This window comes from Clostridium sp. DJ247, assembly GCF_014231265.1.
In genome coordinates this window covers 1-57671 of the sequence record NZ_JABAIW010000026.1, presented here as the reverse complement: position 1 = coordinate 57671, position 57671 = coordinate 1, and the positions used below count along the sequence as shown (strand labels likewise).

The 57671-nt window shown below is 29.9% G+C and carries 55 protein-coding genes, 1 rRNA gene, 3 pseudogenes and 1 other annotated feature (1 of these 60 running past the window's edge); of the genes and pseudogenes, 13 read left to right on the top strand and 46 right to left on the bottom strand.

The genetic code is table 11. The annotated features are described in order from the left end of the window. Positions 1-680: the 3' portion of a TerC family protein gene (locus HGI79_RS11955; protein ID WP_185650913.1), read on the top strand. 31 nt of this gene lie to the left of the window's left edge; only the last 680 of its 711 coding nucleotides appear in the window; its start codon lies off the left edge, out of view; the stop codon is at positions 678-680. Positions 681-783: 103 nt separating this feature from the next. On the opposite strand, the gene HGI79_RS11950 is transcribed toward HGI79_RS11955, so the two are convergent. The 3 genes from HGI79_RS11950 to HGI79_RS11940 all read right to left on the bottom strand — a co-directional run bounded on the left by HGI79_RS11950 (position 784) and on the right by HGI79_RS11940 (position 3613). Then, the gene (locus HGI79_RS11950) at positions 784-1635 is read right to left on the bottom strand and encodes a DegV family protein (RefSeq protein ID WP_185650912.1); all 852 of its coding nucleotides are present in this window, start codon (positions 1633-1635) and stop codon (positions 784-786) included. 267 nt (positions 1636-1902) lie between these two features. Further along, positions 1903-2949, bottom strand: coding sequence for an HD-GYP domain-containing protein (locus tag HGI79_RS11945; RefSeq protein ID WP_185650911.1), 1047 nt, complete (start codon positions 2947-2949; stop codon positions 1903-1905). Between the two features lie 400 nt (positions 2950-3349). After that, on the bottom strand, positions 3350-3613 hold the full coding sequence (locus HGI79_RS11940; RefSeq protein ID WP_185650910.1) for a hypothetical protein: 264 nt from the start codon (positions 3611-3613) through the stop codon (positions 3350-3352). Between the two features lie 219 nt (positions 3614-3832). Between HGI79_RS11940 and HGI79_RS11935 the strand changes: the two genes are divergently transcribed. Beyond that, positions 3833-4705 carry a fumarylacetoacetate hydrolase family protein gene (locus HGI79_RS11935; protein ID WP_185650909.1) on the top strand — a complete coding sequence of 291 codons (873 nt, stop codon included), beginning with the start codon at positions 3833-3835 and terminating at the stop codon, positions 4703-4705. Here HGI79_RS11935 and HGI79_RS11930 read toward each other — a convergent pair. Further along, positions 4698-5017 (bottom strand): annotated as a pseudogene (locus tag HGI79_RS11930) (amino acid permease); the annotation flags it as partial. The gene HGI79_RS11935 and the pseudogene HGI79_RS11930 overlap by 8 nt on opposite strands. Before the next feature lie 333 nt (positions 5018-5350). On the opposite strand from HGI79_RS11930, the gene HGI79_RS11925 reads away from it, so the two are divergent. After that, entirely contained in the window at positions 5351-6037 is a 687-nt protein-coding gene (locus HGI79_RS11925; protein ID WP_185650908.1) for a sigma factor, read from the top strand. Then, a complete protein-coding gene (locus tag HGI79_RS11920; RefSeq protein WP_185650907.1) occupies positions 6027-7001 on the top strand; it encodes an anti-sigma factor domain-containing protein in 975 nt (324 codons plus the stop codon). Before HGI79_RS11925 ends, HGI79_RS11920 begins: the two co-directional genes overlap by 11 nt. 142 nt (positions 7002-7143) lie before the next feature. Here HGI79_RS11920 and HGI79_RS11915 read toward each other — a convergent pair whose 3' ends face one another. After that, positions 7144-8334 (bottom strand): aminotransferase class I/II-fold pyridoxal phosphate-dependent enzyme, encoded by a 1191-nt coding sequence (locus HGI79_RS11915; RefSeq protein WP_241428198.1) that lies wholly within the window; start codon positions 8332-8334, stop codon positions 7144-7146. An 11-nt stretch (positions 8335-8345) separates the two neighbouring features. Further along, on the bottom strand, positions 8346-8984 hold the full coding sequence (locus HGI79_RS11910; RefSeq protein ID WP_185650906.1) for a hypothetical protein: 639 nt from the start codon (positions 8982-8984) through the stop codon (positions 8346-8348). A gap of 180 nt (positions 8985-9164) precedes the next feature. On the opposite strand from HGI79_RS11910, the gene HGI79_RS11905 reads away from it, so the two are divergent. Next, positions 9165-9446 (top strand): DUF503 domain-containing protein, encoded by a 282-nt coding sequence (locus HGI79_RS11905; protein ID WP_185650905.1) that lies wholly within the window; start codon positions 9165-9167, stop codon positions 9444-9446. A 61-nt stretch (positions 9447-9507) separates the two neighbouring features. Here HGI79_RS11905 and ppaX read toward each other — a convergent pair whose 3' ends face one another. From ppaX to HGI79_RS11875, 6 genes are all read right to left on the bottom strand, one after another. Then, the gene (gene ppaX / locus HGI79_RS11900) at positions 9508-10167 is read right to left on the bottom strand and encodes a pyrophosphatase PpaX (protein WP_185650904.1); all 660 of its coding nucleotides are present in this window, start codon (positions 10165-10167) and stop codon (positions 9508-9510) included. Positions 10168-10350: 183 nt separating this feature from the next. Continuing rightward, entirely contained in the window at positions 10351-12231 is a 1881-nt protein-coding gene (locus HGI79_RS11895; protein ID WP_185650903.1) for an LTA synthase family protein, read from the bottom strand. A gap of 133 nt (positions 12232-12364) precedes the next feature. Beyond that, positions 12365-13879: a HAMP domain-containing sensor histidine kinase gene (locus tag HGI79_RS11890; RefSeq protein ID WP_185650902.1), complete on the bottom strand. Its 1515-nt coding sequence runs from the start codon at positions 13877-13879 to the stop codon at positions 12365-12367. After that, positions 13876-14556, bottom strand: a complete 681-nt coding sequence (locus HGI79_RS11885; protein WP_185650901.1) for a response regulator transcription factor — start codon at positions 14554-14556, stop codon at positions 13876-13878. Before HGI79_RS11885 ends, HGI79_RS11890 begins: the two co-directional genes overlap by 4 nt. Positions 14557-14650: 94 nt before the next feature. Beyond that, a complete protein-coding gene (locus HGI79_RS11880; protein ID WP_185650900.1) occupies positions 14651-15826 on the bottom strand; it encodes an ABC transporter permease in 1176 nt (391 codons plus the stop codon). A gap of 13 nt (positions 15827-15839) precedes the next feature. Then, entirely contained in the window at positions 15840-16580 is a 741-nt protein-coding gene (locus HGI79_RS11875; protein ID WP_207725769.1) for an ABC transporter ATP-binding protein, read from the bottom strand. A gap of 505 nt (positions 16581-17085) precedes the next feature. Here HGI79_RS11875 and HGI79_RS11870 point away from each other — a divergent pair. After that, a complete protein-coding gene (locus HGI79_RS11870) occupies positions 17086-17961 on the top strand; it encodes an SDR family oxidoreductase (RefSeq protein WP_185650899.1) in 876 nt (291 codons plus the stop codon). A gap of 380 nt (positions 17962-18341) precedes the next feature. Here the strand turns inward: HGI79_RS11870 and HGI79_RS23250 are convergent, their stop codons facing one another. The 5 genes and pseudogenes from HGI79_RS23250 to adhE form a co-directional block, all read right to left on the bottom strand. Continuing rightward, on the bottom strand, positions 18342-19304 hold the full coding sequence (locus tag HGI79_RS23250; protein ID WP_185650898.1) for a methyl-accepting chemotaxis protein: 963 nt from the start codon (positions 19302-19304) through the stop codon (positions 18342-18344). 145 nt (positions 19305-19449) lie between these two features. Beyond that, positions 19450-19866, bottom strand: a pseudogene (locus tag HGI79_RS11860) (DNA mismatch repair protein); the annotation flags it as partial. Next, positions 19851-20270 carry a hypothetical protein gene (locus HGI79_RS11855; RefSeq protein ID WP_185650896.1) on the bottom strand — a complete coding sequence of 140 codons (420 nt, stop codon included), beginning with the start codon at positions 20268-20270 and terminating at the stop codon, positions 19851-19853. The gene HGI79_RS11855 and the pseudogene HGI79_RS11860, both read right to left, overlap by 16 nt. A 185-nt stretch (positions 20271-20455) precedes the next feature. Then, entirely contained in the window at positions 20456-22591 is a 2136-nt protein-coding gene (locus HGI79_RS11850; protein WP_185650895.1) for a sodium-translocating pyrophosphatase, read from the bottom strand. 433 nt (positions 22592-23024) lie between these two features. Beyond that, on the bottom strand, positions 23025-25619 hold the full coding sequence (gene adhE, locus HGI79_RS11845; RefSeq protein WP_185650894.1) for a bifunctional acetaldehyde-CoA/alcohol dehydrogenase: 2595 nt from the start codon (positions 25617-25619) through the stop codon (positions 23025-23027). A gap of 172 nt (positions 25620-25791) precedes the next feature. Between adhE and HGI79_RS11840 the strand changes: the two genes are divergently transcribed. Continuing rightward, the gene (locus tag HGI79_RS11840) at positions 25792-26124 is read left to right on the top strand and encodes a YmaF family protein (protein ID WP_395939538.1); all 333 of its coding nucleotides are present in this window, start codon (positions 25792-25794) and stop codon (positions 26122-26124) included. Positions 26125-26179: 55 nt separating this feature from the next. On the opposite strand, the gene uvsE is transcribed toward HGI79_RS11840, so the two are convergent. From uvsE to HGI79_RS11810, 6 genes are all read right to left on the bottom strand, one after another. Beyond that, complete coding sequence (gene uvsE / locus HGI79_RS11835; RefSeq protein WP_185650892.1) at positions 26180-27139, bottom strand: UV DNA damage repair endonuclease UvsE; 960 nt, start codon at positions 27137-27139, stop codon at positions 26180-26182. 99 nt (positions 27140-27238) lie between these two features. Next, positions 27239-28171, bottom strand: coding sequence for an alpha/beta fold hydrolase (locus HGI79_RS11830; RefSeq protein WP_185650891.1), 933 nt, complete (start codon positions 28169-28171; stop codon positions 27239-27241). A 262-nt stretch (positions 28172-28433) separates the two neighbouring features. After that, positions 28434-29291, bottom strand: a complete 858-nt coding sequence (locus HGI79_RS11825; RefSeq protein ID WP_395939537.1) for a YitT family protein — start codon at positions 29289-29291, stop codon at positions 28434-28436. A gap of 476 nt (positions 29292-29767) precedes the next feature. After that, complete coding sequence (locus tag HGI79_RS11820; protein WP_185650890.1) at positions 29768-30127, bottom strand: hypothetical protein; 360 nt, start codon at positions 30125-30127, stop codon at positions 29768-29770. Positions 30128-30350: 223 nt separating this feature from the next. Then, complete coding sequence (locus tag HGI79_RS11815) at positions 30351-31523, bottom strand: aminotransferase class I/II-fold pyridoxal phosphate-dependent enzyme (protein ID WP_185650889.1); 1173 nt, start codon at positions 31521-31523, stop codon at positions 30351-30353. Continuing rightward, positions 31520-31999: an Lrp/AsnC family transcriptional regulator gene (locus tag HGI79_RS11810; protein WP_185650888.1), complete on the bottom strand. Its 480-nt coding sequence runs from the start codon at positions 31997-31999 to the stop codon at positions 31520-31522. Before HGI79_RS11810 ends, HGI79_RS11815 begins: the two co-directional genes overlap by 4 nt. A gap of 72 nt (positions 32000-32071) precedes the next feature. Next, positions 32072-32329: a binding site (T-box leader), on the bottom strand. 270 nt (positions 32330-32599) lie between these two features. Here HGI79_RS11810 and HGI79_RS11805 point away from each other — a divergent pair. Further along, positions 32600-33199, top strand: a complete 600-nt coding sequence (locus tag HGI79_RS11805; protein ID WP_185650887.1) for a nitroreductase family protein — start codon at positions 32600-32602, stop codon at positions 33197-33199. 80 nt (positions 33200-33279) lie between these two features. Here the strand turns inward: HGI79_RS11805 and HGI79_RS11800 are convergent, their stop codons facing one another. From HGI79_RS11800 to bioD, 4 genes are all read right to left on the bottom strand, one after another. Then, positions 33280-35643 carry a Lon protease family protein gene (locus HGI79_RS11800; RefSeq protein WP_241428197.1) on the bottom strand — a complete coding sequence of 788 codons (2364 nt, stop codon included), beginning with the start codon at positions 35641-35643 and terminating at the stop codon, positions 33280-33282. Positions 35644-35950: 307 nt separating this feature from the next. Beyond that, on the bottom strand, positions 35951-36841 hold the full coding sequence (locus tag HGI79_RS11795) for an HDOD domain-containing protein (RefSeq protein WP_313885209.1): 891 nt from the start codon (positions 36839-36841) through the stop codon (positions 35951-35953). Between the two features lie 220 nt (positions 36842-37061). Then, on the bottom strand, positions 37062-38417 hold the full coding sequence (gene bioA / locus HGI79_RS11790; protein WP_185650925.1) for an adenosylmethionine--8-amino-7-oxononanoate transaminase: 1356 nt from the start codon (positions 38415-38417) through the stop codon (positions 37062-37064). 106 nt (positions 38418-38523) lie between these two features. After that, entirely contained in the window at positions 38524-39234 is a 711-nt protein-coding gene (bioD, locus tag HGI79_RS11785; protein ID WP_185650886.1) for a dethiobiotin synthase, read from the bottom strand. A gap of 466 nt (positions 39235-39700) precedes the next feature. Here bioD and bioF point away from each other — a divergent pair, with 466 nt between their 5' ends. The 3 genes from bioF (at position 39701) to bioC (ending at position 42645) form a co-directional block, all read left to right on the top strand. Beyond that, entirely contained in the window at positions 39701-40861 is a 1161-nt protein-coding gene (bioF, locus tag HGI79_RS11780; protein WP_185650885.1) for an 8-amino-7-oxononanoate synthase, read from the top strand. 54 nt (positions 40862-40915) lie between these two features. Beyond that, positions 40916-41650, top strand: coding sequence for an alpha/beta fold hydrolase (locus HGI79_RS11775; protein ID WP_185650884.1), 735 nt, complete (start codon positions 40916-40918; stop codon positions 41648-41650). A gap of 167 nt (positions 41651-41817) precedes the next feature. Beyond that, positions 41818-42645, top strand: coding sequence for a malonyl-ACP O-methyltransferase BioC (gene bioC / locus HGI79_RS11770; protein ID WP_185650883.1), 828 nt, complete (start codon positions 41818-41820; stop codon positions 42643-42645). Between the two features lie 139 nt (positions 42646-42784). Here bioC and HGI79_RS11765 read toward each other — a convergent pair whose 3' ends face one another. The 4 genes from HGI79_RS11765 to HGI79_RS23490 all read right to left on the bottom strand — a co-directional run bounded on the left by HGI79_RS11765 (position 42785) and on the right by HGI79_RS23490 (position 46479). Further along, positions 42785-43819 (bottom strand): DUF362 domain-containing protein, encoded by a 1035-nt coding sequence (locus HGI79_RS11765; RefSeq protein ID WP_185650882.1) that lies wholly within the window; start codon positions 43817-43819, stop codon positions 42785-42787. A gap of 117 nt (positions 43820-43936) precedes the next feature. Further along, positions 43937-44497: a TetR/AcrR family transcriptional regulator gene (locus HGI79_RS11760; RefSeq protein ID WP_185650881.1), complete on the bottom strand. Its 561-nt coding sequence runs from the start codon at positions 44495-44497 to the stop codon at positions 43937-43939. Positions 44498-44979: 482 nt separating this feature from the next. Beyond that, positions 44980-45921, bottom strand: a complete 942-nt coding sequence (locus tag HGI79_RS11755) for an alpha/beta hydrolase (protein WP_185650880.1) — start codon at positions 45919-45921, stop codon at positions 44980-44982. A gap of 114 nt (positions 45922-46035) precedes the next feature. Further along, entirely contained in the window at positions 46036-46479 is a 444-nt protein-coding gene (locus HGI79_RS23490) for a hypothetical protein (protein ID WP_313885208.1), read from the bottom strand. A 276-nt stretch (positions 46480-46755) separates the two neighbouring features. Between HGI79_RS23490 and amrS the strand changes: the two genes are divergently transcribed. Beyond that, positions 46756-47610 (top strand): AmmeMemoRadiSam system radical SAM enzyme, encoded by an 855-nt coding sequence (gene amrS / locus HGI79_RS11745; protein ID WP_185650879.1) that lies wholly within the window; start codon positions 46756-46758, stop codon positions 47608-47610. A 96-nt stretch (positions 47611-47706) separates the two neighbouring features. Here amrS and HGI79_RS11740 read toward each other — a convergent pair whose 3' ends face one another. After that, the gene (locus HGI79_RS11740) at positions 47707-48381 is read right to left on the bottom strand and encodes a LysE family translocator (RefSeq protein WP_185650878.1); all 675 of its coding nucleotides are present in this window, start codon (positions 48379-48381) and stop codon (positions 47707-47709) included. 291 nt (positions 48382-48672) lie between these two features. Beyond that, positions 48673-49467, bottom strand: a complete 795-nt coding sequence (locus HGI79_RS11735; protein WP_185650877.1) for a VIT1/CCC1 transporter family protein — start codon at positions 49465-49467, stop codon at positions 48673-48675. A gap of 431 nt (positions 49468-49898) precedes the next feature. Between HGI79_RS11735 and HGI79_RS11730 the strand changes: the two genes are divergently transcribed. Then, entirely contained in the window at positions 49899-50288 is a 390-nt protein-coding gene (locus tag HGI79_RS11730) for a L,D-transpeptidase (protein ID WP_185650876.1), read from the top strand. Between the two features lie 159 nt (positions 50289-50447). Here the strand turns inward: HGI79_RS11730 and HGI79_RS11725 are convergent, their stop codons facing one another. From HGI79_RS11725 to rrf, 13 genes and pseudogenes are all read right to left on the bottom strand, one after another. Then, a complete protein-coding gene (locus tag HGI79_RS11725; RefSeq protein ID WP_185650875.1) occupies positions 50448-50828 on the bottom strand; it encodes a spore coat protein in 381 nt (126 codons plus the stop codon). Then, the gene (locus HGI79_RS11720; RefSeq protein ID WP_185650874.1) at positions 50828-51046 is read right to left on the bottom strand and encodes a hypothetical protein; all 219 of its coding nucleotides are present in this window, start codon (positions 51044-51046) and stop codon (positions 50828-50830) included. The genes HGI79_RS11725 and HGI79_RS11720 overlap by 1 nt, the downstream gene beginning before the upstream one ends. A 108-nt stretch (positions 51047-51154) precedes the next feature. Next, a pseudogene (locus HGI79_RS11715) lies at positions 51155-51382 on the bottom strand (endonuclease V); the annotation flags it as partial. A gap of 200 nt (positions 51383-51582) precedes the next feature. Further along, positions 51583-51987 (bottom strand): YkvA family protein, encoded by a 405-nt coding sequence (locus HGI79_RS11710; RefSeq protein ID WP_185650873.1) that lies wholly within the window; start codon positions 51985-51987, stop codon positions 51583-51585. 415 nt (positions 51988-52402) lie between these two features. Next, entirely contained in the window at positions 52403-53191 is a 789-nt protein-coding gene (locus tag HGI79_RS11705; protein ID WP_185650872.1) for a PhzF family phenazine biosynthesis protein, read from the bottom strand. 101 nt (positions 53192-53292) lie between these two features. Continuing rightward, complete coding sequence (locus tag HGI79_RS11700; protein WP_185650871.1) at positions 53293-53559, bottom strand: aminotransferase class I/II-fold pyridoxal phosphate-dependent enzyme; 267 nt, start codon at positions 53557-53559, stop codon at positions 53293-53295. Between the two features lie 109 nt (positions 53560-53668). Next, the gene (locus tag HGI79_RS11695; RefSeq protein WP_185650870.1) at positions 53669-54391 is read right to left on the bottom strand and encodes a phosphatase; all 723 of its coding nucleotides are present in this window, start codon (positions 54389-54391) and stop codon (positions 53669-53671) included. Between the two features lie 144 nt (positions 54392-54535). After that, a complete protein-coding gene (locus HGI79_RS11690) occupies positions 54536-54760 on the bottom strand; it encodes a hypothetical protein (protein ID WP_185650869.1) in 225 nt (74 codons plus the stop codon). Beyond that, entirely contained in the window at positions 54760-55503 is a 744-nt protein-coding gene (locus HGI79_RS11685) for a polyprenyl synthetase family protein (RefSeq protein WP_185650868.1), read from the bottom strand. The genes HGI79_RS11690 and HGI79_RS11685 overlap by 1 nt, the downstream gene beginning before the upstream one ends. Before the next feature lie 57 nt (positions 55504-55560). Beyond that, positions 55561-56091, bottom strand: coding sequence for a Gx transporter family protein (locus HGI79_RS11680; protein ID WP_185650867.1), 531 nt, complete (start codon positions 56089-56091; stop codon positions 55561-55563). A gap of 10 nt (positions 56092-56101) precedes the next feature. Continuing rightward, complete coding sequence (locus HGI79_RS11675) at positions 56102-56491, bottom strand: NusG domain II-containing protein (RefSeq protein ID WP_185650866.1); 390 nt, start codon at positions 56489-56491, stop codon at positions 56102-56104. 266 nt (positions 56492-56757) lie between these two features. Next, positions 56758-57069: an FAD/NAD(P)-binding protein gene (locus HGI79_RS11670; protein ID WP_185650865.1), complete on the bottom strand. Its 312-nt coding sequence runs from the start codon at positions 57067-57069 to the stop codon at positions 56758-56760. 340 nt (positions 57070-57409) lie between these two features. Continuing rightward, positions 57410-57526, bottom strand: a 5S ribosomal RNA gene (gene rrf, locus HGI79_RS11665). Positions 57527-57671: the final 145 nt, after the last annotated feature.

Sequence of the window (57671 nt, the reverse complement as noted above, 5' to 3'; positions counted from 1 at the left end):
CTGCACAAATAACACTTTTAGATATAGTGCTTAGTGGTGATAACATTGGTATAATTGCTCTAGCAACAAGAAAATTACCTGAAAAATACGCAAAAAGAGCCTCTGCTATAGGAGTTTTTGCTGCTGTTCTCTTGAGAATCATATTTGCATGCTTAATAACCTATATACTAATGATAGAGTGGTTACCTATTAAATTAGTAGGTGGCATATTATTGATTAAAATTACATGGAACTTTATAAAACATGAACCTGAAAAAGAAAATACAGACATAAAGGGTTCAAATAAATTTATGGGTGCAATATGGAGTATAATAATTGCAGATATAACCATGAGTCTAGATAACGTGCTTGCCATAGCTGGGGCTGCTCACGGTAATATGCTTCTTATAGTTTTTGGCCTTGTAATAAATATACCTATTATATTCTTTGGTAGTCGATATGTAGCTAAACTTATGAATAGATATCCTATTACTACATATATAGGTGCTGCAGTTCTTGCACACACTTCTTTTAAAATGGTGTTAGAAGACAACCTATTACTTCCAATTATACCCGATATTATAGCACTAATTATTCCTTATATTGCGACTTTAATTACATTACTATACGGTATATTTGTAGCAAATAGATCTATAAGCTACAGCTTTAAAGAGTTTAGAAAGAATCATTATAAGATATAGACACTTATAAAATCAAAGGAAATAAGTCACTAAAGTGAATTATTTCCTTTGATTTTATAAGTCACTGTAAACTGCTTTAAATACACGAAGTATCTCTTATATTCTACTCTTCCTCAAATAATACTAAACCTATTAATCCTGGACCACTATGTACACCTGCTACAGGGCTTATGCATCCCCCAAATACTGATGTTGTTATATTATGGTGTTTAGAAACTTCATCAAATACTTTCTTTGATTCCTCTATAGCATATCCATGCATAGTATAAAGCCTACATTTTTTATCACTTAAAATTTTATGTGCTATATGTATCAATCTGTTGAGAGATTGTTTCCTGCCTCTAACCTTATCATAAGTGTAATATTTACCATCATTAATATCAATTGATACAATTGGTTTTATATTTAAAAGTTCAGCAATAGTACCAGATACTTTCCCTATTCTTCCACCTCTTTTTAAATATTCTAAGGTTCCAACAACAAAAAATAAATTGATTCTCTTTCTTATAAGTGGAACTGCTTTTACTATATCATCAAAGCATTTTCCTTTTTCTATAAGTTTTGCACATTCTTCTACTAAAATACCCTCTCCTGCTGAAATAGATTTCGAGTCGTAAATAAACGTACTTATTTTAGGGTGATTTTCAGCAACTATTCGTAAACCATTATATATACCTGAAAGTCCCGTTGATAGCACAATGGCAATAGCGTGAGTATATCCTTCTTCTTCTAGTGATTTAAATAAGTTTTCCATGTCATTCATAGATGGCAAGGATGAAGTTGGAATTTCGTTTTTAAAATTTTCATAAACCTCTTCAGGTGTTATTTCAAATCTATCTTTATATTCTTTATTCTTATATATAATTCTAAAGCATAACAATTTAATATTATATTTTTCTAGTAACTCATCAGGAATATCACTAGTTGTATCCGTTATCAAGGCAATCTTATCCAATACTTATCCTCCTATAAAATCTATACAATCATTACTAAAAACAAAAGTAATAATATGAATATTTTAATTATAACGTATTTAAATAAATAGGTTATTAACACATATTATTATATCATTATTTATTTGATTATCAATACGTACATCTATTAATTAATAGATATGTAGTACTTTTTTACATTTTCAACTATAATTTATATTATTAGCATTTTTTCTATATTTATTAATTTAAAATTAACAAAAGGATATGTTGAAACCATATCCTTTGCATTAATTATTTTCAACACCAACAATAGTTATATTTCTTAAATTCCAATCATAAGATAAGTCGTATATTTTATCATTTTCTAAGTTTCTTACTTTTGGTCTAATTGTGCACTGTTCATTGTTATCCACTACTATTGCTCGTTTACCATTACTCAGCAGTACTATAGCTCCTAAAGGATAAGGGGCTATTCGTCTAAGAAAAATTTTTACAAGCTTAGGATCAAAAATTTGTCCGTTATTTCCCATTATATATTCGATAGCTTCAGATGGTATATATGCTTTTTTATTAGGCTTTTCTGTAACCATATTGTCATAAGCATCGCAAATGCTTATTATTCTTCCAAAACGGGATATTTCCTCTCCTTTTTTACCATCAGGGTAACCTTTTCCATCAAACCTTTCATGATGCTGCAATATACCAACATAACTTGTTACAGGTATATTATAGTATTGTTTTATATATTTATATCCTTTATTTACATGACTTTTATATAAATCCATATCAGTTTCAGTTAAATTTTCTTGATTATCTATTATATTCTTAGGTATAAATACCTTTCCAATATCGTGGAGCAGAGCAGATATAGTTAGCTTTTCAATAGTTACGGAATCTAAATGCATAGCAATACCCATAACCGATGATAAAACAGCAACGTTAACTGAGTGACTATAGATTAAATCATCGAAGGTCTTAATATCAATCATATTTATCATTACATTTTTATTTTGAAGAATTTCCAATATAATATTTTTAGCAATGTATTCAACCGTAGTTAACACATTAGTTGCATTCTCATAATTATTATATATTTCTTTAACAGATTTTACTGCATGAATTCGTAATTCATCTGATATAACACTTTTTATTTGTATATCATGAGATATAGTATCTTCTATGTATACGCCATTTATTCCCAACTTTACAAGACTATCTATATACTCCTTAGTAAGTATTACATCACTAGCTAAAAGTACTACTCCATCGCTAGAATAAATATTTTTACCAAGCTTCATACCCTCATTTAAACAAAGGGTAGGCACATATCGCATAAAACCACTTCCTTTCATTATTCAAGCGACTGTTATTTAATAAGTCATTATTAATAATATATAAATATTGTCGTAATATAATTGTTTAACTTTATCACAAGTATAGTGCTCCAAGTTCAGAACTTCATCTACACCCCGGGATATGCTAAGTTCCAAACTCAAAATTTAGCATATATAAAAAAATATCTACTACATATTAACATCTAATATAAATAAATAAGAGTTTCAGAAAATGAATGTATATAGTAACCTAATAGTGACACTAGACTACTATATAACTCCCCTCTGAAACTCTATGTTCATTTTTACACTATTTTTAGCTTGTACTTAAATTGTAATAAATATTTTCTAAGTAATTACACAAAGATTTCTATATATTGTATTTGCACATAATCTAATTTTACACTTCTTCATATTCTACATCAATAATTTTACCATTAGAAAAATTATTGTTATTATAGCTGCTTTTCTCTTTATAGACTTGTTGTTTATAAATGTTTTTCTCTTTTTTATGTTTCTTAAAATATTTTCTTCCGCTATTAAATATCCAAATCCCTAATATAGCAACAACCAACAAAGGAAGCACTTTAACAAATATAAGTGCAGCTACTACGAAAAGTATTAACCTTAAAGCTGTTGAAAAGTTTCTATTTATATATTCCATAGTTTTCCCTCTTTTCTTTCAATAATCCTATAGTTAAATTATATTATTATGTTTCAATTATATCACATATTTTATAAAATGGTATTAATTATTACTTAAAATTGTATTAATAAAGTGTTAACTTCAGATAAGTTACATATATTTTATTTTCATGATATAATTAACATATCAGTAGTTAGATAAGTATTAGATGTTGTATAAAAAGGAGAGGAAACTGTTATGCGTTTAGTAACTTTCAAATTAAATAATAAAGAACTATTGGGTGTGCTATCAAATGATAAAACTTCAATAGTCTCATTAGAGAACATTTTACCCAACTATACTATGATAAAACTTATTAATGATTTTGATCATAGTATAATTAGAAAAATATCTTTGGCATTAGAAGATGAAAAAACTATTCCTCTAAAAGATGTAGTTTTAGAATCTCCTATTCCTAATCCACCGAGAGGCATCATTTGCTTAGGAAAAAACTATAAAGAACACATTAAAGAAGTAGCAAAAGCTATTGATAGCGAACATGACATCCCTAAATTTCCTATTTACTTTTCAAAGCTTGTTGATAGATGTATTGGTCATGGCGGTATTATACCTTCACATGAAAACTTAACAAATTCACTAGACTACGAAGTTGAATTAGCTATTGTAATAGGTAAGGAAGGAAAAAATATACCAGAAGATAAAGTAGAAGAATACATATTTGGATATACTATTCTAAATGATGTTTCTGTAAGAGATTTTCAAAGGAAACATGTTCAGTGGTTTAAAGGAAAAAGTTTTGATGGAACTTGTCCTATGGGACCTTGCATAGTTTCTAAAGATGAATTTAGTCTTCCACTAAAACTCCATGTTAAATCCTTTGTAAACGGAGAACTTAGACAAAACTCAAATACCAGTGAATTTATTTTTGATATTCCTCGTATAATAAGTGAGTTTTCAAAGGGTATAACCTTAAAACCTGGCGATATAATTGCAACAGGTACTCCTGCTGGAGTGGGAATGGGATTTAATCCTCCTAGATATTTAAAGCCAAATGATGAAATAGAATGTTTTATTGAAAATATAGGAACCTTAAAAAATACTGTATTATAAATAAAATTGTACAAATTAATAAAGAGCCTATAATTCCTCTTGGTAAATCTTTTTGTGGATTTTCAACTTCTTCTGCTGCAGTTGAAACTGCAGCAAATCCTATATAAGCGAAAAATATTACAGATGCTCCAGATAAAACTCCATCAAATCCATAAGGCATAAATGGAACCCAATTTGTCAATTTAACATGACTAATCCAAGAACTATAAACAAAAGCACCACTATTACTTTAATAGCAACTATTATATTTTTAACATTAACATTTTGCTTAACCCCTACCAAAAGCAATCCTGTTATGCATGCAATTATTATATCCCCAATTCCAAGCATGGTTAACTCAAATGATCCTAGTACTTTTTAGAGATTTCTCTCCGCTTGATTTTACTATTATTATGCTGTTTTTTAATATTAGTTACTTTTAATTTTTTTCTTCTTTCTCCATAGTTATTCCTAAACTTTTCCTCATATTCATATTTATTTATTTTATTCCAATTTAATAAGGGTACCCTAGAAATAATTTTTAGTATATCATTAATAAGTAAATTTAAAACAATATTCATATGAATTTTTGAAAATTTAATCTCTTATAATTATATACCCACTTAAAATTACTAATGTATTCGTATTATATTGTGAGGTGGTTCTATGAAGTTAAAGGACAATTTATTTGATAATAAAGACGCCTTTATACAAGATAATAAAAAGTTTATATATGCAGCTGCTAGTAAAATTTGTAAAAAAATTCTCCGTTGGGAAAATGACGACGAACTAAGCATCGCTTTAATTGCTTTTAATAACGCTTGTGACACATATAAGGAAGATAAAGGCAACTTTTTTAACTACGCTAAAGTTTTAATAAAAAATTCTCTTATAGATTACTTTAGAAAAAGTTCTAATAATCCATATCTAACTTTTAGTTCTGAAGATAACGACTTGGAATATATCGATTCTAAAAATTCAATGAATAGATATGAGATGGAACAAGAAAATTTGAGAAGAGGTGAGGAAATTAAGTTTTTTTCCAAGGAACTAAAAGAGTATAATCTTTCTTTTGAAGTACTGGCAAACTCCTGTCCTAGTCATAAGGATACAAAAGACAAGCTTTTAAATCTAGCTTTTGCTATATGTAAGGAGAGTTCAATAGTAGATTATATTCGCAAATATAAAATGCTTCCTACTAAACAAATTTGTGTTCTCACTAATTTAAATAGGAAGTTTATAGAAAAATGGAGAAGATATATAATTGTTTTAGTTTTAATTCTTTCCAATGAAAACTATGTTTACTTAAAATCTTATTTAAATATAAAAGTGGGTGATAACAATGGACTCTAAAAAAGGAATGGTTATGGAAATTAACAAAAACACTGTATATATGTTTACTCATGATGGAGAATTTGTTAAAGTAAAAATTAATAAAAGCAAACCTATACCCTGCATAGGGGAAGAATATTCAGGTATAATTAATAATAATATTTTTTTTAATACTAGTTCTCTTAAGTCTTTAGTTGCTGCTAGTATAATGTTTTTAGTATTATTAGTTGGAGGTGGCTTCTACTCATACTATAAACCAGTTTCTAGTATAGTTATTACTATAAACCCTGCATTAGAGGTTAAAGCCAATATATGGAATAGGATTATTTATATAAAACCTTTAAATGAAGATGGGAAGAAACTTTTAGGTGAAATATGGTTGAAAAATAAAAAGGTAAACGATGCAATATCTATTGTTTTAAATCAGGCTAAATTAGATAAGTTTATAGATGATAACTATGTTAGCACTGGTAAAGTTGTCACAATAAATATAACCGGTAAAGAAATTGATACAGTAAAACTTGAAAGCATATTGTCCAATGAAAATATAAGTGTAAATGTACTTAATAACGGTGTTACAATTTTTAAGAAAGATTTAAGTAAAGATGGTAAAACTATAAATAATAATGATTATAAAGATGGAGTAAACTCGTCTAAAACTCCCGCTAGAGATGCTTCAGATAAGGAAGATAAAACAAATAATCATTCTAATAACTCTAACAATAAATATAATGAAAACCGTGAAACAAAAGCTATTGATAAAACTAAGGATAACTATAATAATATCAATACTCATAAGAAAACTAGTGATAATGAACAAACAAATAAAAATAATAATCAAGTTAATGAAAAAGATTCTCAAGATAAGTATGATAACACTAAGGATAATGAGGATAAAAATAATCAGGATAAAGATAGTAACACAAAAGATCAGTCTGAATTAGAAAAGAAGAATGATAAAAAAGATACGTCTAATAAGAAATAAAATATATATCCAAAACTCATTTAAATAATTTGCTTTAAAAGATATTATACTAGGGCATTTACAGATAACTTTTCATAATTAAAAAGAAACACTATAAAATTCACCTACTTTTAATGAGTATTATAGTGTTTCTAATTGGTCATTATTTAATTTTTCTCTCAGCAAACTCCTGAATTCTGTCAAAAGCTATTTTCAGTTTGTCTATAGGTAATGTGCAAGCTATTCTTATATATCCTTCTCCTCCACTGCCAAAAATACTTCCAGGTATAACTTGTACTTGTTTTTCATTTAACAATTTTTTAGCAAAGTCTACAGAGCTTAATCCTGTATTCTTTATATTTATAAATAGATAAATAGCTCCTTGAGGCTTTAATACGTAAATTCCTTTAATTTTCTTTAGTCTATAGTAAGAATAGAGCACTCTATTTTTATACTCATCTATTATATCTCCTTGGATGTCTTTTCTATGACGTAATGCATAAATACCTGCTCTCTGCGAAATAGAACTGGCTGAAAAACATATACTTTCATTTAAATTCTTCATACAGTTAACTATATAATTAGGTGCAACTACATAGCCTATACGCCACCCCGTCATAGCAAAATCCTTAGAAAAACTTCCAACAGTTATTATTCTATCTTTTGCCTCTTCAAATGTAAGTAATGGTTTAAAAGGCTTTTCAAAGCTAAAGGCATCATATACCTCGTCTGTTATTATCATAATATCTTTATCTATAGCTAACGCAATAATCTTACGTATATTTTCCTCATTATAACAAAGCCCAGTAGGGTTATTAGGCGTATTAATTATAATAGCCTTAGTTTTATTTGATATTATACTATTTAATTTATCTATATTAATATTAAAATTTTCTTTTTCTGTAGTTTCAAGAAATACGGCAGTCCCCCTTCCAAGAGCCACCTGATTCTTATACATAGGAAAAGATGGATTTGGTATAATTACTTCATCTCTATCATCAAGTATACATTGTAAGGTTAAAAATATACCATGGCAACCACCTGCAACTGCCATAACTTCATCCTTTTTAATACATATATTATATTCATCATTATAATATTTAATAACTTCATCTATATAGTCACTATATCCTTCAGGATTTGTATAATGAGTATATCCTTTTTTAGCATCCTCAAATGCAGAATTTATTATAATATCATGAGTAGTCAAATCTGGATCTCCTAAACTCAAATTCAGTATATCAGCTCTACAAATCTCAGCATCTGCTGTATCACCTAATGGGTTTTCCATATTCCAATACTTTTTGGATAAGAACCTATGTCCCATATATTCACCTTCTATTATTTGTTTCATAATATATTATATTATTCATTGATGCATATAGTATCTAGTTTTTTTAAAACTTTACGATAACCTGTTTTAGCTAGCTCGTTATCATATAATTCCTCATATCCTATTTCATCTATATTTACATTTAATATTTTAATAAAGTTTTTATCGTAAACCTTTTTTAAGAATAGTTCTATATCGGTTTTTACTATATCAAAGGATTTTTTATCAAAGTAATTAATGTTAGTAGCATCTTTATTTAATTTTTCTATAATACCATACAATTGATATATATAGCTCAGTTCCTTTAATTTAAAATCTGCTTTTAGATATGCAACACCACTTGAATAGTTTTTATCCATTGGAATTGGATATATGTCTACATTTTCCTTGTTAACAAAAGTCTTTAAGGTTCGTATACAGATAAATAAAGCAGTACATATATCTAATCTTATAATATTAGCACACTCACGGCTTTTTTTAACTCTTATACTTTCTGAATATCTCCTATTATCCTCTACTATCTTATTTTGCACTTCTATAGTTTTATCTGTAGATTTTTTAGTTACTATCCAACTAAATATACCTCCTATTACAGCTCCTATTACTATGGAAATGGAGGAAATTATGGATGTAATAATATACTCTGGAAAATTTGAGAATGCATTAATCATTCAATCACCTCAGCTTACAGTTTAAATATAATATTTAATAGTTAAATAAAACTTTAAGACTACACTAACTATAAATCTGGAACTTCTAAATTATGCATAACGTGTATTATTTTTTCCTCTCAAAACTATTTTATACTATTTTTTAGATGTGCATATAATATTACTGAAGGAGTGATAAAATTGATTATTGGAACCTCAAAAATACATCTATTTGCAAATTGGGTTCATTCCTTGAAAGAAAAAAGAAGAATTGTTAAAAGCATTGTTAACAAAGTTCAACACAGATATAATGTTTCTATCGCAGAAATTGAAAATCAAGATTTACATCAGTCTATAGTTATAGGAATTGCCTGCGTAACTACAGATAAAAAACATGCGGATAACATAATACAGAATGTAGTTCGATTTATAGAAGAAACTACAGAAGCTGAACTACAAAATGTAGAAACGGAATTACTTTAAGAGAAATAAATCCTGTATAAATCTTTTTTAGATTTATACAGGATTTATTTCATATATAGATTTATATTGCTTTTTTATTTTCATCAAAATTTCCGCATATATCAACTAATTCTTCAATGCTATCAATAGTATAATCTGGATTATACCTCATAAGCTCTTTTAATGATAATGCTGTATAGTTAACTAGACAAGTATAACATTTTGCATTTTTTCCACATAAAATATCATTATGACTATCTCCAACCATGATAGTTTCTTGTGGTAAAACATTAAGTAACTCACAAGCCTTCAATGCTGGTTCTGCTAAAGGCTTATGCTGCTTTGTATCTTCTGGAGTCACAATAACGTCCATATAATCATATATGCCTATTAAGTTAAGCCCCCTTCTTGCTAGGTTTCCCCTTTTTGACGTTACAACTCCTAGTTTTATTCCGAGACCCTTTAAACCCTCAAGACCTTCTCTTACTCCCCTAAATATAGTAGCCTTGTTATCATGATTAGCTTCATTATATTCCCTAAAAACACTTACCATTAAATCTGCTTTTTCTTCATTATAGCTAGCCATAGCATCTCTAAGTGGTTCTCCGAAGGTTTTTACAATTTCATTCCTAGGAACATCCTTATTAAATAATTTTTTAAAAGTATGATTGAAACTTTCGATAATAAGTTCGTTAGTATTAATTAGTGTCCCATCTAAATCAAATAATATAGCTTTAATCATAAGGTTCCTCCTATCAGTAATAAAGTTAAGCTTTATTACATTCGCTTACAACAAATATAGTAATATTTATTTTTATATAATAACATATGCTGCTTTATACAACAAGATTATAAGTTTATAATACAGCTGAACTTTATCAGATAACTGCCCGCTCTAATACTCCCACTTGATTCAAGTTTTACTTTATTTATTATTATGAAAAAGCTTTAACATGTTGTGATTTAGTATTTCATCGGAATATTTTAGTTCATTACTATATTGTTCCTTAATATTTTTAAGTTCATCTGTTTCCGGTATAACCTTGCCAGATTTTATATCATAATATGTATTGGTCCATGATACATAAAAAACATTTCCATCTGTAAATGAACCGTTTCTAAATATTACTTTGCCTTGGTGAGAATTAAGCATATCCTTTCCGAACATATAGTCATTAGGTAGATTAAATAAATTAGCTAAAGTAGGATATAAATCCATCTGACCAGAATATATATGATTTATCCCTTTATATTCATCTTCAGGGAAGTGAATAATCAAAGGAACCTTTTGATATTGAAACCACTTAAGATCATCTACATTGGTGACATTTTCAAATTTGTATAAATCTTCAATGTTATCTTTCGGAATAGCAAAATGGTCACCATATAGGGCTATGATAGAATTTTCAGTTATACCTTCCTTATCTAGTTTATCTAAAAACATACCTAACTGTTCATCTGTATAATGAATTCCTTTTAAGTAGTTTCCCAGGAGAGTTCCCTCATATTCTCCAACATCGAAATCTCCATAACCTTTTACATAATCATAAGGAAAATGGCTACTTAGAGTAATAGCAAATGAGTAATATGGCTCTTTAAAAGATTTTAATTTATCTATAGATTGATTTAAAAAAGATTTATCACTTAAACCTAACCCAACCTCTTCATCAATATTAAAACTACGCTGTCCATAAAAATCATCAAAACTTTCAGCTTTATACATAACATTTCTATTCCAAAAACCTTCATTATAACCATGGAGAGCTGCTGTGTAGTATCCTTTATCCTTTAACTGTTTTGCTAGGGAGTTATAGTAATTTCCACTGTAGGTATAATAAGCAGCACCTGATTCAGCTGGATAAAGAGAATTATTTGACATAAACTCTGCATCAGAGGTATTTCCCCCAGCTACTTGATAAAAGTAGTTATCAAAGTACAGACTTTTATTTAACCATTTATTTAGATTTGGTGTTATTTCTTCACCATTTATTTTTTTATTAATAACAAACTGTTGCAAAGCTTCAACCTGAATAACTATTAAATTTTTACCTACTCCTTCTCCTTGTAAGTACGACCCTTTTTGCTCATTATTGATTTTAAGGAATGATTTAATTTTGTCTTCTTCATCAACAGATAAGCTTTTTGAGTTTTTTATTTTAGTGCTAACATAATTATAGGCATCTATTGCATGGAAATTTAAATTTCCAATCATCTTAGTTAGGTATATTCTATTGCTCATAGCACTCAAAAGCGTAGGTTGTTCTTTTGATACTGTATAAACATAATTTATATCTAAACTAACGCCTATAAGTACCAGTATAATAAAAATACAAAACTTTCTTACTCTAGATTTTTTTCTTACTAAAGTATTCCTTTTAATGTATTTAACAACAGGAAATAAAATAACTATATCAAGTAGGTATAGCATATCTTTAAAGCTAAGGAGACTACCTATACTAGAAGATACGCCTCCTAACAGTTTAGCATTTTTTAATGCAGATACAGTTATAACATCCTTAAAATATCTATAATACATAATGTCTGATACCAATATTATAGTAATAATTATATCCATAGTGTAAAGAAAACTTATTCTCTTTTTTTCTCTAAAAAGTACAGAAAAACTTACTAAGATTAATATAGAAGCAACTATGGGCTTTGCAACTTTTACATACAGATATTCTGGTGATATCTCATTTGCATAACACATAATTTTTATAAATAATATTATTGAAAATATCAATATATCAATGTTATTTAATACTAAGGCAATAAATTTATTATTCCTCATACTTTTGACATTCATCTCATCACCTCTCATGAAAGTTTATATATCTATGTTATAATGTAATAGTGACACTATAATGTCAATACTATTAATAATTTGTAAATAAAAAAGCAGAGTTAGTCTGCTTTGTATAAATTATTGATGATTTATTTTAATTTAATTTATCAATAATAAAATAAAATTTAACACCCAAATCTGTATTTATTACTCCATATTCACTTTTGTGCAAGTCTAAAATATTCTTAACTATAGCAAGACCTAACCCTGTTCCACCAAATTTTCTGTTTCTTGATTTATCTATCTTGTAGAAGTTATCCCATATTTTATTTATTTCTTCTTTGGGAATTTGACTTCCTGAATTTTCTATAAAAATAAGAGCTTTTTCTTTCTTATCCTCTATACCAACTTTTATTAGCCCCTTGGGGTTAGTATGCCTAATAGCATTGGTAACAAAATTAGTAATCACTTGTTCCAATCTATGCCAATCAGCTTTAACTTTAATATTTTCTGTTAAATTCATTTCAATTGTTATATCTTTCTCACCTATTATAGTATAAAACTTTTTTAATGTGCATTTAAGCAGTTCATCTATATAAAAATCTTCCTTAGTTAGCTTAAAATTTCCAGATTCCAATTGGGATAAATCCAACATATCAGCAACCAAATTTGCCATTTTATTACTTTCATCTATTATTACATCAGTATAATAATTTTTCTCTTCAGCATCAAATATATCATCCCTCAACCCTTCGGCATATCCTCCAATTAAGCTTATAGGCGTTTTAAGCTCGTGAGAAACAGCGGCTACAAATTCTTTCCTAGCTTTTTCTAATTTTCTTTCTTTTTCGATATCTTCCTCTAATTTTATATTAGCATTTTTTAAAGAGGTCAGTGAATTACTTAAATTTTCTGATAGAAAATTTAAAGTATCAGCAAGATGTCCTATTTCATCTTCTCTTTGTATATTACATTTACTTGAAAAGTCTAATGAAGCCATTTTCGAAGCAGCTTGATTTAAAGTTAACAATGGTTTTGATACCATATTTGAGTAAACTAGAGATAATATTATTATTAAAACTACCGCTCCAATATAGAAGTAAAAATAAAATTCTTTTATAACTGAAGATGCCTCACTTACAGGTTGTAGTGAAGATAATGCAAAAATAACCTCTCCCGTGTTTATATTTGGTGTAGCACTGACAATATTTTTAAATGGATCATCTTTTCTTCCTGTTATAATTGTTACTGACTTATTATCTTTTTTCATTTGCAGCAAAACATCTGAGTTTATTGTCCATTTTCTTATTACATCATTTATTATTCTAATCCTAGCAGAATCCACTTTTTCGCCGTAAGCTTTAGTAATAAATTTTAACTTTCCACTGTTATCAAGAATTACTATCTTTGCATTACTGCTGTCTTCAAATTCTCTAATTAGGTCTAAAACTTTTTCATCATTTCCTGTTTTATTATAGGTTATTTTAAATTTTTCTATTCCTTGCTGCAGGTCATGCCTCTTTTTTTCCATATAAAACCTGCCAAAAAACAAAGATTGTATAATCAGGGTGCTGCTTATAAATATAATAAATACTAGAGCTGTAACTATAAATAATTTTAAAGTTATGCTTTTCTTTATTTTACTTATATTTAACTTGCTTAGATTCATTTCTTCACCTCAAATTTATACCCTATACCTCTTACTGTAGTTATTAAATTAGCTTTTTCCCCTAATTTTTCTCTTAATCTTTTAATATGTGTATCTACGGTTCTTAAATCTCCATAATAATCTAGTCCCCAAACACTATCTAATATTTTTTCTCTACTAAGAACTATATCTTTATTTTTTATAAAATAACATAAAAGTTCAAATTCCTTTGGAGACAAATAAATTTCTTCATCATTTATTTTTACCTGATGGAACTGCTCATTTACATTTAGTCCATCATAACTTAAATCTTCATTTTTTGATGCTTCCTCAGCATAAGCTCTTTTTAATACGGCTTTAATTTTAGCCACTAACACTTTTGGACTAAAGGGTTTAGTAACATAACTGTCTATGCCAAGCTCAAAACCCAAAAGCTGATCTTCATCTTCAGCTTTTGCAGTAAGCATAAGTATAGGAATATTAGAAATTTTTCTTAACTCTCTACAAGTACGCCACCCATCCATAATTGGCATCATTACATCTAATACCACAAAATGAATAATATTATTTTTAAAGATTTTTAATGCTTCTTCACCATTTTCTGCATTAAAAACTATAAACCCGTCTTTTTTCAAATATGCTTCTATAAGCACTCTCATTCTCTCTTCATCATCTACTATAAGTATTGTTTTATTCATAGTTAACCTCTCAAATTCTTTTACGTAAAATTATACCATATAATTATATAGGAAAAAGGTGCTTGCAATCAAATTATGTACAGCACCTTTTTATTTATTCAAATCTCAATGCATCAATTGGATTCAATTTTGAAGCTTTACTTGCAGGATATATACCAAATATTATACCTAAAAGAACTGAAAATATAAAAGATGCTATTACCACATTATTAGATATAACAATTGACATCTTAAATATGTTTTTAATTCCATAAGCGGCAGCATAACCTGCTAGTACACCAATTATTCCTCCTAATCCACTAATACAAGTAGCTTCAATTAAAAATTGCATTAATATGGTCTTTCTTTTAGCACCAATGGCTTTTCTAATGCCAATCTCTCTAGTCCTTTCCATAACTGAAACAAGCATAATATTCATAATCCCTATACCACCAACTACTAAAGATATAGCTGCAACTCCACTTAACATAGTAGTCATACTATCATTAGTTTGATTTGCTGTATCAAGTAAGCTTGTCTGACTAGATATCCTGTAGCTTTTAGTATCATTATTAAACTTTTTATTTAAAAATAATTGAAGATACCCCATAGCTTCATCAATTTTGTCCTTACTAGTACCTTCCACATAAAAAGTCCTTATATTAGTATCTTTGAGTAACCTTTGTGCGGTACTAAGAGGTAGTATTATTTGATCATCGTTAGATGTACCTGCCCCTACTCCACCTTGTTGTTGAAGAACTCCAACTATAGAAAAATCTACACCACTTATATTTATAGTACTTCCCACAACATCTGTAGTTTTATATAGTGTATTTGCAACATTTACTCCTAAAACTGCAACTTTGTATCTGTTATCCACATCTCTCTGATTTATAAATCTTCCAGCAGATACGCTAACCTTTCTTATCTCAGTGTAATTTGGAGTTGTAGCTACAATATCTGTGGTAGAGGTATTGTCTCCTCCTTTGATGTTAATATTATTTGCTGAAAGCATAGGAGCAATATCCTTTATACCTGGTTTTGACTTCAAATCATCAATTTCCTTATTGGTAACAGCTTTATTTCTATTACCCATTATATTTACTGTTATCAAGTTAGTTCCTAACTGCTCTATATTAGATGCTACCTGTTGCTTTGTTCCTTCTCCCATGCCAACTAGAACTATAACAGAGGAGATACCGATAATTATCCCTAACATAGTTAAAAAAGAACGCATTTTATTGCTGCAAACAGAAGCCACAGCCATTTTTAGTAGTCTATTAAATCTCATGATTTCACCTCATTTAATTTACTGTAGTTGCTATAAAGTCATTTGCAAAATTTTTAGAGTTTATTTTGTCTGAAACAATTTTTCCATCCTTAACTGTTATTATTCTTTTTGCTTCCGCTGCTATATCATTATCATGGGTTATTAAAACTATGGTATTACCTTCATCATTTAAATCTTTTAGCATGGCTAAAACTTCTTTTCCTGTTTTACTATCTAAAGCGCCTGTAGGCTCGTCGGCTAAAATTATTTCAGGAGTTGTTACTAACGCACGTGCAATGGCAACCCTTTGTTTTTGTCCACCTGATAGCTCTGCTGGCTTATGCTTAATATGTGCACTCAAGCCTACCCTCTCTAATGCTTTTAATGCTTTTTCTCTTGTGGTTTTGGAATTTTCCCCTAGATATATTAAAGGTAGTTCTACATTATCTAAAACATTTAGCTTAGAAAGCAAATTGTAATTTTGAAATATAAAGCCTATTTTGCTGTTTCGTATTTCAGCTAGTTTATTATCACTACACTTAGTGTTAACTCCTCCAAGAACATACTCGCCGCTGCTAGGCATGTCAAGGCATCCTATAATATTCATTAGTGTTGATTTACCGGCTCCTGAAGGACCCACAATAGCAACAAATTCTCCTGACCTTATACTTAAATTTACATCGCTAAGGGCTGTAAAAACACTGTCTCCCATTTTATATACTTTATTTATATTCTTCATATGAATAATATCCTTGAGTATGGATTTTTCTGACATTAGAAATCCTCCTTACATTATATTTCATACCTTTATCCTTTAAAATTACAAACAATACTAATATAAATAATACTTTTAGGCTGTGACACTTACATGGCAAAATTGTTAACAAAATATGAATAATACTTTTAATATTATAAATGCGAATATGAATTATAATACAAATAAATACCTATACTAATGTTGATAACTAAAAGGCTTATATTGGTACGGAACTTTTAAATTTAATTTATGCAGCCTAGCACAATTACTAGATTGTGCCACCTATAAATAGTTTATTAGAAAGTCTTAGTCTCAAATTAGTAGGAAAGCTTAGTACTTTGATACTGTTTGAGCGTAAGCGAGTTTATCAAAGTACTTAGCTTTGCTGCTAATTTGAGGCTTAGACTTTCTTAAACTATTTATCAGTGGCATAAGCTAGTAATGTGATAGGCGGAATAAATTAAATTTAAAAGTTCCAGATCTATATATGCTTAAATTACAGAGAGGAAGGTATTTAATTATCATGAATAATGAATTTTATTTAAATTTCCCTAAATCTATACCTAAACAAAAGCAAAATAAGCAGCCAGGTATAGAACTTCAAATGAATCCTAGACCAGTGTTTCAGGAGCCTTCATATATAGGATCAGATAAATTAAAAGACAAGGTTGCAATAATTACTGGTGGTGACAGTGGAATTGGAAGAGCCGTTGCAGTAGCTTACGCAAAGGAAGGCGCTAATTTAGCTATAATTTATTATGATGAACATGAAGATGCAGAGGAGACAAAAAAAATTATAGAAAATATAGGTAGAAAATGTTTACTTATACCTGGCGATGTAGCAGATAGTAACTTTTGCAATACATCTGTGCAAAAAACCATAGACCAATTTAGTAAAGTTGATATATTGGTTAACAATGCAGCAGTGCAATATCCTCAGAATAGTATAGAAGATATAACTGATGAGCAGTTGGAAAAAACATTTAAGACTAATATTTTTAGTATGTTCTATATGACTAGAGCAGTCATGCCTCATTTTAAACCTGGATGTAGTATAATAAATACCTCTTCAGTAACAGCCTATGCAGGAAATGAAACCCTTTTGGACTACTCTGCTACCAAAGGTTCTATAACAACCTTTACCCGTTCACTAGCACTATCATTGGCAAGTAGAAATATAAGAGTAAATGCTGTTGCACCTGGTCCAATTTGGACTCCGCTCATACCAGCTTCCTTCGATGAAGAAAAGGTAGGAAAATTTGGATCAAATACTCCTATGGGAAGACCTGGTCAACCAGTAGAGCTTGCATCAGCATATGTATTGCTTGCATCTCCTGATGCATCTTATATTACAGGAGAAACTATACATGTTAATGGCGGAGCATTTATCGGTGGTTAAATAAATGTAGTTTTTCCATCGAACCCTATATAGATACCCACAGCTTAAATTTAATTTATACGTAGGGATATATTACTAATGTTGAAGTCACATTTAAATATTTTTTTATTAGTCTTAGCAAAAATTTGAGAAAAACCTTAGAACTTTAGATATGTTTGAGGAACGAGTTTATCAAAGTTCTTATAAATTTATAATGAAACTCCTCTTCCTTTCGCCAGAGGAGTAAGCGATTCGCACAAAATCACAGATTTTGGCTCTCTGCTTAAATTTGAGCTTTAGACTAATTAAAAATATTTAACGTGACAAAACATAGTAATATATCCGGTCGTATAAGTTAAATTTCGGGCATAGTTATATATTTAGAATTTTAAAATGGAATTTTAGCTTATTTTGTTAACATATGAAGATAACTCAGTAAGACTTTTATCTAACTCTTTGTCCACAATATCAGCTGACTCTATATGTCCTGTTATCTTGTTGCCGGTATCTGTAAGAATTCCATCTATGTTGTTTATGTTGACCAATATTTTAGACACATCTTCCTTTTGATTAGAAAGTACATCTATTACCTTTTTAACCCCACCTTCAACTTCCTTAAAAGATGAAAGAGCATCTTCTATTTTTCCTATAGCTCCTCTAGACACATTAATTCCTACAGATATAACTTCTGTACTTTTTTCAGCATTAGATATTACATTTTTTGTTTCTAAATTAATGCTTTGAATTAGATCTACAATATTTTTAGTACTTTTGCCTGTTACTTCTGCTAGCTTTCTTACCTCGTCTGCAACTACTGCAAATCCTTTACCACTTTCTCCAGCACGAGCAGCTTCAATAGCAGCGTTTAATGCTAGCAAATTCGTTTGGTTAGCAATTCCACTAATTAGTTGTACTATTTCATTTATTTCGTTAAATCTTTCAGCCAACTTATTAACACTACTATATGTACCATTAATTTCCTTTTCCAATGATGTTATTATTTCCATCATAGATTCAATTTCTTCTTTTCCCTTTGTTGACTTTGACACAGTTTCTTCAGTGATATTAAGTAGTTTAGCTCCTTCATCATACAAAGTATCTGTAGACTTACTAGTACTTGAAGTTAAATCAGATACTACACCCATTTGTTGTTTTATATCTTTCGTTAAGCTTGCTAAAATATCATGATCACTGTTAACTATATTATGTTGTCTAAGTACATCATCAATTTTTGTATGCATTTTTTTAAGAAACTCTATAGTTTCACTATCTAGACCTTCATTAACAATGTCTTTTGTTTCTAACTCTTGAGTATATTCATTCTTAAGTGTATTTTCTTTCTTTGATTTTAAAAAATTTATCATTACGCATCGTCCTTTCTATGCTATAACTCTTTCCTAATTATAGTTAGTATACTTTCATAATAAGTTTATAAAATATCAATATACAATATATAATCTTATTATAATATATTTAAGTTAATTTTGTTAGAACTATAAGTAAAATTTTTCATATATTATCACTTTCAATCGCTATTCCTGCCAATTTCATTAAATATACAGCATTCCTAGTAGTAGAAATTCCTGATTTTAGCTTGTAGTCAAAGGATATTTTATTATTTTTGTAATACTCCCTAAAGTGATAGTTCTTAACTTTACCTTTACTCTCTAGCTCTAAATCCCCTAATTCTAAATCATGTGTTGAAATCATACCCAATGTGTCTCTTATACTAAGATTATTTATTAAAGTTTTAGCTCCTATATGCCTGTCAATAGAGTTTGTTCCTTTAAATATTTCATCTAATAAAAAAAATAATTTTTCTCCATTTTTTGAAGCATCAACTATATTTTTAATTCTTAAAATTTCAGCATAGAAAGAAGATATATTTTTTTCAAGATTATCGCTAACTCTCATACAGGTATATATATATACTGAAAAAGAAACCCTTTTCCAAATATATCTAAATCACCGGAATATCTATGTCCTTCATCTTTAAACTCCGATCTATCGTCTAAAAATTCCCTCCACCTACCTAATTTTCTTTCAATACAGTTAGAATTTATTTTAGACACAGCCATGGAATATTTCATATTCTCTTTAAGCCTTCTATGTTTTATTATGGTAAATGTAAACAATATTAAAAAAAATACAAATAAAGCAGCACTAATATAATAATGCTTCCGTGTATATACAGAAGCTGTAAAACCTAATCCCGCTATAAATATTATAAGTCTTAGAGCACTTATAATATTTATAGTCTCCTTTTGTTTTTTAGCCAATCTGTCATAACGAAGCTTCCTTGTTCTATATATATCTTCTATATTTTTCATTATTTTGATCTCCTTGTAATTATATAATTTAAAATGTATTTAAAGTCTATTACATAACTTTCCACTTTGCAAGCATATTATAGATACCCATAACTTAAATTTAAGTTGAGGGTATCTATTTAGAGTTACAAGTTTATTAATAATCTTCTAGCCACTGGTTATATTTTTAAACGTTTTCAAAGAATCTATCTAAATAATACTACAAAAACTAGAGTAATTGTACTTATTAGCTTAATAAGCACATGAAGAGACGGCCCTGCGGTGTCTTTAAAGGGATCGCCTATAGTATCGCCTACTACACCTGCTTTGTGTGCTTCAGATTTTTTGCCACCATAGTTTCCTAATTCTATAAATTTTTTAGCGTTATCCCAAGCACCCCCACTATTATTTAAAAATAGTGCAAGAACAACACCTGTCATTGTACCTACTAATAAAAATGCTGCTGCAGACTCTTTGCCTAGTAACACTCCTACAAGTATTGGAGCTATCACAACTAATACTCCTGGTAAAACCATCTCTTTTAAAGCACCTTTTGTAACTATATCAACGCAGGATGCATAGTTAGGTTTAGCCTTACCTTCCATTATACCTGGAATCTCATTAAATTGTCTTCTTACTTCTAATATTACATACTGAGCTGCTCTTCCTACTGCCCTTATGGATGTAGAACAAAATAAATAAACAAGCATAACTCCAATAAATGCACCTATGAATACTTCTGGCTTGCCTATATCTACACTAAACCATGAATCTACTGGTTTTCCAAGCACTCTCTTTACCTCATCTAAATATGCAGAAAATAGTAAAAATGTGGCAAGTGCTGCTGAACCTACTGCATATCCCTTAGTTAGTGCTTTAGTTGTATTTCCACAAGCATCTAACCTGTCCGTAATAACTCTAACTTCTTCAGGAGCCCCTGCCATTTCAATAATTCCACCTGCATTGTCTGTTATAGGTCCAAAAGCATCCATAGCTAGTATAAAAGTACAGGTAGATAGCATTGCCATTGTAGCTATAGCGGTTCCATAAAGACCTGCATTTGAAATATAATGTAGTGCATTGTTTCCTAAATTATATGATATATAGATTGCCAAAGATATAAATAAAACTGGAAGTGCTGTTGACTCCATTCCTATAGATACTCCTGTTATTATATTGGTGGCTGGGCCTGTTTCACAAGACTTTGATATTTCCTTTACTGGTCTATAATTTGATGATGTATAATAATTTGTTATCCATACAAAAATATATCCTAAAACTATACCTGATACGGCACAACCATAAAGCAACCACCATTTAACACTTTCACCATTAGGTAGTTTTCCGCTGAGCATGAATTTTATAGTAAATGCAAATAATAATAAAACCACGATAGTAGTAACAAAATATCCTTTTATGAGAGATTTCATTGGATCATCGTTATAATTTTTTACCTTTACACAAAATATACCTATTATTGATGCTACTATACCTAATGCACGAGCTACTAGAGGAAATAATATACCCTTCCATCCAAATATAGGGTATAACCCAACTCCTAGTATCATGGCACCTATATTTTCTGCAGCTGTAGATTCAAACAGATCAGCTCCTCTACCAGCACAATCTCCCACGTTATCCCCTACAAGATCTGCAATAACCGCTGGATTTCTCGGATCATCTTCAGGTATTCCAGCTTCAACTTTACCAACAAGATCTGCTCCAACATCTGCTGCTTTTGTGTAAATTCCACCACCTAATTGTGCAAAAAGAGCTACAAAAGATGCACCGAATCCAAAACCTATTATACTCGCAGGAGCTTCTTTTATTAGTTCTGTACTCCCATTCATACCTCCATATATTAAAAAAAGTGTAGAAACACCAAATAATGATAAAGCAGTAACTGCTAATCCTGTAACTGCTCCACCTTTTAAAGAAACCTGTAAAGCCTTATTTAATCCTTTAAAAGATGCTGCTGCTGTTTTTATATTGGAATTAACCGAAATGTACATTCCTATATAACCTGATAAAGCGGAGCAAAGCGCACCTACAACAAATGCAACACCTGTATGCAGGGCTGTTTCAAAAGCAGTATCTGTGCCCCTGTATAAGTTCCCAAAAAAGTTTGTACAAACAATAATTAATAAGACAACAACAGCTAAAAAAATTATAGTTCTATACTGTCTTCTCAAAAAAGCCATAGCACCTTCTTTTATAGCTTTGGAAATATCTTGCATATCCTTAGTTCCGTTATCCTGCTTGAATATATAACGAATAAGATATACTATTGAAATTATTGAGATTAGAACCGAACCATAAATAGTCATAAAATATGCTGTCATTACCAACAACTCCTTATATTTATAACTGTTAGCTAGTGTTAATATTTCCTCATGATTATAATATTAGTAAATAATTGATAATGTGACATACTATTATGAGTTTGCATATACTTTTATAAAGCTATATTATTTATATAAGTTAACGTTATAAAAATATTTTTCTGTTCTTATGTATAGGGTTGCCTTAAAAATAAGAATCCATGAAAGATTTATATAAAACCTTACAATAAATTGATACAAAAATAGGATTTAGCATTGAAACTAATTTAATTCTCAATACTAACTCCTTTATTTTACAAATACTAAAAGTATTTTATATAGATAAACAACCTGGAAATTTGACTTATACATAGGGATGTGTTGCCAGTGCTGAAGAACTGGTAACACATCCCGTGGTTTAAGTCAAGTTCCCGAGTTGAAATTCTATAAAAACCTACTTTGAAGTAGTTCCTTCAAAAACATTTATATACATTTGCTTTATCTCACTAATTAAAGGATACCTTGGATTCGCACCAGTACACTGATCATCGAAAGCTTCTTCAGACATTCTATCTAGAGTATCATAAAATTTATCTTTAGGAACTCCAGCTTCACTAATTGTTTTTGGTATATTTACTCTATCTTTTAATTTATCAATGGCTGCTATTAAAAGTTGAATTTTTTCCTCTTCTGTATTACCACCAAGATTTAAATAATCCGCTATTCTAGAATATCTCCACCTAGCATTTGGATATTTATATTGCGGAAAAGCTGTTTGCTTCCTTGGATTTTCAACTGCATTAAATTTAATAACTTCGTTTATAAGTATTCCATTAGCAACGCCATGAGGTACATGATGTCTAGAACCTAATTTATGTGCCATTGAATGACATACTCCTAAGAAAGCATTGGCAAAAGCCATACCTGCCATAGTTGATGCATGTGCCATCTTTTCTCTAGCTTTTCTATTGTTAGGTCCTTGTTCATAGGCTTGTGGTAGATATTTAAATATAAGTCTTATGGCTTCTAATGCTAATCCATTAGTGAATTCTGAAGCAAGTACTGATACAAAAGCTTCAATGGCATGAGTTAAGGCGTCTATACCTGAAGCAGCAGTTAAACCCTTTGGCATATTCATCATTAATTCTGCATCTACTATAGCCACATTCGGAGTAAGCTCATAGTCTGCTAATGGATATTTCATTCCTACTTTCTCATCTGTAATAACAGCAAAGGGTGTAACCTCAGAACCTGTTCCAGCAGAAGTTGGTATAGAAACCATTACAGCCTTTTCCCCCATTTTAGGGAAAGTATATACCCTCTTTCGTATATCCATAAATCTCATAGCTAAGTCTTCAAATTTTATACCTGGATGCTCATATAATACCCACATAATTTTTGCTGCATCCATTGGAGATCCTCCACCAACAGCTATAATAACATCTGGTTTAAAGTTGTTCATATCTGCTACTCCTGCTCTTGCAGTTGCAAGAGTTGGGTCAGGTTCTACATCTGAAAATATTTTAAAATCAATACCCATTTCTCCTAATACAGAGGTTACTTTATCAACGAATCCTAATTGAACTAAAATTCTATCTGTAACTATGAAAGCTCTCTTTTTTCCCATATCTCTTAATTCTTTTAATGCAACACCTGTACTACCATACTTAAAGTATATTTTCTCTGGAACTCTAAACCAAAGCATATTCTCTCTCCTTTCTGCCACTCTTTTTATGTTCAATAGGTGTTTAGGACCAACGTTTTCTGATATAGAGTTTCCACCCCATGAACCACATCCAAGAGTTAGAGATGGAGCAAGTTTGAAATTATATATATCTCCTATAGCACCTTGAGAAGAAGGCATATTTACAATAGTTCTAGCAGTTTTCATAGTAGCTCCAAATTTTTCTACTCTTTCCCTAGACTTCATTTCATCAGTATATAATACAGATGTATGACCAAATCCACCTAACTCTACTAGTCTTTCAGCTTTCTTAAGAGCCTCCTCGAAAGTATTTACTCTATACATGCCAAGAATTGTGGATAGCTTTTCATGAGAAAAAGGCTCTTCTAATTCTACAGATTCAACTTCACCTATAATAACTTTAGTATCTTCTGGCACTGTTATACCAGCCATTTCAGCTATCTTTTGTGGAGATTGACCAACTATATTGGCATTTAATACATTGTTAACTAATATTATCTTTCTAACTTTATCTAGTTCGTCACCTTTAAGGAAATATGCACCTCTTTCTTCAAATTCTTTTCTTACTTCATCATACACCTGATCCATTACGAGAACTGTTTGCTCAGAAGCACAAATTACTCCGTTATCAAAGGTTTTAGATAATAGTATTGAGCTAACAGACATTTTAATGTGAGCAGTTTCGTCTATTATAACTGGTGTATTACCCGCTCCAACACCTATAGCTGGCTTACCTGAGGAATATGCTGCCCTAACCATGGCCGGACCACCAGTAGCAAGTATTATATCAGCTTCTTTCATAAGCATTTGTGAAAGTTCAACACTTGGCTCATCTATCCATCCTATGATTCCCTTAGGAGCACCTGCTTTAACTGCTGCTTCTAAAATTATCTTAGCTGCCATATTAGTTGAACGTTTTGCTCTTGGATGTGGAGAGAATATAATTCCGTTTCTTGTTTTGAGAGAAATTAGTGTTTTAAATATAGCCGTAGATGTAGGATTAGTAGTTGGAACAATAGCTGCTACTACACCTATAGGTTCTGCAACTTTCATAATTCCAAAGGACTCATCCCTTTCTATGATACCGCAGGTTTTATTTTCTTTATATTTATTATATATATACTCCGAAGCAAAGTGATTTTTTATAACTTTATCTTCAACTATACCCATGCCTGTTTCTTCAACAGCCATTTGAGCAAGAACTATTCTAGCATCATTAGCAGCCATAGCCCCTTGTCTAAAGATTTCATCTACCTGTTCTTGAGTATATGTAGAAAATATCCTCTGAGCCTCTCTAACCTCCTGAATTTTCTGCATCAATTCTTCAGTATTAGTTACCTTCATAAAATTACACCTCTTTAATTCTAAATTTTTTATAATCATATATAGTATCCCTTAATTGAGTAATTTTAATTACTTAATTACCTAATAATTATGAAAATAACTATTTTAAAATATTTATAACCTTTAAAAATAGCAACCAAATTAGTAACTGTTAACGCCGTACCAACATAATATGATTATGTATAACATACTTAGAATGGAGGTTTTTTATATGCATTGCCATGATCATAAACATTGTTATTCAGGTAAAACTTCATGTGAATGCAATCACAGACACCACTATAAAGGCAAGACCACAGAAGCACCAGACAATGTTCCACATGTTCACATTGTAGAAGGTTGGACTTCTCATGAAGACGGTCATAAACATTATTATTGCATTCAAACAAGTGTAGACTGTCCTGCACCTGGAGGCGGCCATTATCATCTAATACGTGGAGAAGTTAAAGCAGCAGATGGACACATCCATTTTATTGACGATAAAACAGACAAAAAGAAGGATTAATATAATAAGCAGGTCAGCATAAAGCTGACCTGCTGACCTTTTAAAAATAATAATTTTATAATTCAAAAGTAGTTTCATCTAACCATTTCCAGTGTTTTTTTATAATTTTTATTTCTTCTACAAGCTTAAACAAAGATAAATCCTTCTTTTTCGCCTCTAACATCACATCAAAATCTATGTCTAAGGATTTTGCTTTTTCTATAAAATCAACAAAATCATATACATTAATAAAATCAGAGTGCTTTCTATCCTTTTCCCCTTCCTTAGCACTAGAAAAATGAATTTTAGGTGGAAGAGGTTGATCTTTCCATGTATCAAATATATCATGTAAAATAGGTTCTAATGGTTCACCTTCGTTGTTGCAAATATGATGATGTACATCTAAAACCATTGGTATATGTAGCTCCTTACATATTTTTAATACCTCTCTTGCAGTAAATGTCTTATCATCATTCTCTAGCATTAGTCGGGTAGTAATTTCCTTAGGAAAATTCTTAAAATTATCTATAAACCTTTCCATAGATTGATCTTTTCCACCCTGACTACTTCCTATATGTAATACCATTCTTCCAATGTGATAATCTATATCCTCAAAGAAATTTACGTGATACCATAAATTCCTTTTCGTATTTTTAACTACCTCTTCTTTTATGCTATTTATAACATTAAATTCATCTGGATGTGTATCAACTCTCATATTATGTTGTTTAATAAAGTCACCTATCCTTTTAAAATCCACTTTAAAGATATTTCTATAGTTCCAATCACCTACATTTGGATGTGTTGCTAAAGGTACTAATGCAGATGTAATTCTATAAAAATGTATATTGTTTTCTACATTATATTGAAGAATCTTATATAAGTCATCTAAGTTTGATAGAGTTACTTGTTTCAGTTTATTAAGTTTCTTTTCTTCGGAACCTTGCTTTTCATATGTAGTATAAGTTACTGTACTTGATGAAGTGACTTTAGGCAAATTTAAAGCAATAGCTACATATCCTAAACGAACTCGCATAAATACACCCTCTTCTTATGACGATATACGTTATAGTTTATGTAAAATTATAATTTTTATTTAAATTTCATTACAATCACAGTATTAAAATTTGTGTATTTATTTATTTCTATTTTTTAAATATTTAATAACATGATCTCTCATAAAGCTCATTGCTTCTGAGTCACGTACCATCTCACCGTGGGCAAAAGGTGTCTGTATTACGCTGAATCTTTTATTAACGCTGCTAAAATCTTCAACTTTCATGTTTAAAAAGTTAACTAAATCTGATACATTATCTTCAGTAAGGTTAGGCAACAAATTAGCGTCATCAGTATTAATGCCAAAATCCTGTGGATTCTGTTTAATCATACTAATAATTCCTGCTAAAGAAGGATTGCCTTTGAAGGCTTTCTCTGCATTTCCACCTAATAACAGTACATCCTTTTTAATATCCCATGTTTTTGTAATATCGTTATCCCAACTCATATCAAAAAACTTACCAAATTCCTCTTTTGATAAACCAGCTTCTGGTCCATACTCTAGAATATTAAAGATATTCTTTGTAACATTAAACTGTTCAAAAGACGAATAGTTATAGTAAGCTCTATCAAGCAGTACAACATCCTTTACCATATTAGGATATTTGTTAGCAAACATCATAGCAGTATCCGCTCCAAAGGAATGTCCAACAACATAGGCTTTTTTTATACCATATGCATCCAATACAGCCTTTATTGAGTCTACATGAGTATTCCAGGATATAGAAGGTACATGTCCACTATTTCCATGATCCAAATAATCTAAAGTTATTGTCATATAAGGATTACTTTCATCATACAAAAACTTACCATGGGTATGATTCCCACCTAACCCATGTAAAAATATAATTGCTTCCTTTTCTTTTGAGGAATAATTATAGGCTTCGGTGTATATTTTTACACCTTTGTAGTCAACATATTTTTCTTCAATGTTATTATCAGCTTTACATGATGATGACATAGTATTAAACATTAGCATCATAATAAAAATAAATGTAAGTATTTTCTTCATAGATATAATCCTCGCTTTATATATTTTTTATTTTGTTACCATTATAACAAAACAAGCTATTTTTTTACAGTTGTTAACGATATTTTTTCTTTTACCACTGTGAAATTTTAAAACAGAGTCTATTCTCAAGTCCAAAAGTAATGGTAAATTTATACTTCCACTTTTAAAAATAGTTATTTTAATAAATAAAAACCCTATTTAGTTACAAATTTTACTTAACCAAATAGAGTTTCTTCTTAAATTTTTATTAATTATTTGCTTATTAATGAATAGCCTTTTTCTTATATCTCCTACCCAATACTTCAACATTTCCTATGGTTATTAAAGCATCTTCATCAAATCCATGAACTATTAATTTTAGTTTTGCTATTTCAAGTCTAGATACCACAACATATATTACATTAGTAGCTATACCTTTATATGCTCCTTTTCCATCCAGCAAAGTTACTCCTCTTCCAAGCCTTGCCATTATTGCCTCTGTAATATCTTCATGACACTCAGATATAATGGTTACTGCTTTTGATTCATCTAATCCTTCCACCACTACATCAATAACCTTGAAGGCAATGAAATAAGCAATAAGTGAATACATGGCTTTGTCCCAGCCAAATATTAATCCAGAAGTCCCTAAGATAAATAAATTAAAAAACATTACGATTTCGCCAATAGAAAAACTTATTCTTTTATCTAATATTATAGCAACAATTTCAGTTCCATCTAAAGAACCACCATTTCGTATTATTAAGCCAACTCCAATTCCCATTATAACCCCTCCAAAAATTGATGCTAAAAAAACATCATGAGTTATACCTGGTATTGGATGAAAAATAGTTACACCTATAGATAAGCATGCAACGGAGAATAAAGTTGATATAGTAAAGGTTTTTCCAATTTGTTTATAACCCAATATAAAAAATGGTAAGTTAAATATAAATGTAAATACTCCAAGTGGAACTTTTGTTAGATGACTTGTCATGATTGAAATACCAACTACTCCGCCATCAACAATGTTATTAGGAACTAAAAATATTTCTAAGGCAATAGATGCTAGGGTTGCACCTATAACCATAAAAAGAATTCTAGTGGCAATATTGATGTATTTGTTTCTCTTTTTTATCATATAATCCCCCTTATGATTGAACATATTTTATGTTATTTTCAGCTGATTTTGCTCCTACAAGTTAATATATGCTAATTATTAATTTAATATTATCTACCTTTGTAAACACTGTCACACAAAATAGGTTTTATATGTGTTATGCTATATATCTAGAAGTATTAGATTACTTTAAAGCGTTATTTTTTCAATTGATATTATTTCTCTTTTGAGTTTATTTTCTCATAAATAAGAACTATTGAGAATATTATAACATGAAATTTTATATAATTTTAACACTTTTTCAATTTAACCTATATTTTTTTGATAAATAGTTACTTATTATTTAAATTCACCTATTTTATGCCCCCATGTAAAATTCAAAGGAGTTATACATGTAGATATTAGGTTCCAGTAGAAAAACATAATTAAAGCCTGCATCCTAAAATATACAGGCTCTTTTATTGATATAATAAAATTTTAATATAGTCAGAATTTATTTATATTTTTTTTAACTCTCTCTGTCTCTTAAATATTTGTGCAAATATTTTGTCTCTTGTACTTTCAAGTAGATTAATATACTTGAAGGTACAATACATATTTGAAGCAATTTTTAAAACATTATCAACTTTTCCTATTACATCAATATAACTCTTATCATTAAAAATAATTCTTATAGTAGTTGTATCAATGTTATGTCTTACATATGGAATTATAATTCTAGCTATTTTATTATTGTTATCAAACATCAAAACCAGCCCTATATCAAAGTTAACAAGATCACATATTTGCTTTAATATATCTTCTATATTATTCTCTTTACTTTCAACCCCAAATATAGTACTATTCATTTTTACCATATTTTACACCTCACTTATTTTAATATAAGATATGTGCTAAATTATAGTGGTGTTTTAAAATAATACATATACAAGCTCTGCGCCATGAGGTAAATAACTCTTTACAAAATTAAATAGATGCATTGTATTCCACATAAAAAACCTCATAATATATCTTGCTTGTAAAGATATATTATGAGGTTCTCTCTAATTATGTGCACAAAATAAGATTATAGCTATAAACTTATTTTTTCACTTTTGTTTCGATAAATCTTTCAATTCTAACCATAGCTTCCTTTATATTTTCCATTGAAGATGCATAACAAGCTCTCACAAAACCCTCTCCACACTGTCCAAAGGCATTCCCAGGTACTACTAGAACTTTTTCTGATCTGAGAAGCTCTTCACAAAACTCATCTGAGCTCATACCTGTAGATTTAATGCATGGAAAAACATAGAAAGCCCCTAAAGGTTCAAAGCAATCTAGTCCCATATTTTTAAAAGCACTTACCATTACACGTCTTCTTCTATTATACTCTCTAACCATTTCAGCCACATGATCATTACCATTTTTTAGAGCCTCAATGGCTGCAAATTGAGATGTAGTAGGTGAACACATAATGGCATACTGATGAATCTTTTTCATAGCTTCTATAAGCACGGGATGACCACAAATATACCCCAGTCTCCAACCTGTCATTGCAAAAGCCTTTGAAAAACCATTAATAACTAAAGTCTTATCCTTCATTTCTGGAAAACTTGCTATAGATACATGCTTTTCCCCGTAAGTTAACTCAGAATAGATTTCATCTGATATAACTATAATATCTTTATCCTTAAGAACCTTAACAATAGGTTCTAATTCCTCTCTGGTCATGATTGCTCCTGTAGGATTATTAGGAAAAGGTATTATAACAACCTTTGTTTTAGGTGTAATTGCTTCTTCTAGCAGCTCTGGAGTTAACTTAAACTCATCTTCAGCTCTAAGATTTATAATTTTAGCTGAAGCTCCTGTAAAGCCAGTACATCCCTTATACGCTACAAAACTTGGTTCAGGTATTATAACCTCATCCCCTGGTCCAACTAAAGCTCTTAAGGCAATATCAATACCTTCGCTTCCTCCCACTGTAACTATTACTTCATTTGTAGCATTATACTTAAGATTATATTTTCTATCTAAGTACTTACATATTTCTTCTCTTAATTCAATAAAACCTGCATTAGAAGAATAATGTGTATGTCCTTTTTCTAGAGAATATATACCTGCTTCTGATATATTCCAAGGGGTAAGAAAATCCGGTTCTCCAACCCCTAAGGAAATTACCCCCTGCATTTCGTTAACAATATCGAAATACTTTCTTATGCCTGATGGAGGCATATTCTTTACATTAGGTATGATCATATTTTCCATTATCATATAAAGATAGCCTCCCTGTCATCTTTTGGTTTTTCTTCAAAAATGGTTCCTTTATCTTTATATTTCTTTAATACAAAATGAGTTGCAGTACTAAGCACATACTCCTGTACAGCAAGTTTTTCCGCTACGAAAAGAGCTACCTCTTTCATAGTTTTACCCTCAATAATCACAGTAAGGTCAAACCCACCAGACATAAGATAACAGGCTTTTACTTCTGGAAATTTATAAATTCTTTCTGCAACCTTATCAAAACCTTCTCCTCTTTGTGGTGTAACTTTTACTTCAATTAAAGCTGTAACAGTTTCTCTATTGGTACTCTCCCAGTTAATTAGAGCAGAATATCCTACAATTATATTTTGTTCCTCATATTTTTTTATAGCTTCTCTTACTTCTTCAACAGTCTTTCCTGTCATTACTGCAATCTCATCATCAGTAACTCTGCTATTTTTTTCTAAGATTTCTAGTATTTCTTCCATAAATTAAAGCCCCCTTCATAATTTGTATGATAAAAACTAGAAAAAATATAAAAATAAAACTTCTTCATCCCTGAAAGGGACGAAGAAGTTACTCGCGGTACCACCCTAATTAGTGTCTTTTTGACACTCTCTTTACTGGAATATTAATATCCCAATCCTCTATAACGTGAGGACACGTCTGTCTCTAGTGTGAATACTAAAAATTTAATACTCATTTCTCAATAAGAAATTCCATGGCTGCTTTCCACTTAAATATACTATCGGACTCTCACCTTTAACCGACTCTCTTTGAGGCTTTTCTAAGTGTACTCTCCATTTCAACATTTTTATCAATTTATTTATTTTTAATTATTATACTAAATGATAAGTAATTATTCAATACTGAATATTATCCTTTTTTAAGTAAACAATAAAGGAGACACTATCTTTAAGTAATATAGTTTATAATATTCAAAGAAAAGCATAATGTGATTTAAAGTTAAAATACAAAATGGATTCACAAAAATAATATTCATAAAATTATGTAATTTAATATTGTCTTCCATAACAGTATTAGGTTATATTTAAATTAGAAAACTTTAGAAATTGAGGTGATATATTATGTCAAAAAATTTTTTTACTGCTTTAGAACAAAGGCGTTCAATATATGGAATTAGTAAAGAGACTGTGATACCAGATGAAAGAATCCAAGAAATTATTAATTCTTCTGTGAAATATACACCTTCATCCTTTAACTCTCAAAGTGCAAGGGTTGTAGTCCTATTAGGTGAACAACATAATGAGTTATGGGATATTACAAAAGAAACCTTAAGAAAAATTGTTAAAGAAGATCAATTCCAATCAACAGAAGATAAGATTAATTCATTCCGAAATGGTTATGGAACTGTTTTATTCTTTGAGGATCAAAGTGTAATTGAAGAACTTCAAAATAATTTTCCATTATATAAAGATAACTTTCCAGTTTGGTCACAACACTCCTCAGGTATGTTACAATTCGTTGTGTGGACTGCCTTGGAAGCAGAGGGATTGGGTGCATCTTTACAACACTATAATCCACTTATTGATGAAGAAGTAAAACAAAAATGGGAGATTCCAAGCAAATGGAAGCTCATTGCTGAACTACCATTTGGAAAACCAACTGCGGAACCTGGTCCTAAAGAGTTTAAGCCATTAGAAGATCGTATTAAGTTTTTTAAGTGAATTTTAGGCTAAAAAATAAGAGTAATGATATTTTTAATCATCACTCTTATCTTTTATAAGTTTTATATTATATTAAAACACTAGTTAACATTAGATTCCTTTAAAATATTATTGTACTCTACGAGATTTTTCATCATTTTTTCTTTTACATATTCTAATATATCTTTTTTTGCTTCACTGTTATAATTATTTATATAGTCATCATGAAACAATATTTCAATACAATGACGAATATTTGCAACTGAATATATGTGGAACTTTCCCTTTTCTACTGCATCTAATACCTCTTCCTTCAATACAAGATCATCTACATTTGTATTTGGAATTATAACACCATGTGTGCCATCAAGACCATATAATGAACAAACATCAAAGAATCCTTCTATTTTATGATTAACTCCTCCTATAGGTTGTATTTCTCCCTTTTGGTTAACTGATCCAGTTATTGCCAGACTTTGTTTTATTGGGATTTCTGATAGACTTGACAACAATGCAAGAAGTTCTGCCGCAGATGCGCTATCTCCCTCTATTCCTGAATAAAGTTGTTCAAATACAATGTTAGCATTAAAGGATATTGGAATATCTCTTCCTACAAGTTCACCTACAAACCCTGCCAAAATCATTACACCTTTACTATGGATACTTCCGCTCATATCTGCTTCTCTCTCAATGTTAATTATACCGTTTCTTCCGGCAAAGGTCGAAACAGTTATTCTATGCTGTTGCCCCATTATGCAATCTCCATAATTTATAACAGAAAGACCATTAATTTGTCCCATTCTAGTTTCATGTAAATCAACTATATATTTTTTCTTTCTATACATATCAAGAATCTTATTTCTAACAAGTCCGTGCATAGACTCTTGTTCCCTTAATGCTGCAGAAATATGTTTAGCTTCAATAATTTCACTGTTGTCTTTTTTTGCATAATAATTTGCAATATCAACTATTTTAAACAAACTACCCATAGAGGAAGAAAAATAGTTTCTATTTTCTGCAAGTCTAGAGGAAAACTGCAGCAGCTTTTTAACACCTTCCCTATTGATATGCTTCAGTTTATTTTTATTTATATAAGAGCTAAGTAAACCTACAATATTAGCTGTAGTATCATTATCTTTTTCTATTTCGCTATCAAACTCTGCTTTTATATTAAATATCTTTTCAAACTCCAAATCATTCTGCAAAAGCAATGAGTATGTATATTGGCTTCCCAGCAATATAACCTTAACTTTTAAAGGTATCTCTTCTGGACTTAATGTAGAGATAGGAAGTACATCAATATTATATTTTGAATTATTAATGGATATATTTTCTAAGTTTATACACTTTTTTAAAAGTTCCCAAGAAGAAGGCTGATTTAATAGTTGTCCAGCCTTAATTATAATGTACCCTCCATTAGCCTTATGCAAATAACCTGGTTTTATTAATGTAAAATCAGTAATAAGATTTCCATTCTTGTTTTCATATTCAATGTTACCAAAGATTTGTCCCTGCAGTGATGAATCTGCAAATATAACAGGTGCACCCACATTTTCAATATTACTTACTAAAACATTAACCTTATACCTTCTAAAAAATGATGTTTTTACATCTTTAATTTCTTTACTATTGTCATCATCTTCAAAAAAATATGATATATTTTCAACAATATCCTTTTTTACGGAATATAAATATTTAATAACTTTTTCACAGCATCCATAGTTATTTATTAAATTTTCTATTTTTGCTGAAATTATATTTTCAGCAATTTTATCATCCAAATGCTTTAATTCTGCTTCTAACGCCTTTTCAAGCTGCCTATTCTGCTTAAAAATGTCTGAAGATATGTTTCTAAGTTCACTCATTGAAACTTCCATAGCTTTTCTCTCGTCTTCTGTTAAATCTTTATCATCTTTTTCAGCAATAAATACAAATTCTCCAGTTGGGGTTTTTTTTACGTCAAACCCTCTTTTTTTAGATTCCATAGTTAAATCTCTAGATAAATTTAAAAGAAGTTTTTCATGTTTATCAATTATGTTATTTTTCTCACTTTCATAATTTTCAGAATTAAAATAAACAGGCACTTCCTTCATAATATGTTTAATAAATAAGTTCATATCTTCTTTAAATTTATTAGCTTCACCAGTGTTTAGAGAAATTGCCATTGGATTATTAGGCTTTTCAAAATTATATACATAACACCAGTCTTGTGGTGTAGGCATCTTTTTTGCATATTCTTCTATTTTCCTTACAATATATCCGGTTTTTCCTGTACCAGTTTTACCAGTTATAAAAATATTATATTCCTTACTATCCATATTTAATCCAAGCTCTATGGATTCAACAGCTCTTTTCTGACCTATTACTAGATCATAACACTCTATATTCTCTGTAGTATGAAATTCAGGCATTTCTCCTAATTCCAACTCCAAATCTTTTTTTGTAAGCTTCATATATTCTTTCATATTTTACCTCCAATATGTTTTTTCTCCTCAGTTAGACTTTTTATAATATATTTCAATATTTATTTATAAATTCCTTCAAATTTCATTCGACACTTTTAAAATTATAAATACGTTTTTATTGTTGCAGCTTTCATAGCATTTATTAATCTAGTCCTAACTCTGAAGATGAAAATAGCATAAAATATATATTTTTGTAACATAACTAAAGCCTGCATCAATTTAGATACAGGCTCTTTTGCTATAATAAAATTCCAATATAAATTAGAGGTGAAATACAGTGCAATGCAACTATAGTGTCAACTCTAGCTTATAAATTATCAATATTAAACATTGTGAAATTAAATAATTTTTTTGCCTCTTCAACTTTACTAGGTAACTCTGCACTAATATCTTCTATATCTTGCATGGTAATGCCTAAAAGATTAAATACTTTCTCATTAATTACATACTTAGTATTAAGACTCAGTAATCTTTCATAATAAAGCGTACTTATTGAATCAGCTACACTTAAAATTCTTACCTCAGTTAAATATTCTTTTGCCTGAAGTGGTATATGATGATATTCTACTATAGCTCTTATATCATTAGGTAATTTCCATCTTTCACTTATCCAAGCTCCAATATGAGAATGAGTAAAACCGTTCATAACTTGTCTTTCTGCAATTATTTGATGTAATCCTTTGTGTTGTAAATTCACAACCTGATCAATTATATCAGGTAAGTATATATCAAGTATAGGAATACCTACATCATGAATTAATCCATATGCAAAAAATCGATATTTATCTTCTATCTCCAATTTATCTGCAAGCATACTTGCTGATATTGATGTTGCTAAACAATGCTTCCAATATTTTTCTCTGCTCAGCTTAGCAGCCTTTCCTTTGTTATCTGGTAATAAAGCCTTTGCTAAATACGCCAAAATCAACCTCTCAACAGTTTCTAGGCCTAATAATACTATTGCATCTTTTAGAGAACCTATATTTCTAGACCTTGCAAAGTATCCTGAGTTTATATTGATGAGTAAAGCTTCACTTAGATTTCCACATTTACTAATTTTGTCTGCAAGAGTATCTACATCAAGAGTATCTGAACTATTAATCATTGTAATTATGTCAACAATCCCTGGATTTAATACTGATAACTGATTAGTTTCATCAAGATATTTTATTATTTCTTCGCCATTTATTTTAACCACTTCCCTACTTAGTATAAAGTACAAATTTATGCCATTTCATATAATCTTCGTTGTTTTACACTAAAACTTTATAATTTATCTATTCTAATAGTCTATAAAGATTAAAGAAACTGTATTAATTGATAAAAAGAGCAACCATTAAAGATTGCTCTAACTTATAATTTGAGGTGGTAAAGCGTAAGATTATTAACTAGCCCAGTACATCTTATGTAAGTTAACATTATTTGTGATTATAATTAAAATATTCTAAAATAGAATCTCTTGCAGTATTAATCATATAATCTATCTGTTGCTCATTTATTACATAAGGCGGCATAAAATAAATTATATTACCAAGGGGTCTTAACAGTACGCCTTTTGATAAAGCTATTTTATAAATTTCGTATCCTACTCTTTCTTTCCAATGAAATGCCTCTTTTGTTTTCTTGTCTCTAACTAATTCTATGGCACCTATCATACCAATTTGTCTATATTCACCAACATAAGGAATATTCTTAAAACTCTCTTCTAGCTTTTCTCTTATAATGCTGGATTTTCTCTTATTTTTCTCAAGTATATTTTCTTCTTCAAAAATTTTTAAAGTTTCCACTGCTACTGCACAGCCAAGGGCATTACCTGAATAACTGTGACTATGTAAAAAGGCTTTCATTGTAGAATATTCATCATAAAACACATTATAAATTTTATCCGTTGTTAATACTAAAGATAATGGCATATACCCTGCTGTTAAGCCCTTTGAAACACACATTATGTCTGGAGAAATTTTGGCGTGATTACAAGCAAACATTTCTCCGGTTCTTCCAAATCCAACAGCTATTTCATCTGCAATTAAGTTTATATCATACTCATCACAAAGCTTTCTTAATTTTTTAAGGTACTCTGGGGAATAAATTTTCATCCCTGCCGCACCCTGAACCATAGGCTCTATGATAACAGCTGTAATTTCTTCATGTTTTTCTTCTATTACTTTTTCAATGGCTTCAAAGCACTCTGCATTACAGTTATATCTATCTGAATTATATTTACACCTAAAACAGTCTGGACCATCTGCTCTTATAACATCTAAAAGTAGTGGTTTATATATTTTACTAAATAAATCTACTCCTCCAACTGAAAGTGCTCCTAGTGTCTCTCCATGATATGCATCTGAAAGTGCTACAAATTTTGTTTTTTTTATCTTACCAATTTGTTGATGATATTGAAAGCTCATTTTTAGTGCAATTTCTACAGCTGAAGAGCCGTTGTCTCCAAAAAATATTTTACTTAATCCTCTAGGTGCTACTTTTATTATCCTTTCAGCAAGCTCTATTGCAGCTTCATGTGTAAAATTCGCAAAAATTACATGTTCCAATTTATTAGCTTGTTTATATAATGCTTCATTTATCCTCTTATTTGAATGTCCAAATAAATTTACCCACCAGGATGATACTGCATCCAGATATTTTTTACCATCTATATCCTCAAGAAAAACTCCCTGTCCTTTTTTTATAACTATAGGAGGAAATGTTTCATAATCCTTCATCTGTGAGCAAGGATGCCAAATATGTTTTAAATCTTTTTCTTGAAAGTGTTTCATATCACTCATCATTGATCTCCCCTAACATTACTTACTCTTTAGTCCCTTGCAGAATTTTATACTACTATCCTGCAATTGTCTTTTACCTACTCTTTAAAATTCTATATTAAAATAAATCTAAAATTTTTTCTATTTTCAAACTTTTTTCATACTCATTTTTTACATTTAATATAAGGTCTCCATTCAGGCTTGTATTTACCTTATTTATCACAGAAACAATTTCCAAACCTGTTATATTCCTAATAACTTCAATGTTATCATCCTCATAAAAACTATTATTATGTCCATTTATAATTAAGCCTTTTATTTCTATTCCTTTACTCTTTATAAAATTTACTGTTAGAGCAGTATGATTAATAGTACCAATACCAGAACCAGCTACAATAACCACAGGAATATCTAAATCTTTAATAAGATCATAAATATAATACTTATTTCTTATTAAAGGGACTATAGTCCCACCTGCTCCTTCTACTACTACATAATCATATTTTTCTTTCAGCTTCTTATAGTCTTCTAAAATTTTATTCTTACTTATACTAATATTCTCCATCTCAGCTGCTAAGTGTGGAGAAACGGCTGCTTTAAAACAATATGAATTCATTACCCCATAATTCTCATTTATTTGGGTTACATTTTTTACAAATTCAACATCACCAGGTAGTAATTTTTCATCTCTTAATATTCCCCCACTTTGCACTGGCTTAAAGCTGCAGGCATTATAATTATTTTTTCTTAAAACATATGTAATTCCTGCGGTTACAAAGGTTTTTCCTACATCAGTATCCGTTCCAATTACAAATAATCCATTACTCAAAATATCACCCCATTTATCTAATAACTACCCACTTTAATACATCTATCTGATTTAAATTTGAATTTATCCAATGACTACCCGCTCTAATACTTCCATCTTCTCCAAAGTGGGAGTAAAGAGCGGCTACGTCCCTGGATTAGTTCAACTAAGAATCAGGTTGGATCAAAATCCCATCTGATTCTAGTTTCACTTTATTCATATGCTGTATATTTTATACACATATTTTTCATTTGTCAACCAACTGTTTTTTTTAAGTTGACAATTCCTCAATATTAGTTTATCTTTTAAAATAGGCGTGATAAAAAGATTCAATAGGAAAAATTTTTCTCAAATTGGAAATCTAGATTAATTAAAAATATTTAATGCGACAAAGCATGATGACATATCCGGTGGTATGATTTAAATTTCAGGTGTGGATATCTAAAATATTACAAATTATATATTTGATTTATAGGAGAGTTAAATTATGAACTATATAGTAGAAAAACTAAAAAAAATTAAAGAAAAAGGATTATATAGAGAACTTAGATACATTGAAACATCACAATCTCCTAGGGTTAAAATTCAAGGAAAAGATTTCATACTTTTAGGTTCAAATAACTATTTAGGTCTTTGTGATGATTCTAGGTTAAAAAAAGCTGCCATTGATGCCATCAATATATTTGGTGTTGGATCAGGTGGTTCTAGATTAACTACTGGAAGTTATAATATACATAAAGCTTTAGAGGAAAAAATTGCAACTTTTAAAGGTACTGAAGCAAGTTTAATTTTTAATACAGGATATATGGCTAATGTAGGTACTATTACAGCCTTATGTGATAAAAGCTGGGTAATTTTTTGTGATAGATTGAATCATGCTAGCATTATTGATGGCTGCCGCTTAAGTGGTGCAAAGCTTATTAGATACAAGCACTGTGATATGAATGATTTGTTAAACAAAATAAATAAGTATAAGGGAAGTAACAATTTGATTGTAACAGATGGTGTATTTAGTATGGATGGAGATATAGCTCCACTGCCAGACATTGTAAAAATCGCAAAGGAACATAATATGATGACAATGGTGGATGATGCTCATGCTACAGGTGTTATAGGTAAGAATGGCTCAGGCACAGCCTCATATTTTGGTTTGCATAACGAAATTGATATTATGATGGGAACACTAAGCAAAGCTGTTGCTTCAGAAGGAGGATATGTAGCTGGTAAAAAAGATTTAATTAATTACTTAAAAAACTATGCAAGAAGCTTTATTTATTCTACAGCTCTGTCTCCTAGTACCATTGCAGTTTCTATTAAGGCTTTAGAAATTATTGAAGAAGATCATGAAAGAAGAGCTAACTTATTAAAAATGTCCAACTGGTTTCAAAAGGAACTTAAAATAGCAGGGTTTGATGTAATGAAAACAGAAATTCCGATTATTCCTATTATGGTTGGTGAAGCAGACAAAGCTGTTGAATTTAGTAAAAGCTTATTGGAGGAAGGTATATATATACCAGCTATTCGCCCTCCTTCTGTACCTGAAGGCACAAGTCGCTTAAGAGTTTCTTTAATGGCTACACATACAGAGCAAGATTTAGAAGAAGCGCTAATAAAAATGAATTGTATTAGAAAAAAATTAAGCATTTAATTACTCTTCCATTAATTTTGTGCCTTGAGCACAGCGAAAGGAATGATAGTTAACATGAATAAACCATATTTGGTTATGCTGCCTGGTTGGGGAATGAAAGGTTTTGTTTTTGAAAAAATCAGTGAATTTTTATCAAAGGACTTTGAATTAGTATTTGTTGAATGGGATACTATTCATTCAATAGATGAATTTAAACAAAGAGTATTAGCAGTTATAGAACAAAAACATCTTACCTCTTTTTCTTTGTTGGGATGGTCTTTAGGATCATTAGTTGCTCAAGACATTGTGCTGGATACCTGTTGGAATGTTAATAACTTAATTTTAATCGGAGGTACAAGCTGTTTTGTTCAACATAAAGAAGATGAATACAATATAGGATGGAATAAAAGAATTGTAGAAAGAATGAAGTTTCAGCTTAATAGAAATCCTAAAGAAACCTTATTCAATTTTAATAGTGCTATGTTTTCAAAAGCAGAAAAGCAAAAGAAATATGATATCCAATTCCTACAGATGATAAAAGATAACATTGATGATCAATCCGTAGATTCTTTAATATTAGGACTAGATTATTTAATAGAAAAAGATTTGAGAAGTAAATTACCACACATAAATATACCTTTATTAATAATTCATGGTGAAGAAGATAGTATATGTCCTTTAGAAGCCGCTGTATATATAAAAAATAGAGTAAGTCATTGTCATTTAGAAATAATAAGAAAGGCCGGACACATTCCGTTTTTTACAAGTCCTAGTGATTGTTACAACGCTATATCTCACTTTATCCTATGACTATCTGATTTAATAATCCAAACTTTATAAGAACTCCTCTTTAGCCTAGTGTTCAAGGAGTATTAAATCACATCAAATTTACGGGTTTTATATGTCTGCTTAATTAATTCCTTGACAAAACAAAAGCAGCATTAAGTTGATAGACTAATAAAGGAAGGTATGTATATATGATTGATAAACAACAAGTAAAACTTCACTTTAGTAAGAATGCTTCAAATTATAATGAATATGCTCATGTACAAAAAAATATGAGAGATATTTTAATAGAGTTTATGCAGCAGAGCAATAAAGATACACTTAAAATTATAAATATTCTAGAGGTTGGTTGTGGAACAGGTTACTTAACTGGAGCATTAATTGATATTTTTCCTCATGCACATATAACCGCTGTTGATATTGCACCTGGGATGATACTTGAAGCCAAGTCTAGATTTAAAAGTGAGTCTGTAGATTTTATTTGTGAAGATATAGAAGAAATGAATATTATCAATACTTATGATATTATTATTTCTAATGCCACCTTTCAATGGTTTAACCATATGACAGCTACCTTGAAAAAATTATATAAATTATTAAATCCAGGTGGTATGCTTTGCTTTTCCACCTTTGGCGACTATACCTTTAATGAATTAAATGAATGTTTTGAAAAAGCAAGCCAAGAAATGTCTATAAAGGAATCTATATCTCCTGGACAACCTTTTTCTAGCTTGAATGAATTGCATACAATATGTAAAAATACTGTAAAAACTGAAAATAGTGATAATTATGTTTTAGTACAAAGTAAAGAAGTATTTGAATACGAGTATTTTAATGATTGTAAAGATTTTTTCTATTCTATTAAGAAAATAGGTGCCAATAATAGTAATAAGGACGGTAGGCGTACTCCACCAACTTTTATGAAGAAAGTAATTGATCTTTATAATAAAAATTTCAGAGAAAATAATAAAGTGAAAGCTACTTACCACTGCTTATTTTTTAAAATGATGAAAATATAGTTGAAAGACTGTACTTTTTACGGTACAGTCTTAGTTTTCACTGGTAAAGATGAGACATGTTTGATGAAATACTCTATTTTATTACTTTCTTTCGGATTTTTTTACTTCATTAATACTTATCCCTGTTATAGATTTATTGTTATATAATTTCAATCATCTCATATTTTCTACTACCTAACCCTATTTTCTCTGCATATTCAAGAGTATATCTTCCTCTGCCAAAAACAGTTCTACCATTCACCTTATCAAGCATATCTAAACACGCTTGATCTAAAGCAACAGGATCTGTGGAGGCAAATACGCCTAAATCTTTTACTATAGGTTTCATACTATGTCCTTCACAGTCACAATGTTTTGTTATATTAAAAGCAAAAGTTATATAAATATTACTTTTGCCATTGTGAGCTGCATAGGCATATTCTGCAAGCCTTTCATTAAAAGCTTTTGATAGTGAGGCTAACCAACTGTTTGAAATCGCTTGATGTGGGCATATAGCCATACATGAAGCGCAACCAACGCATTTATCTTTATCAATTTTTGCCTTTCTATTTAAAGTAATAGCATTTTCAGGACACCTCAAAGAACAAACTCCACAAGCTTTGCATTTTAAATAATTAATTTTGGGTATAGAATTTGCATGTTGAGCAAGTTTCCCCCCTCTTGAAGCACACCCCATAGCCAGTTGTTTTATTGCGCCTCCAAAACCTGCTAATGCATGACCTTTAAAATGGCTCAACACTATAATCTGCTTTTGTTTTGCAATTTCTTTTCCTATCTTACATTTATTGAAATGCTTCTTTTTTATCTCTACTTCTTCGTATTCCTCACCATACTCGCCATCTGCAATTATTATCGGAAGCATTGTAAAACCATGTTCAACAGCAAGTTTCTTATGAGTCGTAGCGGTAGTTCTCTGCCCTTTATAAAGAACATTAGTTTCAATAAATGCACTTTCTATGTTTTTTTCTTTTAAAAATTCAATTATACTCTTAAATTTTTTTGATTCTATAAAAGTTTTATTACCCTTTTCCCCAAAATGGACCTTAAGCGGTATAAACATTTCAAAATTTATATTGTTTTCTTCAACTAGCTTCTTTAGTAAATCTACTGCAGTTTGGTTTATTTCCTCAGTATTTAAATAGGATTCAACAGATTTAAAATAGACTTTTTCCATAATACAATCCCTCCAATTTATTGTTAAATATGATAATTATTGAAATTAAACCGACTAATCAATCTATAAACTTTAAAAAATTAATGATTTGAGTAACCAATATGGCTACTCAAATCATTAATTTTTTATACAGTTCCATATAAACTCAAATGTTTCTTCCACGAAAGCCTCAAAGGAAATCTGGTTTCTGTTTAAAATGAAATAATCCATATTTGCCATAAAAATAGCAGAAGTTATCTCAAGAAGATATTCTACTGAAGCCTTTCGAATAATTTCTTGCTTTATTCCTTCTTCAAGAATATCCATTAAGACCCCCAATTTTTTTTCTCCTTCTATTCGCGTCGATTGCTGAATATAAACTGAATTGCTAAACTGTTGAAAAAACATATATTGTTCTGTATGTTCCACTCCCCATCTTATAAAATTTATATAGATAAGTTTCAGCCTGCCTCGGTAAGTCTTTTCCTCATTGATTCCAGAAAGAATGTTATCAAGCATAGAATCTTTACACTTTAGATACAAACTGTTAATTAACTCCTCTTTCGTCTTAAAATAGTGGAAAAGAGTACCTACAGCAACATCGGCCTCCTTTGCTAATTGTGAGGTTGGTGTCTTATCAAAGCCATTTTGATTGAAAAGTTTAATTGCTGCTTCATAAATTTGTTCTACTTTATTCATAATAATTATCACCAATTTTATCTTATAATGATATGACTGATTAGTCAATATAGTATTTACTTGAAAGCTTATGTAATTACACTAAAATATTCTTTTTGCTTCAAAAAATCAAAAGCCAAGTTGAAGATAACTTCAAATTAGTGTTTACAAACTATAACTTTATGAACATAACATAGGATATTATGTAATAAATTCGTATTGATTTTACAATATTCCATATTTTGATTGTTGATAACATAAGATTATCTTTGCTCCTTTAGACACTCCACATGGCTTGTATAAGGAAACATAAATCATAAAATGCAATATTAATTATAATTCTTAAATGAAATAAAGATTAGTCATTACAATATGTTTCATTATTAATAATCCTATAAAATTTAACAAGGTAAAAAATCCTCGACATTTCTGTCGAGGGTTTCATTGGTGGAGGCGAAGCGTGGTGGGTGAGACCCACTGCTATTTTATTCTTTTTATTATTACTATTTATTTTTGAATGCTTCTTTTAAAACACTAATTCTTCTTGCTATACTTTCTTTGGTAATATTACTTTCTGCAATCATATCATAAGCATGAACAGTTCTTTTTGTTTGGACAAGTTTAACTTCAACATCATTTTCACTCAGAGCATTTGCATAAGCTATTCCTTCATCTCTTAATGGATCGAATTCAGCAACTTCTACATAAGCTGGTGGAAGATCTTTAAATGATTTTGCTTCCATTGGTGAAGCATATTCTCTAATTCCCTTATCACCATTTTTTAAATAGAATTCCCACATCAATGCATTAAGATTAGAATCCCAAACTGGTGTATCATCAAACATTTTTGCTGATTCAGTTATTTGTCTACTATCTGTTACAGGATAGCATAACATTTGGAAACAGATAGTAGGACCTTTTCTATCACGTACCATTTGAGTTACTGCAGCCGCTAATGCACCACCTGCACTATCTCCACCAACAGCAATTTTATTAGTATCAATTCCTAAATTATTTGCATTTTCATAAATCCACTTAAGTGCAGTATAGCAATCTTCTACTGCTGTTGGGAATGGATAATCCATAGCTAGTCTATAATCTACAAAAATAACCTTACATCCTACCTTTAGAGAATATTCACGAATAAAACTTATTTGATATTCAAATACTCTCAGAATAAATCCACCACCATGATAATAAACTAAGCAAGGTGCATTATCTTCTATATTATGTGGTTCAAAAACTTGGATTTCAATTTCTTCTCCATCAAAACTTTTTATTTTTTCCTTTGTTATTTTAACTTTATTATCAGTTTCATTCTTTTTTAATAAAGAGTTTCCAAGCATATTGATTTGTTGAAACAGTTCTAATGTCTCTTCTTCTGTATCCCTTGCTAATCGAATTACTTCTTCAAAATCTGGACTAATATCATATTTTTTATTCATATCTATTACTCTCCTTCGTGTGTTTATGGTTATATATTCCTTTATTCCTAAAATACCTATTATTGTAAAATTAATTATTTTCTTTATTATACCATCAATCTCTTATTCTGTCATCTATATTACTTTAATCCTTATAAAAATACAAAATTTATCGTTACTAATTATACTCAATGGATTACTTTTCTCCAAAAAGTCAAAAACCACGTTGAATATTACTTCAACGTGGTCTTTATATACTATTACTTTATCAACATAATTTTGTATGAACTTTTTACATTCTGATATATTCCTCATTAAGTGAACCTGAAGTGCATCTGTCAGTTTATATCCTGTTTCATCTTCTATTACATGGTAACTTGAATGAAGTTTCTTTAAAGGTATACATTTAAAATTAACTATATTTATAGAAATAATACCTGCTGCTGATGCAATGCTTTTTATTTTTATATCTTTAGTAATAGATAAAACTGCAAGTGTTGCCGCACCTTGTGCTACATTGGACATTGCTGCAATTGGCAATAGAAATGAACCACCTGTTTTTGCAATATTAGATAGCATATGAACCTTGAAAGCATTGCAACGCAGGTAGGATTTTCATGTACCAATTATTTTGGAAAAGTTTTCAAAAAAATATAGGAGTTTCACAGATGAATTTCTTAGAAGTAACAGCTCTTATGACGTAAACCGAATTTTGTTTGAAAAGTAAATTTTCATTATTTAAATGATGTGTATTTTAATATTACAACTAGGCAAACCTAAACCATATAAATATATCAACTACTATAAAATTTAACTTTTAAATTTTAAATATAACTTTAAAGGATTGATGATTTTATGAAGGTAAAAGCTAAATTCTATGAAAAATTAAATGATAAAATACATTGTTTTTTATGTCCCCACAATTGTGTTATCGAGAACGGCCATATTGGTAAGTGTAACGTAAGAACTCATGAAAATGGTGAATTATTCACTATAAACTATGGCGAAATAACTTCTGCTAGTTTAGATCCCATAGAAAAAAAGCCACTATTTTACTTTAAACCTTCAACCAATATTTTATCGGTAGGAAGCTTTGGCTGCAATTTCATCTGTGGTTTTTGTCAAAACTATAATATTTCTCAATTCAAAGCCAATAGTCAGTTTGTATCTAAAGAACAGCTGGTTGAAAATATATTAAAAATAAAGGATAACATAGGTATTGCCTATACTTATAATGAACCCAGTATCTGGTATGAGTATGTGTACGACTCAGCAAAACTTTTAAAGGAAACCGATGAAAATTCATCAGTAGTACTTGTAACTAATGGATATATAAGTGAAGAGCCATTAAAAGAGCTACTTCCTTATGTTGATGCCATGAATATTGACTTAAAAAGCTTTAGTAACAAATATTATAATCACATCTGCGGAGGAAGCCTTAATCCTGTACTTAAAACCATTGAAACTTCTGCAAAAAAATGTCATATAGAAATAACTACTTTATTAGTCACTGACGAAAATGATAGCTTGGATGAAATAGAATCTATAGCAAAATTTTTAAGTTCTATAAATAAAGATATACCTCTTCACCTATCTAGGTATTTTCCTAGATACAAACTAGAAAAGGCTCCTACTGATGTAAATTTTATGTTCAAAGCAGAGGAAACAGCTAAGAAGTATCTTAATAGGGTGAATCTAGGTAATATTTAAAAGATTTATTTATATATACTGTAATTACGTTATATAATAAATGTAGCAAAAAACCGTATGAGATTTCCCCATACGGTTAAACTTTTACACAATTTATTATTTTAACATATACCTATAAACTCCATAGAAAATAAACCCTACGCCCATAATAGTCATTGAATTATCAGTAACAATTGTTAACGTCCGTGTAATTATATGATTTTTTCTTTCTTTTTTAGAAGGCCTTAATAATTCAAATCCTTTTACAGCTAAATAATTTAGTATAAAAAACCATGCCACCATGCCAAGCCAAGCTGACCATAAAAAAATAAAATAATAAGAATGTGTCATAGTATCCAAAAATGCTATGTATATAGCACTTAAAGTAAGCCATACTGTTATAGATGCTGGGTTTAAAAATGTAAGAACAAAGCCTGACAAGTAAGATATTATATATGAATTATTATATGTGCGCTTCTTTATCTCATGCTTTTTCCTTTTATTAAAAAAGTAATTAGCTATTATCAATATTAATCCCGAAATAATCCAATAATATAAATTTTCTTTTTCTGTTTGATTAATAAATATTGACGCTAATCCTATATCCAATAAGAACATATATACCAAATCAGCCATTAAAGATCCCAAAATAAATACTATACCATTCTTATATCCATCAGATAAGGTTTTTTTTACTGACTCTATGCCTGCTGGTCCCAGCGGAATAGAAATTATTACTCCTATAAAAAATCCAGATAAAATAACTCTCAAAATAATAGAAAAATCCTTCATCTTAGTTCTCCTAGTAAAATACTAATTTCTTAATGTTATTATACCCGTAACTTACTAAATAAAATATCATACCTACAATCTCTAATTAATTATATAATGCTTAAATAGCAGTAATAGCAATTATCTTATAGTTGTTTTATATTATATTTATTAAATTATATCATGAACTTCTTAGGAAAATAAATTAAATAGCCACACACCTATTAAAATTAGATGTATGGCTTAATAAAGCAGAATTTTTCTAAAAATACCTAGTTGATTTGGTTCAATTTATCTTTTGATAAGTTTATCTTATGCTAAGCCTGCTAATAAAACTCCGATTATATATGCTACAGCAGCAGTAATTCCACCTACAATTAGCATCTCCAAACCAGAAATAAACCAATTCTTTCCTGTTATTTTTACTTTAATCATCCCTAATATAAATAAAGTTATTCCTGTTAAAATACAAGTAATCATAAATGTATCTTGTTGTATTCCAGGAATAAATTTTGATACTACATAGGCAACTAATGGGATAAATCCAAATATAAGAAAAGAAAAGAAAGTTACAAGAGCATTACCTACTGCAGACTCGTTTTCCTCTACTATTTGAAGTTCTTCTACAACCATAATATCTACCCATGCCTTCTTATATTTAGAAATAATCTCTGTAATTGTCTTTGCATCTTTTTCACTAATTCCTTTTTCCATATATATTTCAACTAGTTCCTGCTTTTCTCCTTCGGGATAATGTTCTACTTCCCAAATTTCTCTTTGTCTTTCCTCCTGTTTATATTCGGTTTCTGCTTTTGAACTTAAATAATCTCCAATAGCCATAGAGAAACCATCTGCAATTAAATGTGCAAAACCTAAAATCAGCATAATTCCTGCTGAAAGAGATGCTCCTGCTACCCCTGCCGCTACTGCAAAAGTTGTAATGATTCCATCTAATCCTCCGTAAACAAGACTTTTAATATATTTTCCTTGCTCCTGATTATGTCCTTCCACAGCACTAACTTTATCCTTTGAATGAGCTTTGATTGTTGCATCTACGTTTTTATTTTTAAACGCATCCCTAGCCTTTTTTAAGTTCCTAGAAAACATAGTTATCCCCCTTAAATACAATGCTTATTTAAATATTGAACTATACAAAGAATTGCTGATATTTTTCTCTTATGTTTCTTAATATCTAAGTTTGAATTTAAAAGTACAGAGTTTACCCACATTTTACTATATTTAAACTAATCTATATATATGCTTAAAAATTATAAAACCCTATGCAAAGCATAGGATTTATGAATAATTTGTTAACTGAAATTAAAGCAGTACCATCGGCACTTTGAAGCTTAACCTTCGTGTTTGGAATGGGAACGGATATTAATCAATTATTTTTACAAATTAATAATATTTATTTTATAATTATAAATACTATATATATGCAAATAACCCTCTATTCTTCAATGGATCAACTTTATATTCACCCAATTCTATAAAGTTTAATATTATAATATATATTAATTTTACTGGAGAGTATTATGTTTAAATGTCCATATTTATATTTTGATGAATATTCCAACTACTACAGAGTTAGTTACAGCATTACTATTAACGTTAACAATCGTAGTCTAACACTATTTAGAGACAGTAAGGTTTTCAAGACTTACAAGGTTGCAGTGGGTAAACCATCAACTCCAACACCTAAAGGTACTTTTAAAATTGTAAATAAAGCTGTAAATCCTGGGGGACCCTTTGGTGCAAGGTGGATGGGATTGAATGCTCCTGGAGGAGATTACGGGATTCATGGAACTAACGATCCTAGTTCTATAGGTAAAAATGTATCCAATGGCTGTGTTCGCATGTACAACAAAGATGTGATTGAAGTATTCAATCTAGTTCCTGTAGGTACTGTGGTAAAAATCATTTAATTTGCTAAAACTAATACTTAAGAGTTTTATATCTTATTTAAAAAATAAACGCCGAGGCTTCTACTAAAGTAGTTCTTCGGCGTTCTAATGAACTCATCCTTAGATTCAGCGTTCTTCTAGATATGTAGTTCTTTTATGAGTTCTTAAATTCTTCTAAAGCTAATGTTTCATTACTTCGTTTTGAGGGTATGGAAGTTGTATCTTATAGTTATTGAACATATCCATTGCATCTTCTATTTGCTGTGGTGTTGCAGTATCAGCCTGGTATTCACCTAAATCAAACATTTGCTCAAACATTTTTCTCTGAAGCAGTCTGCAATTTTCTATGTTCTTCTTAATCATGTCAAATAACTGCTGGTCTATAATTTCGTTTAAACTCGTAAGGTAGCTGTTTAATATATGCTTCTCATCAATAAGCACATCATTAAGTCTATCTCTTACATTTATTGTGGGGTCTTTCTTCTCAGGCAAAACGGGAGATTTTCCTTTTCCTATTTTCTGTACTCCAAATTTACTGGTAACTGTGCTTCTATTATCCATTACTGATTTACCCCTCCCTGACTATCCTTAACCTGAGCTAGGTAATCCACCAGAGAAAGATAGTTTTGCTGATGCAGCTGACCTGCCTGATTAAACACACCTTTAAAATGAGCATCCACTTCCTGGTCTGAATATTGTTTGCACTTCTTTGCTATGAGCAGCTCAAAGGACAGTAAATCTTTTACATAATTTAATTCTTTTGTTGATAATAATGCCATTATAGCACCTCCTTAAGTTATTCGAAATTAGTATTTGCATATCTTACTAATCTATATTCATCATTTTCTTTTCTAACGGATCACTTTCATAGATCGTTATATTCCTTACACTCTTCCTCCAATAACTATATCCGTATATGCTGCTACTTTATTTTCTGGCATAGTAAAATCCACATTATTTATTTTTAAATAACTTTTCGCTACTCCTATAGTGGGTTTGTTTAAAAAGGAAGAAGCATGTGTAGCTATCCTCATATTGTTATGATGTAGATAACCATTTCCATCAAACATAAAAATATCTGGTGCAACAGTAATTTTCTTTGCTGCTTTTAATATTGAGGTATTTAATTTTATGCTTATAACTTAAATCTTAGAATTGATAAAAAGCTTCTTAATCATTTTCGTATTGGTTTACTTTAAGATTTAGTTGACATAATTCTGAGATTGTTAACCAAATTCTAATAAATATACAAATACTAATATTTATAATCCATAAATTACAACCGTTGCCTAATACTTTAATCAACTATAAAAAATTAAAATATATTTATTAAAATGTAACCAATTATTATAATCCAAATACAAACTATAATACCTGCCGCAAGCCAGTTTTTAGGCTTACCGTCATTAAATATATTTTCTGATTGTTGCCTACATTCATTCATAATGTCACTTGGTATTAGTTTAATGGCAAAATAAATCCCAAGCGGTACTAAAATTAAATCATCAAGGTATCCTAAAACAGGTATAAAATCCGGTATAAAATCTATAGGACTTAAAGCGTATCCTACTACTAATATGGAAACTAATTTAGCATAGAAGGGAACATCAGGTCTTTTATATGCTAAATATAATGCTCCAATGTCATTTTTTATTTTTTTAACTTTTAGTTTAAATGCAAGAAAACATGTTTTAAACCTTTCATTTAGTTTTTTCTTCATAAAACACCTCAAATTCAAATAAATTTTTTTGTGAAGTTATTCCCATAAAGCCATGCTTAATAAGATACAAAATTTAATCAGCTTTATAATGTTTCTTAAGCTTTAACATTTTATCATTAAACACATCATCACTAAAATACTCTAATCCTTTTAATTCATTATACTATCATAAAATGTTTAACTTTAACAATAGCTTCACATTTTAAGTCTCTTAATATTTTTATGATATATGCAGATTTTTACTTTATAGTATCTGTTATGCTATATTTAATATTTTACCATATGTATTTAGTATAAATATATAAACTAAATTTACATAATTACCTAACTATTTTACAGTTAAATCTTATTATAGCAACAAAAGAACCTGTACCCAAAAATTAGATACAGGCTTTAACTATGCATTATGTTGTCACTATTTGAAATTCAAATTTATATATCCTTCTAAATATAAAACAGCTTCACCGGATATTTCTACTCTTTCTCCTAAGTCAGTACAGTATAGCTTTCCTCCTCTATCAGATAACTGATATGCTACAAATTCATTTTTTTTCAAAGTTTTCTTCCAATATGGAACTAGTGTGCAATGTGCTGACCCTGTTACAGGATCTTCATTTATTCCTGATTTTGGAGCAAAGTACCTTGAAACAAAATCTACCTCCTTACCTTTAGCAGTTACTATTATTCCAAATACATCTAACTTTTTTAATTCTTCAATATCTAGCTTAAGATTTTTTATATCTTCCTCTTTCTCAAATACTGCCATATAGTCTCTAGATCTATATAATTCCTTTGGTTCCTTTCCTAATCCCATTACTAGTTCTTTTGGTATTTCACAGCTTTTACCTTCTCTTGACGGAAATATCATCGTGATTAAGGAACCTTTTTTAGATACCTCTAAAATTCCACTCTGCGTATTGAAAATTACCTTACTTAAATCTTTTTCTAAATATTTAAATATAACATAAGCAGTTGCTAAGGTAGCATGTCCGCATAAATCTATCTCTTCTTCTGGAGTAAACCATCTTAATTCGTATATATCATCTTTTTTTGTAAAGAAAGCAGTTTCCGACAAGTTGTTTTCTTTAGCAATCTTCTGCATTAAATCATCATCAATCCATCTTTCTAGTGGACACACTGCTGCTGGATTCCCTTTAAATTGTTCATTGGTAAATGCATCGATCTGATAAATTGGAATTTTCACTGCAAACCACTCCTATTATTTTCATCGCTTTAAAAATACATAATGTGTTCGTTATATCTGAATACTATAAGGTAACTGATATGAATCTAATCATATATTACTTACTTAAGTACTTTACCAAGTCGCTTAATTCCCTCAATAATTTTTTCATCTGGCATATTAGAATAGTTTAATCTAAATGTATTTTTGTACTTATAATTTGGAAAGAAGGATTCTCCTGGTACAAAGGCCACATTGTTATCTAAGGCCTTCATAAAAACCTCACTAGCATCAATGTGTAAAGGAAGTTCTACCCAAATAAATAATCCACCATCTGGTAAAGTATATTTTACATCTTGTGGAAACTCTTCTTTAATATACTTTATCATTTTGATTATTGGTAGTAAAACTATGACAATTTTTCTTTTTGCTCTTGAATTTGGGAAAACCAACAGATTTATCTCTAAAGAAATATTTATATTAAGTTATAAGTGGAACCTAAAAATGTTTTCCTTTACTTTTTAAAAAGTCTAATAACTCTGTCTTGCTTCTATTTATAATTAGTTCCTCTGGCATATCTATGCTCTTCAGTATTTTTACCGCAGCATCGAATCCTCCTATTTGAAAACAGGAATGTGCATCGCTGTTTAATATTATTTTTACCCCATGCTCCTTACATAGAAGAGCTATCTTGGCACATGTTTTTTCACTTCCAATCCTTGATCTTACAAAAGAACTATTATTTATTTCAATAAGTATGTTTTTTTCTTTTGCCTTTTTAACTAATTCTTCCTCATAGATTGGGAACTTAGGATTACCAGCATGGCCTATTATATGTACATAAGGGTTATCCATAGCATTCAAAAAAGCTGTAGTATTTAATTCTGGACTTTTATCTACTTCCATTACGGGATCGTGAATACTAGCTATCATGATATCTAAATTTTCCTGTATTTCCAATGGCAAATCTATATTTCCATCATAATCAATTATATTGGCTTCACAACCATAGAGCATAGTTACACCATAAAGTTCCCTTGGCATTACTTTAAGATTTCCAAAATGCCAAGGGTGCTGTGCACCAGGCATAGAAGGGGCATGATCTGTAGTACCTAGAAGCTCAAGACCTATTTCACTGGCATACTTTGCATTTTCTAATAGCGTGGTATAAGCATGACCACTTGCAATTGTGTGTGTATGTACATCGATAGCGTATTTCATATGTTAACTCCTCTCAATTTTCAATTAAATCTATATTATCTTTATTATATACTTAAGTTCTACAAAATAAAAACCTAAATTGGTAATGTTATCAAAAGAAAACTAATAATATAATAAATTAATCAACATAAATCATTCTCTTAATCATACCACCGTTATAGATATATATGCAATATAGTACAGTGCTTTATAAAGCTTCAAGGCATTGTCACTGCCGATGTATACTGGCAGAGTATATCTCTTATTTTCAAGGTCATCCTCTATGTCACAAATGTTATTCGACAGCATAATATTTGCAATACCACTTATTAAAGGCAGTGATATTAGGAATATATAAAGAACTTCAATAATATTTATACTAACATTCATTATTCCATTACATCTTCATCTGAAAAACTCTGCTTTTCAAGATAGGACTGAAAAGCCTTCTTATTTTTCTTTGCAGCATAAATAAGTGGAAGTGTAAATATCCCTTGTTTTATATCAATTACTGCAGATTTTCGTATTGAGTCATTAGTTCCTATATAGTCTAAAGCATCATCTATAATTTGAAAAGCCATCCCAATATTATGCCCTATCTTCCAAAAATGTTTGCAAACAATATCACTACAGCCATTTTCTGCAGCTCCTATATATAATGACAATGAAAATAACTCTGCGGTTTTACCAGAAATCCTACTTAAGTAGTTTTTTACTGAAAGCCTGCTATCAAATCTTGAATTTAACTGACCTATTTCTCCTAAACAAATCCTAGACATGGAATTACTGTCTATCTTTATGTTTTGAAGGGTTGCTGATGAAGCTAGAATTTTAAAACACACACAGAAAAGGAAATCTCCTATATATACTGCATAATCTTTTCCGTATTTTGACTGAATAGTTTCCTGACCTCTCCTAATCTTAGCATCATCTATAACATCATCATGAACTAAGGTGGCCATATGAAGAAGTTCTACTACAGCAGCTAGAGGTCTTGCCTTTTCAGTATCGTAATCACCGAAATGTGAGGATATTATAACAAACGCAGGTCTTAACATCTTTCCACCAGAATGGATTAAATCCTTAATAGAATTTTCTATGTTTTTATCTTTGCATTTAATATTAGTCTCCATAATGGCAATTACTTCTTTTAATTCATCTCTTAAATCATCATATCTTATCCATATCCATCATTCCCCTGCATTAATTTTTCTAAAATATGGTAACTTAACCATATGTCTGACTACATAGTTGGCTGTTATACCTATAAAAATTCCTGTTCCAATACCCGCTATAGATAAAACAGGTAAATACAGCATAACGTCTATATTATTAACTATAGCAGAAGCTGCAATTAGTTGTCCTACGTTATGAAAAACAGCACCTGAAGCACTTACCCCTATAATACTAAGCTTGTCTTTTCCTACTTTCTTTACAAAAATCATTACATAATAACTTAGGATTGCACCTGCAGCACTATAGATAAATGAAGAAAGGTTACCGCCAAATATAGTTGATAATATAAGTCTTAGTATAACTACTAAAAAAGCGTCTCTATTATTATCAAAGGTATATAATGCTATAACCGTAACCAAGTTAGCTAGTCCAAGTTTTGCACCAGGCGTAATAAAAGGTACTGGAATCATACCTTCAACTATATAAAGAACCAAAGCCTGAGCAACTAAAAGCCCTATATAAATCATCCTAGATGTTTTTTTCATTTAATCCACCTCAGTTCGCAGGTATAACATCATCATCAATTTTATTATCATAACTCTTAACTTCCACCATTAACTTATGTGGAAGACAGACTAAACTCTGCCCCGGCTTTGATATAAAGCCGGGTTTTTCACAAATTTTATCCGGACAGTCTGCATCGATTATAGAAACAGACTGATCTTTTATTTTAATTAAATTATATCCATGTTTAGTTTTAACATTAAATTCTTCTTCACCTCTGTGTTCGGACAGAGGGATTTTTTTATAAAATTTGCCTTCTAAGGTTATTTCTACATAGGTCCCTTTATAGTTTCGATTCATTATTACTCCGAAAATGAGTTCTGGAATAAAGGATACACATATTAATAATACTATAAGAATTATATCCCATTTTTTAAACATAGGCACTTACTCCGCTCTTATTTTATTTAGGATTTTACTGACAATTTAACTCATAAATAAAGTGAAACTTGAATCAGATGGAGTTTTGTCCCCACCTGATTCTTAGTTGAACGAATCCAGGAGCCTACTGCCACATATGCCACCGCTTGAAGAAGCGTGGGTATTAGTGGCAGTTAGCTATGGGATAAATCATAAGGTAGAGTGAACTTCACTCTACCTATATTAAAGTCAACTATAGAAATCAAAGTATTTTTACATTTTACAAGTTAGTCATACTCATACTTACCAAAGGTTGTGATTACTGTTTTTTTATCTGTGTCAGCTTTTTCAATATAGTCTGTAACTACATTAACTTTTGTTCTGCTGAATATTTTACTCAGTTCAATCTGGACTGATTCAGGGTGAACTCTTCCCCCTGCTATCTCATGAAACTCTGTCATTAAAGTATGGAAGGGATTTTTATCTATTAATGTAATTTCTACATTATTGTTCTTTTTATACTTCTTAGCTAATTTTTTAGCCACATGTACTCCACTGTATCCTGCACCTAAAACCAATATTTTTGTCTTATTTAACATTTAATCACCTAATACTCACTTAAAAAATTTAAAGTTCCATTTCCAAATATTATTTGAATTCTATAATTATTATAACACAAGGTTGTGTGGATTTTATGAAGTTTCCATAAATATATCACTTTACCAATAAAATATACCCTTAAACTATAAAAGTTTCTAAAGATTTGGCTAAACTTTGTTATAAGTGCCACAGTCATAGTTAATAATAGTAGCACAAATAGTAATATGCTTGCAGATATTATGTCATTAACTGTATTTGAATTAGGAGCAGAAAAGGGTATACAATTGAAGCATAAACACAAAAAAACGCTAAACATCATGTTTAGCGTTTTTCTTATTTACCTAGCAGCGACCTACTCTCCCACAGAGCCTCCTCTGCAGTACCATCGGCACGGTGAAGCTTAACCGTCGTGTTCGGAATGGGAACGGGTGTAGCCTTCACGTCATTACCACTAGATGGCCAGGCATCCAAAATCTGAGATTTTGTGATGATCGGCCACTCCGAAGCCCCAGCTTTGGAGTTTTATTAAAAACTATAATCTCTGTATTAAGAGAGATTATTTGTTCTCTGAAAATTGCACAGATTAGCTGTAAAGCTTAAA

Coding starts and splice junctions, on each gene's coding strand:
- HGI79_RS11690 (WP_185650869.1), bottom strand. CDS start 54,760: ATGAATGTTAGTATAAATATTATTGAAGTTCTTTATATATTCCTAATA.
- HGI79_RS11800 (WP_241428197.1), bottom strand. CDS start 35,643: ATGAAAGAATATATGAAGCTTACAAAAAAAGATTTGGAGTTGGAATTA.
- HGI79_RS11700 (WP_185650871.1), bottom strand. CDS start 53,559: ATGATAAAGTATATTAAAGAAGAGTTTCCACAAGATGTAAAATATACT.
- HGI79_RS11685 (WP_185650868.1), bottom strand. CDS start 55,503: ATGGAGACTAATATTAAATGCAAAGATAAAAACATAGAAAATTCTATT.
- HGI79_RS11820 (WP_185650890.1), bottom strand. CDS start 30,127: ATGGTAAAAATGAATAGTACTATATTTGGGGTTGAAAGTAAAGAGAAT.
- ppaX (WP_185650904.1), bottom strand. CDS start 10,167: ATGATTAAAGCTATATTATTTGATTTAGATGGGACACTAATTAATACT.
- HGI79_RS11725 (WP_185650875.1), bottom strand. CDS start 50,828: ATGGATAATAGAAGCACAGTTACCAGTAAATTTGGAGTACAGAAAATA.
- HGI79_RS11765 (WP_185650882.1), bottom strand. CDS start 43,819: ATGGAAAAAGTCTATTTTAAATCTGTTGAATCCTATTTAAATACTGAG.
- HGI79_RS11885 (WP_185650901.1), bottom strand. CDS start 14,556: ATGAATAAAACAATACTTATAGTAGATGATGAAGAGAGAATGAGAGTG.
- bioF (WP_185650885.1), top strand. CDS start 39,701: ATGAACTATATAGTAGAAAAACTAAAAAAAATTAAAGAAAAAGGATTA.
- HGI79_RS11875 (WP_207725769.1), bottom strand. CDS start 16,580: ATGTCAGAAAAATCCATACTCAAGGATATTATTCATATGAAGAATATA.
- HGI79_RS11720 (WP_185650874.1), bottom strand. CDS start 51,046: ATGGCATTATTATCAACAAAAGAATTAAATTATGTAAAAGATTTACTG.
- HGI79_RS11825 (WP_395939537.1), bottom strand. CDS start 29,291: ATGATAAAAAAGAGAAACAAATACATCAATATTGCCACTAGAATTCTT.
- HGI79_RS11830 (WP_185650891.1), bottom strand. CDS start 28,171: ATGAAGAAAATACTTACATTTATTTTTATTATGATGCTAATGTTTAAT.
- HGI79_RS11890 (WP_185650902.1), bottom strand. CDS start 13,879: ATGAATCTAAGCAAGTTAAATATAAGTAAAATAAAGAAAAGCATAACT.
- HGI79_RS11925 (WP_185650908.1), top strand. CDS start 5,351: ATGAAGTTAAAGGACAATTTATTTGATAATAAAGACGCCTTTATACAA.
- HGI79_RS11815 (WP_185650889.1), bottom strand. CDS start 31,523: ATGATAATGGAAAATATGATCATACCTAATGTAAAGAATATGCCTCCA.
- HGI79_RS11775 (WP_185650884.1), top strand. CDS start 40,916: ATGAATAAACCATATTTGGTTATGCTGCCTGGTTGGGGAATGAAAGGT.
- HGI79_RS11935 (WP_185650909.1), top strand. CDS start 3,833: ATGCGTTTAGTAACTTTCAAATTAAATAATAAAGAACTATTGGGTGTG.
- HGI79_RS11940 (WP_185650910.1), bottom strand. CDS start 3,613: ATGGAATATATAAATAGAAACTTTTCAACAGCTTTAAGGTTAATACTT.
- HGI79_RS23490 (WP_313885208.1), bottom strand. CDS start 46,479: ATGCTATCTAATATTGCAAAAACAGGTGGTTCATTTCTATTGCCAATT.
- HGI79_RS11755 (WP_185650880.1), bottom strand. CDS start 45,921: ATGAATAAAAAATATGATATTAGTCCAGATTTTGAAGAAGTAATTCGA.
- HGI79_RS11910 (WP_185650906.1), bottom strand. CDS start 8,984: ATGATTAATGCATTCTCAAATTTTCCAGAGTATATTATTACATCCATA.
- HGI79_RS11840 (WP_395939538.1), top strand. CDS start 25,792: ATGATTATGTATAACATACTTAGAATGGAGGTTTTTTATATGCATTGC.
- HGI79_RS11880 (WP_185650900.1), bottom strand. CDS start 15,826: ATGAGATTTAATAGACTACTAAAAATGGCTGTGGCTTCTGTTTGCAGC.
- uvsE (WP_185650892.1), bottom strand. CDS start 27,139: ATGCGAGTTCGTTTAGGATATGTAGCTATTGCTTTAAATTTGCCTAAA.
- HGI79_RS11915 (WP_241428198.1), bottom strand. CDS start 8,334: ATGAAACAAATAATAGAAGGTGAATATATGGGACATAGGTTCTTATCC.
- HGI79_RS11810 (WP_185650888.1), bottom strand. CDS start 31,999: ATGGAAGAAATACTAGAAATCTTAGAAAAAAATAGCAGAGTTACTGAT.
- HGI79_RS11850 (WP_185650895.1), bottom strand. CDS start 22,591: ATGACAGCATATTTTATGACTATTTATGGTTCGGTTCTAATCTCAATA.
- bioC (WP_185650883.1), top strand. CDS start 41,818: ATGATTGATAAACAACAAGTAAAACTTCACTTTAGTAAGAATGCTTCA.
- HGI79_RS11735 (WP_185650877.1), bottom strand. CDS start 49,467: ATGTTTTCTAGGAACTTAAAAAAGGCTAGGGATGCGTTTAAAAATAAA.
- HGI79_RS11945 (WP_185650911.1), bottom strand. CDS start 2,949: ATGCGATATGTGCCTACCCTTTGTTTAAATGAGGGTATGAAGCTTGGT.
- HGI79_RS11680 (WP_185650867.1), bottom strand. CDS start 56,091: ATGAAAAAAACATCTAGGATGATTTATATAGGGCTTTTAGTTGCTCAG.
- HGI79_RS11675 (WP_185650866.1), bottom strand. CDS start 56,491: ATGTTTAAAAAATGGGATATAATTCTTATAGTATTATTAATATGTGTA.
- amrS (WP_185650879.1), top strand. CDS start 46,756: ATGAAGGTAAAAGCTAAATTCTATGAAAAATTAAATGATAAAATACAT.
- HGI79_RS11710 (WP_185650873.1), bottom strand. CDS start 51,987: ATGAAGAAAAAACTAAATGAAAGGTTTAAAACATGTTTTCTTGCATTT.
- HGI79_RS11730 (WP_185650876.1), top strand. CDS start 49,899: ATGTTTAAATGTCCATATTTATATTTTGATGAATATTCCAACTACTAC.
- HGI79_RS11870 (WP_185650899.1), top strand. CDS start 17,086: ATGAATAATGAATTTTATTTAAATTTCCCTAAATCTATACCTAAACAA.
- HGI79_RS11740 (WP_185650878.1), bottom strand. CDS start 48,381: ATGAAGGATTTTTCTATTATTTTGAGAGTTATTTTATCTGGATTTTTT.
- HGI79_RS11855 (WP_185650896.1), bottom strand. CDS start 20,270: ATGAAAAATATAGAAGATATATATAGAACAAGGAAGCTTCGTTATGAC.
- bioA (WP_185650925.1), bottom strand. CDS start 38,417: ATGAAACACTTTCAAGAAAAAGATTTAAAACATATTTGGCATCCTTGC.
- HGI79_RS11670 (WP_185650865.1), bottom strand. CDS start 57,069: ATGTTAAATAAGACAAAAATATTGGTTTTAGGTGCAGGATACAGTGGA.
- HGI79_RS11695 (WP_185650870.1), bottom strand. CDS start 54,391: ATGAAATACGCTATCGATGTACATACACACACAATTGCAAGTGGTCAT.
- HGI79_RS11920 (WP_185650907.1), top strand. CDS start 6,027: ATGGACTCTAAAAAAGGAATGGTTATGGAAATTAACAAAAACACTGTA.
- HGI79_RS11895 (WP_185650903.1), bottom strand. CDS start 12,231: ATGAATGTCAAAAGTATGAGGAATAATAAATTTATTGCCTTAGTATTA.
- HGI79_RS23250 (WP_185650898.1), bottom strand. CDS start 19,304: ATGATAAATTTTTTAAAATCAAAGAAAGAAAATACACTTAAGAATGAA.
- adhE (WP_185650894.1), bottom strand. CDS start 25,619: ATGAAGGTAACTAATACTGAAGAATTGATGCAGAAAATTCAGGAGGTT.
- HGI79_RS11805 (WP_185650887.1), top strand. CDS start 32,600: ATGTCAAAAAATTTTTTTACTGCTTTAGAACAAAGGCGTTCAATATAT.
- HGI79_RS11760 (WP_185650881.1), bottom strand. CDS start 44,497: ATGAATAAAGTAGAACAAATTTATGAAGCAGCAATTAAACTTTTCAAT.